Below are 56,120 nucleotides of genomic sequence, written 5' to 3'. Positions count from 1 at the left end.
TCCGCCCAGTCTGAGCTTGAGTTGAGCCAACGCGCATACGTCGTCAGCAACATTTGGACACTGTGGCCAAGCTGCTGAGCGATGAATGCGGGGTTCATGTTGGACATTAAGCATATTGTCGCATAAGTATGACGGCAGTTGTACGGCGGTCGATAAGGCATCGTCAGCGCTTTCAGTGCCGGACCCCACTGCTTGTGCAGATCGGAGGTCTGTTTGATGTACTCGCTGTTCTTCGACGGCGGAAACACGTAGGGCGTGGTCTTGACCTTGCCAATGCCTTTGGCGCGGCGCTCGGCGTACTGGCGGGCGAACTCCAACGCGTGTAGCGCTCGCTCGTTCAGCAGCACGAACCGATCCTTTCCGGTTTTGGTGCGTTCTTCTACAACACCCAACGCCACTGTGCGGCAAACATGAACCTGGCGTTTCACCTGGTCAACGGCATCCCATCGGAGCGCGGCGACTTCAGACAGGCGGAGCCCGGTGAAGAACGCGAATTCAAAGAACGCGGCGTAAATTCCACTGGGCCAATGTTGTGTCTGGTACAGGTGATCGATGATTCGGTTGGCTTCGTCCAGCGAGAATGGGTTGATTTCCTTTCGCCCTCGCTTCGGAAGATCGATCATCTTGGCCGGGTTCCTCTTAATCAGCTCTTCAGCTACGGCCGCTTCCAGAATCGTAGAGAGCTTGACCAGCGCGTTGCGCCGGACACCCGGAGACGTCCACTCCGTGGCCGCAATGATGCGGCGCAAGAGTGTGGTGGTGATCAGGTCGATGCGTACCAGGGCAAGCGGTGGAATCCAGTAGAGGTTCAGCGCACCCTTATAGTTGTTGCGAGTACCCTCGGCGATGACCCGGCCATCAAGCCATAGCTGTGCGTACTCGTGGAAGTTTGGAATGCCACCGAGCGGGGTAGTCGAACCGGGGAATAGCTCGGCGTACTTGGCGTCATCCAAGAGGCCGAGCTTGATCAGGTTGTCTACTTGATCGCGTAATTGGGATGCAGCTTTAATGCCTTTCTGCGTCGTGGGGAAGGGGAGGGTTTCGCTTCGGCGGGTACCGTTCCAAGTAAAACGAATCCTGAGGGATTTGCGGAAGAGTTCAATTCCATCGGGCAGATCCATTGTGCTTCTTCCCATTCGTAATATCTCTTTTTGCTGTACATGATGCGGTTGCCCAACTTGTTCCAGACGCCCACGGGGATCTGTTTACGAGCGCGACGGGTCGCAAGTGCTCTAAATGAAATGCCCAGGATGTGGGCCATCACTTCTTCGGATACCTTGTCCACTTCGGGTAGAGGCATCGTCTCCAATTCTTTGCTGGCCATCACTGTCTCTCCATTGCACGCCGTGCGATGCCTTCGGCCTGGCGCTGTTTGCTGCATCGTTCGTGGTTGCCATGTGCTCGTGACTTGTCGCACTTATCGCAGATGGTTTGTAAATCCAGAGGCGGCATTTGCCCGCGGCGGATTCGGACTGTTCGGCGAAGGGCTGTCATGCTGCCTCCTTCAGCGCTACCGCTTGGCGCCATGGGTCATTCGCTTGCGCCAGAGCTGCCATTGGCGGAGGACTGACGCTGTTGCCGCACATGTGAACCTGCTGGGTCTTCGTGAATGGCTTGCCGTCGGCACCGTGGGTGATGATGTAGTCGCTGGGGAAGCCCTGAGCCTTGTACAGTTCGGCTGGCTGCAGCATCCGCAGGCAGATGTCGACGATCACGTACGGCGTGCCCTTGATCGTCACGGTGACCAGGCCCAGCCGATCCTTTGTGGTGATAGTTGGTGCTGGCTCGTCGGCGGCGCTCACGTTCTCGGTGCCGTAGTAGCTGATAAGGAATGCCGCGACGCGCAGGGCGCCTTCCTCATGCTCAGGGGAAAGCGTGTACTGGACTATTGCGTGGTGCTCGGCGCCAGCGGTCATTGTCGGTACCGGCTCATCCATACCACGGCCAACGCAGTTTTTCCGAAGCGTCGCGAGATTCGCGGTCACCAGCTGCTGCTGGCTGCCGGTGTTTGTCACTGTGGTCATCGGTTCGCTGATGCTCTTGGCATCGGTTGTGTTGAAGCCGCCATTCATCTGCGCCATGAACACCGTTGAGATACCCATCGCATGGGCGGCGCCGGCCGGGCGCTGGTAGTTGCCGCCGCTGGTGATGGTCGGCAGCGGTTCATCGAGCGCCTTGCCCTCGTCAGCAAACCGGAACTTCACCAGGTGCGCCGCAGCGACTGAGTGTCCGCCGCTGGCAGGCACTGTGCCGAGCGGGTCAGCGGCAGATTTGCTGCCGTTGCCCCAGCGCTGTGTACCACCGGGCTTCCCTTCGCCATGCGCGGCGGTGACCATCACCGGGCTGATGAGTGTCAGCTCACCGCGATTCGCACAGGTCACTGTCGGCAGCGGGGCATGCGGGTCGTTGATTCGGTCGCTGCCCTGATGTGTGGCTGGCGCGATGATCGGGCTGGCCATGGCGAACGAGCCGCCGCGCGGCCAGGAGGTGACGGTGCGTAGCGGCTCATGCGCTGACTGCACGCTGTCCCCGGACCAATTTGCGATCGGCACGATGAATGGGTCAGCGGCATCGATGACGAATTTCTTCATGCCCTTGGCGATCCGCCGCAGGGTGGCCGATGCCAGCGGCTTTGTCCGGTCGAAGATGCTTTTGCTTGGGATCGTCCAATCGATGCACTCGGCGGCGGTGCGCCACTTTTTCTGGCCCTTTTCCGGCTTCTTGGCGTGGGTCGGCGCTGGCCAGACAATTGGCTCTCCGTCGCACCGGGCGATCATGAACAGGCGTTCGCGGCTGGTCGGTGCACCGTAGTCGCAGGCCTTCAGTACCTGCCATTCAACGACATAGCCCAGGTGCTGCAGCTCGGCAACGAACACGGCCCAGGTCTGTCCGCGGCGCTTCGGGTCCGGGACCAGAAACTGCTGGTGTACCGGAACTACTTCACCAGGTGCAGCAACGCCGCCGACCAGCTTTACGACACGGCCAGTGACCTTGCAGCGCTTGGCGATCAGCGGCCCCCACTGAAGGATCTGTTTTACGTTCTCCAGGCTGATAACCCGGGGCCTCTTCTTGCCGGCCCACTTCAGGCCGATCCACGACAGGTTTCGAATCTCGCGTTTGCGCGGCTGACCACCGGCGGCCTGGCTGTGGTGTGTGCAATCCGGCGACATGTGGAACCAGCCAACAGCCTTGCCGTCACACTCGGTATCCGGATCACCGTCGAACACATCGGTGGTGTAGTGCACGGCACCCGGGTGGTTGACGGCGTGCATGCTGATTGCCTGGGGACTGTGGTTCTTCGCGACATCCACCGCGCGGCCCAAGCCCATCTCCAGCCCGGTGCCAGCGCCGCCACCGCCACAGAAGAAGTCGACAACGATCTCATCGTCCTGAGCGTTGAAGCCGAGCCCATATTGGGTTTTGAAGTCGAGTGGATGCTTTTTAAAGGAGGTCATGAGTTGACCTCTTCATTAAGTGTCGCGTTGATCAGGTATTGAGGTTGCATGTGCTGTGTTCCTCGGTAGAGCCCGGCGCCGGGATTCTTGGTGAGAGGCCGGCGGCGGGGTGTTGCAGTGGTGTTTAGCCCAGGTTGAAACTGCCGATAGTCAGCTTCGCGCCGCCGCCGACTTCCTGTTGAACGACATCCTTGAATTCTTGTGCGAGGTCTTCGCGCAGCTGCTCTTCGCCAATCCAGCGCAGGCGCAACAGGGGCTTGTCACCGCCGGTGAGAACGGCAACACGGAGGCGGATGATCTGGACCTTCAGCCCTTCATATGGCTCGACGGTGAATAGGAATTCAGCGGGCAGGCCTTCCGAGGATTTGGCTTCGATCTGGTCCATCGCAGAACGGGATGCGCTAAGGTCGCCAACGACATGTTCGCTCTTGCGTGCTTGCTCGATGCTGATGGAGCGGATGGCGCTTGCGGCTTTGCGCAGATCGATTTGGCTGTCATCGGCTGCAAGGGCTTGAAGGTTCGACGCCCAATCCTCAATCCAGTCGCTTAGGTCTTTCTGCGCGAATTGGATGGTGGCAGCACGCTCCAGCGCTCGGAAGGCGGCAGTTTTTCTCAGGTTGAGAGTGGCGGTGAAGTCGCCGTGCCCTGGCTCTTTGGTGTTGCCCAGGTTGAAAATCACGGTGCACGACATGGCTTCGGCGTCGACAAAACCAGATGCGACGATATCGGCGCTTTGCTCCATCACGTAGTTGCCGAAGTCCAGCAATGAGTGGGTGGTGAGCGCTCCACGGAAGCGGCTGCGAGCAGCCTGAAACTTCTCGATGCTATGGATCTTCTGGTCAGAAGGCAGCACCAGCGTCGGGGTGAACGTGCTCAGCGGCTTGGCATAGGCCAGAACGGCGGTGTCTTGAATCAACTGAATTGCTTTGGCTTCCATTGAATCGATTTCCTTTTGGTGAGAGGTATGGAGCTGGGGGTTACGACTTCGCGTGAATCGGCGCGGCTTCACGATTGAACAGCTGGCCGGCGCGCGGAGCCTCGGCAAACAAGGTCAGGCGTCCGCCCTCGTTAACATGCATCGGCGTGTCGAGGGTGGTGTCTTCGCTGCGGCTGCCGCGTTTGGTTGGTACCTTGTAGGCGAGCTTGTGGTTGACCGTTACCTGGTGGCTGTCGGCGATTTGTTTCAGGGTGAAAGTCAGCGTGACTGAACCAACCTTGCCATTGTCGACAACGCCCGATGCCACCTCAGAAAGGGCATGGCCGATCTGATTTGCGAAGACGCCTGCGTTGAGTTCGCCGATGAATTCGGCGGTGTCTGTAGGTTTCATGTGCTGTGCCTTATTGAGTGCGAGTTGTTTGCCCCTGGACGGCAGGGGCACCGTTGAATCAGGCCGCTGCTGTTAACGCTTGAGCGTCGAGGTAGTCGGCGAGGTCGTGCAGGTAGACCACCGGCTTGGCCCGGGTGGAGCCGTGCAGGCGCTTGATCGTGAGCTTGATGCGGCCCTTCTTGATCTCGGTTAGCAGGTGGCGATCGGTGCGGATGTGCGAGAAGTAGTGCTCCCGAACGGCAGCCAGCGTCGGGCATGGTGTTGCGAACTGGCGCCGAAGTTGGTCAAGGGTGTTGCTCATGCCGCGTCCTCCCCAAACCCCTCCGATGGGGGCAGCAACTTGAGGCGGATCAATTCGGCGAGGCCTTCTTTGCTTTTGCCCATGGCGGCCGCGCAGACGTTGCCGCGTTGATCTGCGACGACGGCGCCGTAGGGATATTCCGGCGATCTGGTCGGGGTGACGTAGGCGATTTGCCCCTCACCAATGACCGCGTCGACGCAGCGGAACACCTCGGCCAGTTCGGCGCTGACCGGTGGCAACGACTCCAAAAGCTGTACTGCTTCGGCTGAAGCGCCAATTAGCGTGGCGCGACTGATGACGGTCGGGTGGTTGAGAAACATCGGGACCAGCTTCAGTGCGCCGATGGCTTGGGTAATGGCGTTCTGGCTCATGCTGCGGCGTCCTTGTGCGTAATGGTGATGTTCAGTTTTTTTGCGATCCACTCGACGCCTTCTTCTTTCACCATCACTACGGCGTAGTGCCGATAGCGGTTGGTGTTTCCGATCTGAACGCTGCGCGGATCCGAGAACAGGTAGCCCCGGTCTCGGTGATGGCTGGCCAGATCGCCGTCATTGGTCAGGATGCGTAGTTCTCGCAACCTGGTGCGGAAGGCGCGGGGCTTGAGGCCGAGCACGGCGGCCGTTTGATCCAAAGTGCGATTCACGGCGCTGTCCTCAGGCTGCGAGCAGTTTTCGCACGTTGTTCAGCAGTGCTTCCGACTCGGCCAGCATCTGCTGTATTTGCGTTGCGCTACCGGGTTGCTCTGATGGCGGCGTAGGCTCTGCCGACTCAATGCGACCGTTCGCGATGTCCTGGATGAAATCCCGCAGGTGCAGATGGTTGGCGCGATCTGAACGCTTGAGGGTCAGTTCGCCGGTGTGGCCACCGAAATCCACGCTGATGATTGCGCGGTCGTCGGTGAGCTCAACTTCAAAGCTTGCATGTATGGTTTGTTCTGGCCGTTGAAGAGGGCATACGGCTGCGCCGCCAACCTGAAGCATGTGATGCAGCAGCTCTTGTTTGGCGAGAGGGATGAAGTAGCTGTTCATGCTGCGTCGCCTCCGAACGGCCAGGTGCTGTCGTCGGTTGCGGCGCCGCCCAAAAGCTTGATGGCCTCGGTACGGCCTTTTAGGGTGCTGATTACCAGCAGTCCGGTACGACGCTGGATTTCTTCGACGGCTGCTCGACTACTGCATGCAGTAGGGTGCAGGTAGACCGGGCAGCGGGTGTTGCTGTGCTGTGTGGTTTGCATGGCTCGTACTCTTTGGTGAGAGGTGTACGAGACAGAAATTAGCCTGGCTGATATTAGCTGTCAACGCTGTGACTCATATTTTTTATTAGTACGCATAAAAAAGGCCGCAGTGCGCGGCCTTAAACAATGAGAAATTAGAGGAGGACTGAGTACCAAAAAACCTTGCCGATGATTCGAATATGTTCGTTGACGTATTCCCCACCATATCGCTCATCTGGGTGCTCGGCTTCGTTGTAACTCTTGAGCCGGAGGCCGCCTCCAGGTTGACGGTAGAGGAGCTTTACGCGCAACAGACCGTCGTGATCAAGGGCGTACATTTTTCCATCTTGCACGTTCACGCACGCGGTATCTACGCCCACAGTACTGCCATCTGGAAGCACCGGTTCCATGCTGTTACCTGTGATGGGGACGCAGCCAGCAGCACCAGGATCAATGTTTTTTCTCTGCAGCGTGCGTTTACCAAAGCGAAGTTTTCTACCATTCGTTTCAAGCATTACTGCAGATCCTTGCCCTGCGGACAGTTCCACTTCCTTGAAAAATGGGATCTCCACCTCGTCTTTGCCTAACGGTGTGTCGTCGTCCCATACATCAATAGGGCTTACGTGAGTCACACGGTTTTCTTCTGGGCTGGAATAGACCAGGTTGTTGTATCGAGAAAAAAGGCTCGTCGGGTCCAGAGAGTGTTTCGGTTCGAAGTGGTCGAGGTGCAGATGAGAGCTGATGAGGCGAGGGCTAACCTCAGAAGGGTCAAAGTGAAGCACCTGCGCAAACTTCAGAAGTGCCGAAACATTTAGAGCGATTTTTCCATTGAGATACTGACTTACAACGCTTTGACCTGCCCAGCCGCAAAGGTCGGCAACCTTTTCTTGATTGATTGACGGATCAATTTTTTTGGCTGCCTGGTACTTGAGCTTTAGCAGGCGTGCTTCTTCCATTCTCACATCGTCACCTACCGCTGATTTGGCAGTGCGTTGTTTCGCTGGTTGCTCGGTGTTAGCAATTTGATCGTTTTTCATACCCTCTAATGTATAAGTCGCACTGATTCCGCACAAACAGTCTGGGATCTTTTTGTCTTGCGCCAAATTATAGGCTGGACTAATATTCATGGGCAAACCCATTCGAGGAAACAGGGATGGAAGAGAACATTGGTACAGCCCTGCGTGCTTTTGCGAAGGGAAAAACTCAGCCAGAACTGGCTGTGATGCTTGGCGTTTCGCAAAGCGCTGTTTCGCAAATGCTCAACTCTGATCGAGATATCAGAGTGCGAGTTGACGAGAAAGGGGCGTGTTCGGCGATAGAGATTCGACGAATTGGATCGCGCCGAAAGCCCAAGGCTGCTTAACAAAGGTGCCGGGCTGGGGCCTCTCACCAAAGAATCCCCCAGCCCAGCTACGACGACACACAGCACATGCACATCGGTCGTGGTCGTAGGATAAGGTTTGCCCCGTCCTATGGCTACACCGTAAACAGGGGATTTACGGTTATGAGTCGAACAGATCTTTTGCCGGACGCGGGTCCGGTCCTTCCTTTGCGCCAGGCGATATACCGCGCTGGTCGAGACTACAAGGGCGGAATCACCGCCCTTGCCTTTGACATGGTGTTGGACAACGACACCCTCCAGAAGAAACTCAAACTCGATGAAGAACGCCGCTGGTTGAACCCTGATGAGCTGGAAGAGTTGATCAGGCTCACTGGCGATTCGCGCTTGCTCGATGCGCTGATGCGCCCGGCAGGGGCTGTCTGGTATCGCCCGGTGCCAGTTCCAGCAACGCGGGATGCCTTGAAGGCCGTCGGTAAGTTGCTCGGCGAAACCGGTGAATTCGTCGCCGCCATGCACGATGGTGCTGCCGACCACGTCTGGAAGCTTCAGGAAGTTCTCGATCTTGAAAAACAAGGGATGGACGTAATCCGTGAAGTCCTCGGCATCATGGCGGGTGCCCGTCAGGCGATGGAGGATCGTATCCATGGCTGACGAAATCGATCGCGCCAACGACCAGGCGCAATACCTGCTCGACATTGCGCTGCAGAGCCGCCGTCGTGCGCCATCAAACCGCGTCAGCGCAGAGTTTTGCGATGATTGCGACGATCCTATACCGTTGCTTCGACGGCAGACGATTGTGGGTTGCCAAACCTGCGTCGATTGTCAGGGGTTGCGGGAGGCTCGGCGATGACTGAACCGGCCAAAGGAATAGCCATCGCCACATGGGCAAAGCGTTACATCAATATCTTCGATCTCGCCCTGGTATCAATTGAGCCAGGTGAAAAAGCCCCAAAGGGCCTGGGATGGAACAAACCGGGCGGTTACATCACTGATGCCGCTGCGGCTGAAGCGTTCTGGCAACGAAATCCTAAACACAACCTTGGCGTCGTGCTCGGGCCGAGCCGTGTCTGCTCGTTGGACGTCGATGACGTTCAGTGGACACGGCATGTGCTGTATGAGTTGCTGGGTGTCGATCTGGATGCCATGGCAGTGGTGTACCCGACGATTGTCGGCAACCCTGCGCGCTTCCGGGTGTTGTTCAAGCTCCCGGAAGGCGTTGAGCTGACCCGGCATTCTCTCTCCTGGCCGAATGAAAAAGACCCTGACGGTTCGATTCACAGAGGCCTGATGGACAAGGCCAAGGCTGCGAAAGAGCAGGGCGATGCTGCCGGAGAAGCGGCGGCTCGGGCGGAGGCCGAAGAGTACCAGCGCTTCACGGTGTTTGAGTTGCGTGCAGGTCTGGTGCAGGACGTGTTCCCGCCTTCGATTCACCCTGGCACCGGTAAGCCTTACACCTGGCGGACGCCGCCGAACGCCGCGGATGGATTGCCGACACTGACTGATCGATTGCTGGAAATCTGGCAAAACTGGGACATATTCAAACGTGATGCCGAAGCGGCGTGCCCTTGGGCGGTCAAGCCCAGTACGCCGCCGGCGAAGGTCAGGCAACGTCCGGTATCGGCGGCAGGAAACCAGCCTTCGGTAATTGATGAGTTCAACCGATGCCATGACGTCGAAGAACTTTTGCGCACCCACGGTTACATCAAACGGGGCAGCAAGTGGCTTTACCCGCAGAGCAGCACCGGACTGCCGGGTGTGACGATCAGCGACGGCAAGGTGTATTCGCACCACGGCGCCGATCCGCTCGCGAACGGGCATCAGAATGATGCCTTCGAAGTGTTCTGTTTACTCGAGCACGGCGGCGACCAGTCAAAGGCAGTGAAAGACGCTGCGCGCATGCTGGGCATGCAGCATTCATCACGCCCTGATCCGCGTGATCTTCCCCCGACCCCATCCGGTGATTCGAGCAGGCCGAACCCTGCTGGCGCCGACGCGTCCAGCGAGGCCGCTCCGGCTCCTGATGGGGGCGCGGGGGAGGTGATGACGCTTGACCACTTGCTTCGGCGTTTCGCATTGGTCGAGGGGACCACGCATGTGTGGGACTGCGACCAGTCGCGGGTGATGAAAAAGTCAGCGTTCGAAGCTCGGGTGGGTAAGCCGCTCGCCAAGGCGTGGCTGGATGACACGGGCAAACGGTTGATTGCAGATGATCACGTCCGCGACATCGAGCAGGCACGACGCATGGCGGGCAAGAAGGGCGGTGCGCTGGGCATGCCACCGACTGACCGATACGTGTATATCGATGGCACCAAGGATGTCTGGGACCGGGAAAAGAAGCGGCGTATCGCGGAAGGCGCGGTGAAGATGGCGCTGGGTGACACGTATCCGCTGTGGTTGAACAGTAGCGAGCGGCGCACTGTGGATGTCGAACATATCGTGTTTGATCCGACTATGAGTAAGGATCCTGCGGTGTACATCAACACCTTTGATGGTCTGCCGCTCGAGCCTGTCAGGGATGACGATGCCTGCGCCAACCTGCGTTGGCTGATTTCGTTTCTGTGCAACCACGATGAAGCGGCGACCCAATGGCTGACCCGCTGGCTGGCGTATCCGCTGCAGCACCTGGGCGCCAAGATGGACACCGCTGTGTTGATGCACTCGATCATGGAAGGCTCAGGCAAAAGCCTGCTGTTCGCCGATGCACTGGGCATGTTGTACGGCCAGTACGCGGCCACCGTCGGTCAGACGCAGCTGGAGAGCAACTTCAATGCTTGGCAAAGCCGCAAATTGTGGTCGGTGTTTGAAGAGGTTGTGAGTCGCGATCAACGATACAACCAGGTGGGCAAGATCAAGCACCTAATCACCGGCAAGACGGTGCGAATGGAATCGAAGTTCATCAACGGTTGGGAGGAAGCCAACCATATGAATGCGGTGTTTCTGAGCAACGAAATTTTGCCGTGGCCGATCAGCGACAGTGACCGCCGGATGTTGGTGATGTGGCCCATGGAAACCTTGCCGGTCGAGCGGCAAAAGGCAATCGGGCTGGAGCTTGAACAGGGTGGTGTTGCGGCGCTGTACGGTTGGTTATTGTCGATCGATCTGGGCGACTTCAACCAGCGGACGCGACCGCCCTCGACTGATGCCCGTGAACGCTTGGTGGCCTTGAGTCGGGCCGGTTGGCAGACGTTCTTGCATCTGTGGCAGACGAGTGAGCTTGGCAATGGTTTATGGGGGCCATGTCTGTCGACGGATTTGTATGCACTGTTCTTGGAGTGGTGTCAGCGAAACAAAGAGCATACGATGAGCCAGACGAAATTCTCCCTGTTTATCAGTTCGGCTGTGGAGAAGACCAGGTCCATCCCGTGGACTGAAGGTAGTAATCGTCGTTTCGGGGCGTTCTTCGTTCCCGATCATCCTGACGCTTCCCTGCTCCCATCATTGAAGGCGGCCGAGCTGGGGAGCACCGTGTCGTTCTGGCGTGCCAAGGCAAAGCTTGCGGGTTGGAATGTGGACGGCTGGGATCACCTCAAGGGGATCGCAGCATGAGTTCACCAAGCATTGTGTTGGGTGTGTTGAGTGTGTGTCGGGTCAGTTTCGGCAACCCAACACAAGCTCGAGCCAGCAAATTCAAGGGTTACAGAGAGATGTGTTGGGTGTGTTGGGTTTACGCCCGCGCACACGCGTGCGCGTGCATTTTTCTCTCTCTCAGTTGTCCTTACGGCAATAGAAAACATCTCCATGCGAGGACAGAAAAACCCAACAAACCCAACACACTCGACACAAGTTATTTGAAGCTATTGATTTATAAGGACTTTATCTGTGTTGGGTTTGTGTCGGGTTGGGTGTTTTTTGTGTCGGGTTCGATTTTCAGGGGAGTGGGGCGATGATCGAGGAAGTTGAAGCGTTGATGCAGCATTGGGGCGCTCAGCACTGCCAGGTTGGCGACGGTGGTGGCTTGGGTAGTCCGATGGCGACCATCATGCAGTATGGCGGATGCGCTCCCCGTGGCACTCCTGGTTCGAGGGATCTGATGATGTCGGCGGGTGGTGGCTTGGACCATGCCAGTGCCGAGGTTGCCGCTGCTGTTGCCCAGCTCGAACGGCAATCAGAGAAGGGCGCCCAACTGGCCCTGTTGGCTCGCAATCGATACTTGGTCCAGCCTCCAATGACCGTGCGTGAGCAGCTGCGGTTGTTGCAGCTTGCTGAGGACGCCGACCGAACCTACAGGAACTGGGTCCACCGGCTGCACCAGCAGGTGCTGTTGATTCTGACCGTTCGCAGCGCCACAACGCGTGGACGTGATCGCCGAAGTGGTACGGTGGAAACCAGCTATACGCGTGCATCGATGAGCAAGCGCACGCGAGTTTGCTGAGTGCCGTTGGTCGGGGTGGTTTGCGCCAAACCTGCGTCAAAGTTGCGTCAATGTTGCGCGGAGTCAAACAACCGAAAATGCCCCCTTTTCGGTTTTTCCGGAGAGGGGTAAAAAGTCCCCACGATATGGAATTTGCGCCTTGGCGCTGACCTCGCACGTGCTGTGCCGCTTCACCCGGCCCTCCCTGAGCCGGTCACCTAACCCCGCTTCGGCGGGGTTTTCTTTTTCGGCTTACGGCGCAACCAATAAGGACAGAAGATGACAAATGAGCAGCAGGCGCTGGCAGAAATGCCGATCTGGTTGGTGATCGTCCTGGCCCTGGTTGGCGGAGTGTCGGGTGAAATGTGGCGGGCCGATAAAGACGGGGCGCGCGGTTGGGCGTTGTTGCGGCGCTTGGCCCTTCGATCTGGCGCCTGCATCGTCTGCGGTGTGTCTGCAATGATGTTGATGATCGGTGCAGGGATGTCGGTTTGGACGGCCGGCGCGATCGGATGTCTCACTGCGATGGCCGGCGCCGATGTGGCGATTGGGTTGTATGAACGGTGGGTGGCAAAGCGTCTTGGTGTCACCGAGTCGTCGGCAACTGGCGGCGAACCAGGGCAATGATGCGCCTGGAGATGCGCGACAACATCGACAAGATCGTGAAGAGCATGCGAGGTCTCAGCCGCAACAAGGTGCCAACTGCTGCAGCCAAGGCGTTGACCTTCACTGCTGAGCGAGTGCAGCTCGCGGAGAAAGCCGAGATTGCCCGTGTGTTTGATCGTCCAACGCGATGGACCTTGAACTCTATCTATAAGCGAAGTGCGACAGCCACCCGGTTGTTCGCCCGCGTGTGGGTCAAGGATGAAGCCAGCTCGGGTGTTGCGGCCTCGAAGTACTTGCCGGTGCATATGGATGGCGGCAATCGTCCGCACAAGCGGTTCGAGAAAGCACTGATCCACTATGGCCTGATGCCTGCCGACATGTACGCGGTACCAGGTCGACGGGCTCGAATGGATGGCAACGGCAACATCAGCCGGGGGCAGATCGTACAGATACTGTCAGCGCTGGGCGCTGCCGAGCGTGTATCAGGCTTCATGGCCAACCGCACGGCTCGCAGCAAACGGCGCAATCGCAATGCCCCTGAATACTTCGCGGGTCGCCCAGGCAATGGCACCGGCCCGTTGGGCATTTGGCAGCGTGTCGGCAACGGTGCGCGGCCCATCCTGATTTTCGTTAAACGTCCGACCTATCGTCGTCGCTTCGACTTCTACGGTGTGGCCAACCGCGTTGCTGCGGCCGAGTTCGAACCGCTGTTCCGCCGGGCATTGGCCCGCGAGATGGCTCGCGACTGAGGCCTTCGTCGATTTTTCAGCGTTTTCGCCCGATTTTGGTGCGATTCGGCAACAGATCGAGGCCTAACCCCCCTTTTTCAATGGGTCCTTCCGGCGACCTAAGAGATTGGGGTAATTCGAACCCCGATCTTTTTGCAGATTCAACCCGACATAGGGGGTTCCGCTTCCTGTCCAGTACTAGGAGATGACCATGCCAACACAGCGCGAGATAGCCGATCACCTGGACATGAGTGAGCGCAATGCCCGCGATGTATTGAAGGGGTTGGGCATCAGTGACTGGCAGGCCGCCAGCCTGGACGAGGTCCGGACAGCGTACATCCGCGACCTGCGCAACAAGGCGGCGGGGCGCGGGGGCAGCCAGTTGGAAGAACTCAACGCCGTGCGGATTGACGAAGGGCGGGTCAAGGCGGCGAACGGGCGTCTGCTGTATCACGAGAAATTGCGGTCGCTGATCCCCAGCATGGAAGCGGAGCGAGTGCTGTCCGACTGGTCGGCCTTTGCCAACCGGGAATACCTGGGCGGCGTAGAACGATTAATTCAGGAAATCGAGAACGTGCAGAAACTCACGGTTGATCGATCTGTGGTGGCCAAAGTTGCTGGACCTACAACCGAGCGAATTGCAGGCTACGCGCGAAAACTTGGCGCAGAGCTTGTTGGCAGCAGCGGGGAAATTCAACCCGCCGCGTGATGTGCCCACGGCGGAGTACTTGAGCACGGAGTTTTACTTGCCCGCCGAAAGCGGTGTGCTGCACGGCCTGTACGACTTCCACTACACGCCGTACTTTCTCGGTGTTGCCGCGGCGCTAGATGATCCGCGCGTCAGCGAAGTGGACCTGATGAAAGCCGCGCAGATCGGCTGGACCTGGTTCCTGATCGGGTACCTGTTCAAGTTTGTCCAGTTCCTCCCCCGGCCGATCATGATCCTGTTTGCCAAGGAAAAGGACGGGAAGAACTTCCACGATGAGAAGCTAAAGCACGGCGTGATGGCGAACAGCGAGGTCAATCGGTTGATGCCGGTCGACACCAGCCGGTCCTCCGGCAACCGCTGGGACCATAAAAGCTTCCCGGGCGGCTTCCTCAAATTAGTAGCCTCGAATTCCCCTGGCAACGTGAAGTCGACCTCATCCGTGGGACTGTCGGTGGTCGAAGAGCCGGACGATACCAGTGATGACGTGAAGGGGCAGGGCGATGCGATCGCCCTGCTGGAAGAGCGTGGGAAACGCTACCCAGGTTCGAAAATGCTGGTCGGTGGAACCCCTGCGATCAAAGGCGCGAGCAAGACCGAGGCGCGCCTGGCACAGACCGATTGCCGAGTGCTGCCGATTGTCTGTCATACCTGCGGCCAGGCTCATGTGCTGGACTTCGCCCATATCAAATACCTGGACATCAATGAAGGGGTCGAGCCGCACGAAATCTATGGCCGTGCGGATCCCGACACAGCCGGCTACGCCTGCCCACATTGCGGAGAGATCTGGGACGACTACCAGCGCAAGGAGAACATCCGCAACACGGTGTTCAACGCCGTCGAGGCGGGAGATCCATTCTGCGGCTGGGTGGCAACGAAACCCTTTGCTGGGCGTGCCGGCTTCATCGAATTGAACGAACTCTACGCGTGCCTGCCTGGTACCAGCCTGGCAAACATCGTGCGCGAGCAGCTCAACGCTGAGCACCAGGCTGCCATGGGCAACCTGTCGCTGCTGATCAAGTTCGTCAACCAGAAACAGGGTCGAGCCTACGAGTACAAATCGGATCTGCCCGAAGCCGACAAGCTGGCGGAGCGGGCCGAGGATTACCCGGAAATGTTTGTACCCATGGGTGGGCTGGTGATCACCGCAGGTGTCGACGTGCAGCACGATCGCCTGGCGATCGTTCTTCGCGCCTGGGGCCGTGGCGAGGAGTCATGGTTGCTCTACTGGGGTGAGATTTACGGCGAAGTGGTGCTGCCAGGGCAGGGTGTTTGGCTGGATCTGGAAAAGCTGTTGTTCTCGCCGATCACCCATGCCTGCGGCGCCAAGCTGAAAGTCCTGGCAGTCTCGCTGGACACCTCGGACGGCACCGTTACCCAAGATGCAGCCTATGCGTTTTGCCGTAAGCATCAGCAACGCGGCGTGATGGCAATCAAGGGGGCCAGCGAGCGAGGCAACAGCCGGGATGATGAGCGAAAAGAAATCTTCAGTGCGCCTCGTCAGGGGGTGGACACCGACAAAGAGCAAAAGGCTTCGAAGTACGGCCTGCGCCCTTACATCGTCGGTACGTCCCGAGCCAAGGATCTGTGGATTGAGGGGCGATTGCCGCTGACGGGAGACGGTCCAGGTCGGATGCACTTCTACAAGACAGTGCGTCCAGACTACTTCCGGCAGATCACCGCCGAAGTGAAAGCCCCCAGCCGGCGGCACCACTACCGCAAGGTCTGGCAAAAAAAGGCCGGCGAGCCGAACGAAGCCACGGACTGCGAAACCTACGCGCTGCATGCGGCCCGCTCGCTGAAAACGCACCTGCTCAATGAACACGACTGGGCGGCGCTGGATGCTCAGATCCGCCAAGGCGGTTTGTTTGATCCGCCACCCCCGGAATCGGACATCGAGCCGGATTCAGATCCCGCACCGGCACCGGAAGACCTGGTACCGAAACCATCCGCTGAACCCAACGAGCTCCCACCTTCTGGCGGGAGAGTTGTTTCTGGGCGCCGCACTGCTATGCGCGTGCTCTCTCAACGCAGGAATTAATCTATGGCCATCACCCTGGAACAGGCGCAAAGCCAGCTTCAAGCCTGGCTCGACGCAAGCATGAAGGTCAGCCAGAAGCAGAGCTACCGCATCGGCACCCGCCAGCTGAACTACGCCGACGCAGCAGAGATCACCAAGATGATCGATTACTGGCAGCTCCAGGTGGATCGACTGGCCAGCGGTCGCCCTCGCGGCATTGTCTTGCGCGGGATCACGCCGTTATGAGTCGTTCGCTCAAGGCTCCCGAGCCCACATTGCTGGATCGGGCAATCAGTTGGTTTAGCCCCGAGAGCGGCGCCAAGCGTATGCAGGCGCGTATGACGATGACGGCAATGGGGGGTTACGGCGGCGCCTCCAAACGCAAACGCTCGCTCAGTGCCTGGAATCCATCGGCAGGAAGTGCAGCTGCCGATCTGCTCCCCGATCTGCCGACTCTTCGGGAGCGCTGCCGCGACCTGGAGCGAAACAACCCCATCGGCGGCGGCGCGATCAACACGGTGGTGACCAAAACGGTCGGCACTGGGTTGGCCCTGAAATCGGTGGTCAATCGGCAGATCCTCGGCTGGGATGAGGACACTGCACGTGATTGGCAGCGCAACACTGAGTCGCTGTTCAAGTCCTGGGCCGAAACCACGGCCTGCGACATCACCCGCGAACAGAACTTTTACGGCTTGCAGGATCTGGCCTGGCGTTCGGTGTTGAGCAGCGGTGATGTCTTTCCGTTGTTGACCCACAAAGAACGCCCGGGTCAGCACTACTCGGCCTGCATCCAGCTGATCGAAGGCGATCGGGTGTGTAACCCGGACAACAAGGCCGATACCGAAACGCTGACCGCCGGCATCGAGCGTGATGCCGATGGAGAGCCGATCAAGGCTCACATTCTACGCAGCCACCCGGGTGCACTGGGTGTGAGAGAGCGGAAGTGGGATGAGCGACCCTTCTTCAATGAACGGGGTGGTCGGGCGCTGCTGCATTTGTATCGGCGCAAACGTGTAGGTCAGCCTCGCGGAGTACCGTACCTGGCACCGGTGATCGAGAAGCTCAAGCAGCTTGATCGCTACACCGATGCAGAGCTGGAAGCCGCCGTGGTGTCGGCGTTCTTCGCGGTGTTCATCAAGCCCGGGCCTGGCGGGGATCTCAGCCCGTTGGCCTCCGCTGCGACCGGCAACACGCCGATTGGCGGTGATCGTCCTGCAGATCGTGCGGCCGGTGGTTGGGACGGCACGCTCAGCGGCGGCATTGTCGCCGAGCTGGATCAAGGCGCATCGATAGATTCAGCCGCGCCCGGGCGTCCGAACCTGGCGTTCGATCCGTTTGTATTGGCGATGTTGCGCCAGATCGGCATGGCGTTGGAGCTGCCCTATGAAGTGCTGATCAAGCACTTCACGGCCAGTTACACCGCCGCGCGCGCCGCTGTGATGGAGGCCTGGCAGTTCATCCGTGGCTGTCGCGACTTCCTGGGTAACGATTTCTGTCAGCCGGTGTATGAGCACTGGCTGGAAGAGGCCGTTGCTCAGGGCGACATCGATGCTCCCGGCTTTTTCGACCATCCGTTGCTGCGGTATGCCTACTGCGGTTCGATTTGGGTCGGCGATGGTCCGGGCACCGTGGATCCGCTCAAGGACATCAACGCGGCCAAGGCACGTGTCGATCTTGGCGTAAGCACGCTGGCCAAGGAATCGATGCTCTACGACGGCAGCGACTGGGAAGAAAACCACGAACAACGCGCGCTGGAAGTGAAGCGTCGAATGGAAGACGGCCTATCTGCCACGCCGGCCTCTCAACCTGAAGACCAGTTGCCGCAAAACCCCGACTTACCCGAACGGACCTGACCATGACCGATAAACCAACCGACGCTCCCCCGGCGCATCGGGTGACGGCGTTCGACTTGGTGTCGCGCGAGCCCTGGGCGATCACCCCGGACATGCTGCACACCATCGCGGCGATCGCCCGTCGTGAAAACGATGGCCCCGAGGCTGTAGAGGCCAGGCAGGGGCGACCACTTCAGAACACCCGCAACGTGACTCAGCGTGGCAGTGTCGCGCTGGTCCCGGTCACCGGGCCGGTGTTTCGTTACGCGAACCTGTTCACCGCCTTGTCCGGTGCGACTTCGCTCGACGTGTTGGCGAAGGAGTTCACCGCGGCGTTGGATGACCCACGTACCGACAGCATCATTCTGGTGATGGACACGCCCGGCGGCCAGGCCAGCGGCATCGCCGAGTTCGCCCAGATGATCCGGGCATCCCCGAAACGGGTGGTCGCCTACGTGTCGGGCAATGCCGCCAGCGCGGGTTACTGGATGGCGGCGGCGGCCCACGAAATCGTCATGAGTCGCACCGGCGCAGTCGGCTCGATCGGCACCGTGCTCTCGGTGCGCACGAACAAGGATGACGGCAGCGTCGAGATCGTCAGCAGCCAGAGCCCAAACAAGCGTCCCGATTTTTCGACAGAGCAGGGCCGTGCGCTGGCCCAGAACCATGTCGATCGCTTGACCACCATCTTCGTCGAGGACGTCGCGAACTATCGCGGTGTTGACGTCGATACCGTCCTTTCCGACTTCGGTCAGGGCGACATGCGGATCGGCTCAGACGCTGTCGCCCTGGGCATGGCCGACCGTGAATCCACCCTTGAATCTTTGATTGCCGAACTCAACGGCAGCAACTCCGGAGATCGTTTTATGACTACAACCACCGCAACCCAGCCAAGTACGACCGCTGCCGATAAGCCAACCATCGATCGCGCTTACCTGGCGGCCAACCACGCCGAGTTGCTGGCGACGCTGGAGCATTCCGCTCACGCCGCCGGTGCGAAAGCTGAGTGTGAACGTATTCAGGCGGTCGAGGCTGCCGGCCTTCCCGGTCATGAAGAGTTGATCGCCTCCCTGAAGTTCGACGGCAAGACCTCTGGTGCTGAAGCAGCCAGCCAGGTGATCACCGCCGAAAAGTCCAAGCGCACTGCCGCGCTGGCGGATATCCGCAGCACGGCGACCAAGCCAGTCCCGGCCGCAGCCGCACCGGACACCCCGGCGGCCGCGGCCGATCAGGAAGATCCCGAGACGCCGCTCGAGGAGCGGGCCAAGGCAACCTGGGACGGCAACAAGGAATTGCGGGCTGAGTTCGGCGACTTCGGTGCGTACCACGCGTACCGCAAGGCCGAAGACAAGGGCCTGATCAAAGTCCTGAAGAAGTAACCCGGCCCACACCCACCACCCTTTAGGCTTTGGAGATCCTCATGCCTCTTACTCTCGACACTCCCCGCGCTTACGAGACGGGCGACATCAATGATCTGGCTGTCGCTGCCGGCGTGCAGATCTTCGAAGGCTCGGCCGTTGGCATCAATTCGGCGAATGGCCTGGCGCGTCCGCTGACGGCTGCTGACCTGTTCGTCGGCTTCGCTGACCGCGGCGTAGACAACCGCACCGGGGTTGCCGGCGCGGCGCGCGTTCGCTTGCGTGAAGCGGGCAAGGTGCAACTGCCGGTCGCCGCCCTGGCCATCACCGATATCGGTAAGGCCGTGTACGCCAGTGACAGCGGCACCTTTGTCCTCACTGCTGCGGGTAATAGCCGGATCGGCCATGTGCACCGCTTTGTCAGCGGTGGTGCGGGCATCGTCAAGTTCGCCGCGCAGGCCGTCCCGGTCGCGTAACACGCCGGTTTACCAAGTCTTTCATCAGGAGATACACCCATGGGTGCTGAAGTACTTTCCAGCCGTGCCGTCATTGGCACGTTTTACGAGCTGCTCGAACAAAACGCCGGGGCGACCTGGATCGATCTGATCTCCAACCTCTTTGACTCCGACCAGGCGAAGGAAACTTATCCGTGGATCGGCGCGGTACCGACGCTGCGTGAGTGGATCGGCGGTCGCCACGCCAAGGGCTTTGTGAGCGCTGACCTCGAAATTGAAAACCTGCACTACGAAGCGACGATCGAGGTCCTGGTCAAGGAGCTGCGCCGGGACAAGACCGGGCAGCTGCGCATTCGTCTCGGTGAGCTGGCCGATCGCACCAACTCACACTGGGCCCGTCTGCTGTCGGCACTGGTGCTGAACGGCGAAAGCCAGATCTGCTACGACGGCCAGTACTTCTTCGATACCGACCACGAAGAGGGCAACAGCGGCCCGCAGTCGAACAAGATCACCACGGACATCAGCGAGTTGGCGGCCACGCTGCACGGCACCCCCTCGCGCCCGAGCCCTGAAGAGTTTCAGCAGGCCGTGGCCAAGTCGGTCACCCAGCTGACCAGCCTCAAGGACGATCAGGGCGAGCCCATCAACGAACTGGCCCGCGAGTTCCTGGTGATGGTGCCTTTCGGTTTGCTGAGCGTGGCCCAGTCGGCGCTGACCGTACCGCGTGGTACCAACATCAGCGAGATCGTCATGCCGGACAACGTCAACGTGCGGGTGATTGGTAATGTCCGCCTGAATGCCTGGACCGACAAGTTCGTGACCTTCCGCACCGATGGGCGCCTGAAGTCGTTCATTCGTCAGCAGGAAACCGACGTGGTGATGAAGGCCAAGGCCGAAGGCTCGGAGTACGAGTTCGATAACGACGCGCACCAATACGGCGTCGACACCTGGCGCAACGTCGGTTTCGGGCGCTGGCAGTACGCCGTCCTGAACCAACTGGTGTAAGCCTTCGGGCTTGCACCTCATTCGAGGACATCACGATGCCGAAATACACAGTCGATCAGAACATCACCTTGTTCGGTGGCGAACTGATCCTGACGGCTGCTCAGGCCGGTGCGCGAGCGCACTGCCTGCAGGAGCTCAAGAAAGGCCGTTACGAGATCATCAGCCCGGTCCAGTTCAAGAAGGGGGAGGTGATTGTCATCCCCGGTGAGCCGGACAAGGCGCTGGCTCAGAAGGTCACCAAGGTCGAAAAGGATGCTGGGGGCGGCAATGGCGAATAAATCCTACCGAGTGCTCAGCGGTTCATTCCGCAAGCCCAACGACGAGTTGGTCGAAGTCGGTGGGACGATCGAGTTGCCGGTCGACGTAGCGGAGCGTTTCCGTAACCAGCTGAGCGAAGTTTCCCCCGCCGAGTCGACCAAAAAAGCCGGTCTGGCCAAGGCTGAAGGCGATGTTTGAGGAGGACCTTTCAGCCTTCCTCGAGGATTTCAATGTGGGTGGCCTGGTCGACGGCCAGCCCTTCCTGGCGGTGCGGGACATGCCGGATGAGATCCGCGCCATGGCCGGTATCAACAGTCAGTCGACCTACTACGAAATCCTGATCATCACCGCCGAGGCTGAGCGCCTGGGCATCGTCAACGGCAAGTTAATCAGTGTGGGTGGCGTGTCTTACAGAGTGCGCGACCGGCTGATGATCGATGACGGGGCATTCAGTCTCGCTTCACTCACCAAGGTCTAACCCTATGCCTTCCATTCAAGAGCGCATCGTCGATCGGGCGAAGGTGCTGATTCTTGGCGCCGGTACGTTGGCCGGCGACCGGGTGTTTCGCAGTCGTACGGAAGCGATCACCCGGGACATGTCGCCGGCCATTGTGATTCGTCCGAACCTGGAAACCACCGAACGCGAAAGCCAGTCGGTGGACCGCAACCAGTTTGAGCTGTCGGTGGAAATCCTCGCTCGCGAGGACACCACCACGGGCGATGCCTGGGACCAGGTCGCGGATCTGGTCAAGGTTGCTGTGCATGCGGTCCTGATGGAGGAGGACGCCTTTCCCGAAGCTGACCGCATTCAACGTTTCTACATCGACTGGATCGAGGACGACGGCGACAACACCGCGGGCAACTGCATGGTGCGCTACCGCTTCACCTATCTGTGCAACACCGGCGACTTGTTGTCGGGACCCACTATTTATTGAGGAATACCTCTCATGCAAATTGCATTCGGTAGCGGGCTGTTTTATGCCACCCCGCTGATGGACGCCTATGGCAATGCGTTGGCAGCACCAACCCCCATCCTGCTGGGCATCATGCAAGAAGCGTCGATTGACCTGTCCTTCGACTCGAAAGAGTTGTTCGGCGGCGAACAGTTCGCGGTCGATGCGGCGCGTGGTCAGGGCAAGCTCTCCGGCAAGGCCAAGGCGGCGCAGATCAGCCTTTCGCAATGGAATGCCCTGGTGTTTGGTCAGCAGTTGCAGCCCGGTCAAGTGTTGGTGCATCACGCAACCACACCGACGCCTATCCCCGTAGGGGGCAAAATCATTGTCGATCCACCAGCGGGTGGTTTGTTGGCCGGTGACCTGGGTGTTCGCGGCGGTGGGGCGGTGGCTTTTCAACGCGTCCTGACTGCGCCAGTCACAGGCCAGTACACCTACGACGCCACGACCGGTGAGTACGGCTTTGCGGTGGCGGACGCCAATACCCCGGTGTTTATCGACTATCGCTACTCGGTGGCCACCGGCAAAAGTCTGTCCGTGCGTAACCTGCCGATGGGCGATATGCCGGTGTTTCAGGGCGAGCTGTACCTGAAGTACAAGGGCAAATCGATTTATGTCCGGGTACCGAACTTCGTCAGCAACAAGCTGGGGATTGCGACCAAGCAGGATGACTACACCATCCCCGACTTCGAATTCACCGGTTACGCCGATGAGTTCGGGGAGGTCGTTTACTGGAGTGCCAGCGAATGACGCCCGTCAACGTACCTGGTGTTGAGTTCCCGTTTCCGGGCAAAACACTGGTGATCCCGCCCATGGCGCTGGGGGATCTGGAACAGTTGCTCGATCGCATCAATAACGTCATGTCCGGTCGAATGGACAAGGACAGCATCGCCACCGTCATTGACGCCACGCATGCTGCCTTACGCCGCAACTACCCGGACATGGATCGTTCTGAAGTGGCGAGCCTTCTGGATCTGAAGAATATGCGTGCCGCCTTGGACGCGGTCATGAGCGCCTCAGGGATGGAGGCGCAACCCGTGAATGAGTCGGGGGAAGCGCCGGCCCCCTCGACTGGGGCCAGCTCTACGCACACCTGATCGCCTGCACAGGCCAGAGTCCGGTCACGCTTCGGCGTGATTGGGACATGGTCATGGTGGCCCACATGACGGACTACTGGAATCACCATCCGCCCGTTCATGTGCTGGTGGCAGGGTACCTGGGATACAAGCCGACTCAGTCGGTCACCGGTGCCCCAGACTTGGCTACCAACATGGCGGCACTCGCCGCGGATATGCGTAGCGAACTGCCAGAGCACTTGCGCGGTGCTTTGGATGCGTTTTGTCCATTAAGTTAGAAACTGGACCCTGATAGCAGCTATCGGTAGCCTTCTCCGACTTTTAACAGGGAGGCTACCCATGCGTAATGGAGTTTTGTTTTTGTTGTTGCTAGCAGTTGGCTCGGCCCAGGCCGAGACCACGGAAGTGTATTTGCTTAAGGAGAAAGCGCGCGAGCTGGTGCGTGCACGCTTGAAGGATCCTGATGCTGCGAAGTTTCAGAAACTTGAACCGCATAAACTGGATAACGGCGCCACGATTATCTGCGGTGAAGTGAATTCTAAAAATGGTTATGGCGGTTACACAGGGTTTGAAAAATTCTTCAGCACCGGGAGTAGTGTTCGTTTTAAAGCCGATTCGCCATCAACCTTTGAAGGTGTTTATCAGGCAGTTTGCAGTAAGTGATTTAAAGCTGGTCCAACAAACTCCGCCATGGCGGAGTTTTTTATTGTCTGCATTTTGGGTGCCGGTATGGATAGGAACATCGCGTACCAGTTTACTGCTGGTACTCAGGGTTTTGATCGTGCGGTAGAAAGCATCGAGCGCAACATGCGTGATGCGCGAAGTACCTTCAATCGCGAGTTGAGGGCAATCAACACCGATATGGTGGGCAGCCAGACCCAGATCAGTCGGTTGGGTTCGGCGGCCAATGATGCCTTTGGCTTTGTCGGAGCCAAAATCAAAGATGACATGCTGGCCTTGGGCGCTTCAATGGCTGCGGTATTTTCGGCGGTTGCGATCAAGGATTTTGTCAGTGACAGCAAGGCGGCGCTGCTCGAACAGCAGTCGGCCTATCGCGGCCTGGAGGCTGTGGCCAACCATGCTGGCGTCGGTATCGGTCGGGCAATGGACGAAGCGCAAAAGCTGTCGGCAGACGGATTGATCAGCGTAAGTGATGCGGCAAAGTCGCTGCAGAACCTGCTGAGTCGTGGTTACAACATTGATCAGGCGGTGGCAGTGATCAGCCGTCTGAAAGATGCGGCGGCATTCAATCGGCAGGCGAACCTCAGCATGTCTGAGGCCGTAGTCGGTGCTACCGAAGGTCTCAAGAATGAAAACTCTGCCTTGGTCGACAATGCTGGTGTCACGAAAAACGTTGCAAAAATGTGGGAGGAATACGCGAAAACCATTGGTACCACCCGCGACAAATTAACGGATGCTCAAAAACGATTTGGCGAAATAAACGGAATCCTCCAAGAGACCGAAGCCCAGGTGGGTAATGCCGACAAGGCATCCAAAGGGTTGACGGGCAGTCAGGCCGAACTGGACACAAAGAGTAACGAACTCAAAGTCACCCTCGGTACCATTCTTGAGCCGGCGTTTATCAGCCTGAACAAAACCTTGGCCGAGACAGCGAGTTGGTTCACCGGTGTGTTGAAGGGGTTGACGGGCACGGGCGTGACGGTTGATGAGGTGGCCGGGAACGTCAAGCGTCTTGAGGCCATGTTGGACAACCTGGGTAACAAAGGTGCGCGCGGTGGCGGCGGTAAAGCGCAGTTGGAGGGCTCCTTGCAGGAAGAGCGGTTGCTCTTGGAAGCCATGCAGTTGACCTCCAATAAGATCGATCAGGTCGATGCCGGCATGAAGACGCGTTTGGCTCGAATCGAAGAGCAGCGACGTAAAGTCGCCGAGATGGCAGCCACGGGCGATACCCGTCTTTCTACCCAGCAGCAGGCGCAGCAACGCCCGACGGCCTACGGCCTGGAGGTAATGCGTCTCACAAAACTTGAAACAGCTTATTCGGCTGCCATTGAGCACCGTAAAGAGCTGGAGAAGGGGAGCACACCACCACCTCCGGCCAAGCCGGACACGCCGACAGCTGGGGGCGCTTCTAAGTCGCGGGTCAGTCAGTGGGCGGAAGTCCTGGATGCGCAGAAGGTTGCGCACACCCAGCAGCAGGCTGAGCAGGGGACGTTCCAGCAGTTTTCCCTGCAGAAGGAAGTCGATTATTGGCAGGCAGTTCTGCAGCGCACCGATCTCAGTGCTGCCGAGCGGTTGAGCGTGCAGCGCAATTATTTGGGCGCCCTGACCAATTTGCGTAAGCAGGACGAAGGTTCAGCGTTTGCAGACCTGCAGGCGCAGGCTCAGATGTACCGCAACAACATGGACGCCCGATTGCAGATCGCCCAGCAAGTGCTGGATCGCAGTCGCCAGTTATACGGGCAGGACAGTGAGGAGTATCGCCAGGCGGCCTCTGAAGTGGTTGCGATTGAGCGCGAGAAGCAGCAGCAAATTACCAATATGAAACAGCAACAGCTGGCAGCTGATCAACAGGCGCGGCTTGCGGACATCTCACACGCTGAGCAGATGGCCCAATTGGACCTGCAGGCCAACCTGATCACTCAGGGGCAGTTGTTACAGGCGCAGGCCGAATTCGAGCAGCAGCGTTATGCGATTGAGGCCCAGGCTCTGGTACAGCGCAAGGCTTTGCTGGAGCAGGACCCGGACCGCAACCCCGTTGCCCTGCAGCAGGTTCAGCAACAGATCCTGGCGCTGGAGCAAACGCATCGCAACAGCATGGCGGTCATCGGCCGGCAGCAAACCATGGAGTCCCAGAGCAACTGGTCCGGCATGCTCAGCAGCATCCAGTCGAGTTGGTCCGGCGGCCTCAGCGGCATCCTGTCCGGGACGATGAGTACTCAAGGGTTACTGCAGGGCATCTTCGGCAATATCGGCACCGCGTTCATCGAGAACATGGTGACCAAGCCGTTGATGGCCTGGATGTTCGGGGAAACCGCCAAAACCGGCGCGACGGTGGCCGGCGTTGGTGTGCGTACCGCCGCCGAGGCGGGTGGTGCGGCCATGTCCGTGGCGATCTGGGGTGCAGCCACGATGAAGAACATTATCGCCAGTGCATGGCAAGCGATGGCGGGTGCCTTTGCGGCCATGTCTGCGATTCCCATCATCGGTCCCGTGCTGGGAGTCGCTGCCGCTGCGGCGGCCGGCGCCTTCGTGTTTGGTATGGTGAAAAACGTGGCGTCGGCCGAAGGCGGCTACGACATTCCGGCGGGTACCAACCCGATGACCCAACTTCACGAACAGGAAATGGTGCTGCCCAAGCAGTACGCCAACGTCATCCGCCAGGCGGCGAATGGCGACGGGCAACTGGGTGGCGGTGGCACCTACCACTACAACGATTACAGCGGCCGGATGACGCCGGCAGACATCCGGCGCAATGCCCGGGCGTTTGCTGAAGAGATGCAAAAAATGCGGCGCAACGGTGCCATCAAGGCATAGGGGGGAATCATGCCATTAGGTCCGTTCTGGCCACCACGCTGGATCGCCAGTTATCCAGACGTGGGTGAGGTGAGCGACGGGGTGTTGCCGCGCATGCCGGGGCAAACACTGCTGTCGAAAAAGGCACCGGAGTGGAGCACGGGGGTACAAAAGGCGGCCAGCGGCCGACGTCGCACCACCGCGTATTACTCAGCACCGTTGTGGTCATTCCAGATCAGTTACAACGCGGTGCGCAAGCGGCCGGGGCTGGATGAATGGTCGCGGTTGGTGGACTTCTTCAACAGCCGCAAAGGGCAGTTCGGCGAGTTCCTGTACTTCGATCGCTTTGATCACCTGGTGACACTTCAACGGTTCGGTACCGGCGACGGCACCACCGTCAGGTTTCAGCTTTCCCGCGCTATCGGCGGTTGGGTCGAGCCGGTGTATGGCGTCGTCAACATTGATGCACTGACGGTGGATGGCGTTCTGACGTTGGCCTACAGCGTCGATGAACTGGGTCTGGTCACGTTTGCCGTGCCACCACCCAACGGGGCGTCACTGGTGTGGAGCGGCGCGTTCTATTTCCGCTGTGCCTTCGATGCCGACTCGCTGGATGGCGCACAGCCGTTCCGGACGATTTGGGAAATGAAGAACATCGCCTTTACGAGTATCAAACCATGATCGATGCCAGCCCAGAGTTGAAACAGTTCCTGGCCACGGCGCGCAGCTTCGTGATGGCAGACCTGTACACGATTGCCTTGGCCAGCGGCCAAGTGCTGCGCTACACCGATGCCGGCCTGCAGATTTACTACGCCGGGCAGAACTACTTGGCCAGCGGCCCGCTGATCAAACGCACCGGGGTGCGGGCGGTGCGCGGCATCGAGGTGGATACCTTGAACGTCACCTTCACTGCCGGGCTGAACGACACGGTGCTTGGGGAGTCGGTGCTGCCCTTCATTGCCGGCGGCGGCTTCGATGGCGCGACGTTAAATCTGGCCCGGGCCTTCATGGCGGACTGGGGGAAGCCGGTGATTGGAACGGTAACGCGCTTCATCGGCCGGGTGGCCGAGGTCGATCCCGTCGATCGTGAGCAGGCAACCGTCACGGTCAAGTCGCCGATGGAGTTGCTGGATACCAAAGTCCCTCGGGGCGTGTATCAGCCGTCGTGTTTGCGCACGGTGTACAGCGTCGATTGCGGGGTGAATCGGGCGTTGTTCCAGACAGCCGGCACTGTCCAGGCCGGCAACAATACCGCCCTGCGGATCAACTCCAACGTGATGGCGGAGCAGGGCTGGTTCGACCAAGGGGTGATTCGCTTCGTCAACGGGGCGAACGCCGGTGTGGCCCGCACGGTGCGTCGGCAAACCGGTGACGGCGCGGTCACGATGATCCTCGGCGTGCCCGCGGTGCCTGTCCCGGGCGACCAGTTCCTGATTTATCCGGGCTGCCCGCGCACGCTGGATGCCTGCACCAACAAGTTCGGCAACCGCGCGCGTTATCGCGGCATGCCCTTCGTCCCGGTCGCGGAGACGTCCATATGAATGCGCTTGAAGCTCAACAGCGCGCTGCGGTGGTGGCCGAGGCCGCACGCTGGCTGCGCACACCGTACCAGCACCGTCAGCACTTGCTGGGTGTTGGTGTCGACTGTGCCTGGCTGTTGATCGAGGTCTACAACGCGGTCGGACTGATGCCCTTGATTGACCCCGGACCCTATGCCCAGGACTGGCACCTGCATCGCAGCGAGGAACGCTACCTGGACTGGCTCGACCGGTACGGCCACCCAGTGGAGACACCTCAACACGGCGACATGGCGGTGTGGCGTTTCGGCCGCACCTACAGCCACGGCGCGGTGGTAATCGATGAACACCGGGTCATCCATGCCTACCGCGATATTGGCGTGGAATACGCAGACATGCGCGAGGAACGGCTGGCCAGCCAGCTGGTGCGTTACTACACACTCAATCTATATGGAGTCAGCGATGGGGGGCAGCAGCACCACGATCTCTAACAGCGCCACGCGTATCAATGCGCTGCAAGTTCAGAGCAGCGCGAGCGGGAAACCGATTGCCTGGCTCGCCGGCCGCAACCGCATCAGTCCCAACCTGATTTATTACACCGACTTTGAAGCCGTGGCGAAGACCACGAAGAAAAAGTCGGGTGGCAAGGGCGGCGGTGGGGCGACCCAAAAAGACACCACCTACACCTACTACGCGGCGCTGATCCTCGCGATCGGTCGCGGGACGTTGGGTGCTGTTCACCGCATTTTTCGTGACAAGGAAGTGTTTGCCGAAGCGGTCATCAACGGGGTGACTCAGTCGGCCTTGGCGCAGGCGGGTTTCAGCTTTGCCCGGGGTGATCGGGACCAACCGGTGTGGGGCTTTCTCGAAACCAAGCATCCCGCCGAGGCTATCGCCTACGCGGACACCGCTTATGTGTATGCCGGTCGGTACCTGCTCAACGATAGCGCCGGGGTCCAGAACCACACGTTCGAGGTAGACGGTCCCTATCAAGTGCCGGGGTTGCCGGACGCCAATCCCGGGGAGTTCTTGTCAGGGTTACTGCTCGATCCTTTGGACGGCATTGGATTCAACCCGGCGTGGATTGCCGACCTAAGCAATTATCGCAATTACTGTTTGGCTGAAAACCTGTTGTTGAGCCCGGTGCTCGACGAGCAGTCACCGGCCAGTGAAGCGATCGCCCGCTGGTTACAACTGACCAACAGCGAGTTGGTCTGGTCGGCGGGTCAGCTCAAGGTCATTCCGTATGGCGATCAGGTTGTCACCGGCAATGGCGTGACCTGGTACCCGGATGTCACGCCAGTGGCGGATCTGACCGATGATGATTTTCTGGCAGAGGAGGGCGAGCCACCGGTTTCACTGAAGATCAAGAGTCAGGCGGACAGCTACAACGAAGTCTCGCTGGAGATTCTCGATCGCGCTCACGAGTACAACACCGATGTGGTGCGCGGCACCGATCAGGCGGCCATCGAGCAGTTCGGCTCGCGACCGATGGAGACGATCAAGGCCTATGAGATTTGCGAGGTGGCGATTGGTGCGCATGCCGCGCAGTTGCTGGTTCAGCGCAAGCTCTATGTGCGCAATGAATACCAGTTCTCCCTGGGCTGGCAGCATGTGCTGCTTGAGCCGATGGACCTGGTCACCATTACCGAGCCGGGGTTGAACCTGCAGCAGCGCTTAGTCCGTTTGATCTCGGTCGAGGAAGACGAAGAGGGCAAATTGGCCGTGGTGGCCGAAGATGCGTTGCTGGGTGTTGGCAGTGCGCCGAATTACCCGGTACAGAGCAAAAGTGGTTTTCAGAGCAATCAGAATGTCGCACCCGGTCCGGCCTTGGCGCCGATCATGTTCAATCCCCCGGAAAGCCTGTTGCTAGCTGGTCAGTTGCAAGTGTGGGGCGCCGTGGCGGGTGCGAGCCCGAACTGGGGCGGCTGCGAGATCTGGATTAGCGCCGACGGTGACAGCTATCGGATGGCTGAAACCATCTATGGTCGGGCCCGCATGGGCCAACTCACGGCCACGCTGGCCATCGGCAACGATCCGGACACGGTCAATACCCTGTCCGTGCAACTGGTGGCACCGGACGAACTGGCGGCCGCGACTACCGCCGAGGCGGACAGCGGCGCCACCCTGTGCTGGGTGGACGGGGAGCTGCTCAGCTACCGCGATGCCACGCTAACCGGCGTGGGTGCCTATCAGTTGGGCTACCTGCGACGTGGACGACTCAGCTCGCCGGTGGCCAGCCATCCGCCCGGGGCACCGTTTGTGCGTCTGGATGATGCCGTCTGGAAATACAGTTACGCCCAGGATCAGATCGGCAGAACCGTGTGGGTCAAGTTTCGCTCGTTCAACGTGTACGGCCGGGCGCTGGAGGATCTGGCGGACGTCACGGCGTACAGCGTCACCTTGTCGCCCGCGCGGGTGGTACCTGCGTCGGCGCAGAACCTGGCGCTGGTCGGCTCATTCGAAGCGCCGTACTTCACTGTCAGCTGGACGGCCGGGGCGCGCGCGGAGGATCGGCTGGTGCGGATCCGCAACGCCGGCAGCAATGCGTTGCTGCGTCAGGTATCGACTACCAGCACGGCCTTCACCTACCAGCGGGCTGACGCCTTGGTCGACGGCGCGCTGCTGCGCAGTTACCGCGTGGAGATCATCGAGCGCAACGCTGCCGGCAGCGCGCCGTTGGCTTCAGTGTTGGTCACCAATACGGCACCGGAGGCGGTGACCGGCACCGCGGCGGCGGTCAGCGGCACTACGGCTGGTGTGAGCTGCGATGCCAGCAGTGCAGCAGACGCCGCCGGTTACATGTTCGTGTATTCCACCGTCGCTGGTTTCGACCCGACCTTTGCCGGAGCGGTTGGCTATCAGGGGGCGTCCCGTTCTGGGGAAATCACCGGTTTGATTGCCGGCACTACCTACTACCTCTGTGCCGCTGCTTACGACACCTGGAGCAGCACGCGCAGTCAGCTCAACTTCGCTCCGGCGATCACCTTTAACACCTGATAGAGAGCCATTATGCAACCCATTCAATTCTTCGCCGCCCGGGCTGAGGACGGCGCCCTGGTGCCCGGCGCAACGGTAGATGTGTTTGTGAGTGGCACGCAGGCACGTGCTGCGCTGTTTTTGGACTCATTAGGCAATACACCTCTTGGCAATCCGTTTCTTGCTGACAAAAATGCCCGCGTATTTTTTTACACAAGCACGAATCGAATCGATGTGCAGATCCATCGCGGTGGGTATTCGGCTCCCTTGATCCGAGACATCGTTATAACGGACCCCGACGATGTGCTTGCATTGACCAACGGTGTCTATCGCACCATTGCACAGGGGCTCGCTGCGACTGTTAACGGCAAGATCTTTCAGGTTGTAGCCCCTGAAGATGAAGCCGCCTATGCGATTTACCAGAATGTTAACGGGGCAGCTGTTGATACCGGAAAGAGAATTCCCACACGGTATCTGTTAGATCGGGTGGAAAGTTCGGCTCGGCAATCTGCGGATGCGGCAGAGGCATTTTCGGAAGCATCGAGAACATTTGCTGAGGGCGCTTTAGCCTATGCAGGGCGAAACTTCGGGCCTCTAGCGGCTGATCCCGCTGCCAATCCGCTGGGGCAGCCTCTGTCGACAGGGGATAGATATTTCAATACCACCATGGGCATCGAACGTGTCTTCACCGGCATTGTTTGGCTTACGCCAAATGCCGATGGGCAAATGATTATGAGCGAGCTTGGTGATGCCACTGACCCGGGGAAGGGGGGTGGAATGGTGGCGTTCATACGGGGAGTCTTCGGCCGGGGCGCTTATACGGTGGCCGGCATGTTGAGTGCTCAGACCTTGAATGTCTGGGAGTACCTCCATGTCATCCCACTGGCAGACAAGATTGACCCCGCCGAACCGGCCACCTGGTATTGGGACACGGCAATCAACGCGGCGCTGCAAAAGGGCAAGAAAGTCCTGATTCCGTATCCCCTCAAGGTCAAGCGCAAGATCACGACCAAAGTGACCGGCGCGCAGCTCGTTGGTGACGGCATCGACTCTGCCGGTCTTATTCTTGACCCGCTGGGTGGGCCAGGCGCCGGGTTCATCGGTGACTGTGTGGTTGAGTTGGGCGACTCAACTGCGGCTGCAGAAGTGTCGACTCATCTGGGTCTTTCTGCGCTCACGATCGATGTGGGTGGCCGTGATATTCCAGGTGTCGCCATGTTTGGCGCCCGGGATGGGAGCTATGCAAAGCGCGTCTATATCAGAAACTTCTCCGGTACCGCCTTTAAAACCAACAAGGCCGGCGGTGGTACAGGCGTGGCGACCGGCAAGATGTGCCAAGGCGTCAAAATCGAGCAGGTGATTGCGCTGCCTCAACATGGCATCAAAACCGATGTGTTCTTGCTCGATGGCATCTTTGAAAGCGAGGTCAATCTTTGCAAAGCCTTTGGTTTTACGCTGGCTGAGAACAGCGCTGTGGGCTTCGCAGTCGGCAGAAACACCGAATCCCGCGGGGTCAAGCTCAACACCTGCGCGGGTGCGAACATGGTCAAGTTTGGCAATGCCGCCAATTTCAACGCTGTCATCCAGTATGGTGAGTGGTCGCGCGATAATTGGGATTACAACACCACCTTTGAGAATGTCGAAGGGCCGGGAGTTATTTTCCATGGCGGCACGGCCAGCGGCCAGCTGTTGCCGCTCAACTGCCGATCGGTGGACCCGAGACCCTATTTTTCCGCAGTGGCTGCCGTGCTTAATCCGTTGTACCTCTTCCGCAAGGCGAATGCCTGCTTTGCTGAGGGCGTTAACTATTACTCAACGGTCAAGGCTATTTTCGAATTTACAGGCGAGGGTGGATTGAATAACTACGGGGTGCTCACCGGTGGCGTTAACCCCGAAGCGCTTGTGAGCTCCGGGGTGGTAGTGTTTGGCGCTGGAACGCTTTCCAGTAACTTTGTGGCGGGCTACTCAAGCGAAGTGTCCACGCGTAAAGAATTCGTGGTTACTGTCGATCAGCAGTTTTATCGCGTGCTACCGAATGGAGCGAGCGAGCAAACGGATCAGTTTTACACGACCTTCAACCTGGGGGATTCCGGAAAATACCGCTGGCGCAACAAATCGTTGGAGACTGTCGCATCGATTGATGATTCGGGACTTTCCTCAGGGAAGACTGCGCTGTCGGTCAAGCTGATCAAGAACGGTGCTACCTCTTTTGATCGTATCGAGTTGGGTCCTATGGACTCCGCAGGTGTTGGCTATCGAACACTCCGTATCCCTAACTAAGGAATTGAGCATGTCTATCAAGAAGACCATCGAATTCAAAGGCATCACCGTCATCGATGCCCACATCACAGCGGTCATGCCCGCTATTGCCATGGGTAACAGGATGATGACCTTTGGTGTTCAGTACCGCAGTAGTCCTGAGGCGGAGGTGTTTCAAAGCGAAATCAAGGAAGCGCCTTATGACATCGATGGCGGCAATCCGCTGGAGCAGGCCTATGCGCACCTGAAGACGCTTCCAGGATTCGTCGGTGCTGTGGATTGCTAGTCAGCAGCAATACCTGTGACCCGCTCCGGCGGGTTTTTTTTCGTCTGGAGAATAGTGATGGTTGAAACTGAAAAAGACCGCGACATCCTCGCCCGCACACTGTGGGGCGAGGCCCGCGGCGAATCGCTGGCGGGCCAGATCGCCGTGGCGTGGACCATCCGCAACCGTGTGAACGACGGCAAGGCCAAGTCGTGGTGGGGCGAGGGCTATGCCGGTGTGTGCCAGAAGCCGTACCAGTTCAGCTGCTGGAACAGGAACGATCCGAATTACGCCTACCTGAGTGGCGCCAAGTCGATTCCGTTTCGCGAGTTTGCTCAAGCGCAGATCGCTGCCGACCAGGTGATGGCGGGCAAGGTTTCAGATCCAACGGGCGGAGCGACCCATTATTTCGCGACCACCATGCCAATACCACCTAAGTGGATTAAGGACGCCAAGCAGACGCTGAAGCTCGGGCGCCACATTTTCTTCAAGGATGTGCCGTGAACCCTGCGGCACTGAAGTTTGCGTTTTACCAGGTCGCGCTGAAGGCACTGGCCTGAACCTTTCTCAACACCCGAGGCAACAAAATATGCAACTGATTAGTAATTGGAAAGCTGCTTTGAAGATGTCCAGCGTTCAGGCTGGCGGTGCTATTGCAGCATTGGGTATCGCTGAGCAGTTACTGCCTCAGTTGCAGGCGGTACTGCCGCCTGCAGCTTATGGCGTCCTTGGACTTCTTGTGATGGTGGCTCGGGTGATCCTGCAGCCTAAGTTGAGTAACTAAATATCGAAAAAAAGAGCGGCCGGTGTGAATGCGTCAACATTCAGACCAGCCGCCGTCCCTGCAGATCGTCCCTGCAAGTCCAGCCAAGGCTCTTGCTCCGTGCACAAAGCGCGGCGAGCCTAGCACCTGTTCATATATACAGTAAAGGTCTTGCTATTTATGTCCTCTCCCATCATCCCTTGGATGGGCGGCAAACGCCGCCTGGCCGATCGCCTCATTCCGCTCTTCCCGCCACACGAGTGCTACGTTGAAGTCTTTGCCGGCGGTGCCGCGCTGTACTTCATGCGCCCTCAGGCGGCGCCCGTCGAAGTCCTCAACGACATCAATGGTGATTTGGTCACGCTGTACCGCGTCGTGCAGAACCACCTTGAAGAGTTCGTGCGCCAGTTCAAATGGGCGCTCAGCTCGCGCCAGGTGTTCGAGTGGCAGAAGATGACCCGCCCCGAAACCCTCACCGACATCCAGCGTGCCGCCCGATTCTTTTACCTGCAGCACCATGCCTTCGCCGGCAAAGTCACCGGGCAGACGTTTGGTACCGCGACCACCGGTCCGGCCATTAACCTGCTGCGGATCGAGGAAAACCTCTCGGCCGCTTGGCAACGCCTGTCGGGTACCTATGTCGAACACCTGCCTTGGCTGGAATGCGCCGAGCGCTACGATCGAGCCCACACCTTCCACTACATGGACCCGCCTTATTGGCAGACCGCCGGCTATGGCGTGGACTTTCCTTTCGAGAATTACGACCGAATGGCGGACTTCATGCGGCGCTGCAAAGGTAAGGTGATGGTCAGCATCAACGATCACCCGGATATTCGGCGGGTGTTTGAGGGTTTTTATTTTGAAACACTGGAAATCCGTTATAGCAACACCAACCAGCGGCATGGAAAAACCGATGTCACCGGAGAACTGGTGATTATGAATTGGCAGCCAGCGGAGTTTGGAGGGCTTTTTTAGATTGAAGGAATGAGGCAGAAATAAGGCACATCAGATGCCAATTTATGCCATTCAATAGCAGACACATGTTTGCCACGCAAACAGTTGAGCCCCGGGCCTTATAAAGGCCACGGGGCTTTTTTTGCATCGCTGCCATGCTCGATCGCAGTAAGGGGCGTTGCTAGTAAGCTATCGGGGGATTACCAGTACAGGCCGCAACCTTCTACCGGTTGCTGGTATCGAGTCAGGTTTACGGCTCCAGGATTGTCGAAAATGTCTCGAGAATTTCGACAGGCAAAAACTGTGGGTAGTCCAATATAGCCTCCATAACTCCTAGCTTAAGTACTGCGTCTCCTTTGCCTCGAGCTATCTCTCCTAACTCAGGAAAGGTATTTTTAAGTTTTTCTTCATAGTCATGTCCTTGGAGTAAAAGGAATGAACTCGGGTAGTTTAGCTCGAAGTTGTTATGTAGTTTTGTGGGTACAAGGTCGTCTAAGGGTATGCCGGTTTGTATGAGAAAATTGTCAATCATTGTTTGGCATTCGTGCTGAGAAAGATACGGAATATCTGTGTAACGGATCTTGTCGCCGCTCACCCCAAAATCGGAAAATGTTTTTTTAATATGTCGGATTAAGCAAAAGCAAACGTAGAGAGGGTCTAGGAGGTAATGCTCAACTGCATATCTGGCACCGCTTCCCAATACTGTGATCGATTCGGTTGATTTGTTTGTATTGTCAAAATCGATGATGCCCCAAACCAAATCATTTCCATTGGATCGGAGTCGGTCAACAATTGATATTACGTCTGTGCAATTTGAAGTTCCGCTATGTGGCTCTATAAATACAGGCTGAAAGGTAAAGTCGCGCAGTCTGGAAGATGCACTAAAAAGTTTGTCGAAATATATTACGTCATATTTGCTTTCAACAAAAATTTGTCGCCTGCTTTCAAAGGTAACACGAAGAAAATCAACGCCTTCTGTCAGCGTACGAACAGCGTGGGAGTTGCTTACCATGAACGGTGTTCTTGTCATTTTATCTATTTCAAAAACACTGTTCTCAGGCGCCATAGCCACTGTTGATGGTGAGTGTGTTGTGATAATCACCTTGACGCCAGCATCTTTAACTATCACCTCTGTCAGTATGTCAATCAACAGCTTGGAAAACTGAGGATGCAAAGGGGCGTCGGGCTCATCGAGCAATAGCAAGTCGGGAAGGTGGCCTCCTTCATTTGTATTGTAGATGGCTAGTGCCAGTGACATTAGAACCTTTTCGCCCGATGATAGATCATTTGCCGAGATTTCAACTCCACTTATTTTATCTTTTAGAAGAAGTCGAAATGAAAGCTCAAAATCAGCGAGCTCTGGTGTTGATACTTCATATGGGAGATTCGCAAGTGTGAGTATGCTATTTACCAGCTCCCAAGGCGGCGGTCCGTACTTTGTAATAAAATCCGCAGGGCTGAGGCTTTGGGTAGCTCCCGGTGTGGAGGCATGAAGCCGTGCTACGTCATTTTTTACTTGCCTGATGCAATAAGTTTTAAAGATCATTGCGAACTGTGTGTAGAATATTGAATTGTTTGCAATGTCTGCGAAGTTAATATGAGTTAATATGTCTGATGCTGTTAGCTCGTACGGGAACTTTCCAGTCTGTTGTACAAGTTTTTTGATGGTGTTAACAAGTTTTTTGTTGGTGTCGTTGGTGTTGCTACGTTGTGTTAAGGCCTCTAAAAGTTGTCCTATGTCCTTGCCTTGATAAAGGCCTTGCTCTCCAATGCTGTTTATCTGACTCTGAAACTCTTGGATCATGTTCGCTGTCTGAGATGGATCGAAAGTTTCCTCTATCCTTGGGTTTAATCCATTGAGGCCAAAATGCAGTATATTCAAAGCCTGCTTGTCGTTAATATAGACTTGTGCAGTAGATTTATTTGAAATGGCTTCAAGTAAGTGGCTTTTTCCGCTACCGTTTTTTCCGGTGAGTACACAGAAGTCGGGGGCATCAAAAGTCACGCCGCTTGGTATTGATTTGTGCTTGGAACTTACGATGATTTTCATGGAGCTCTCTTTATTAGGTCGAGCATTAGATAAGTTTTCTTGATGGCTATTTGATTAGCTTGTTAGTTGCTGCCTTTATTGCTTGGTCAGCTTCAGCAGGCTTCACTCCCGAAACACCAATTAGCCATGGCTCTAACCTTGTCTCCTCAAGTCCGAAAAGTACTCTAACTGTCGCAGCGGCTTCGAAGGATTTTTGGATCGCGCTCACGTCGAGAATTTGTTGCGTTGGAGCAGCAAGAGGGATTTTATCGTTGCTCATTCCGTAAACAAGAAATCTGAGGCTGCCTGTGACTTTTTTGTCCTCAGCTGCGAAGCCAAGTGGAAGTAGTCCGCTTAAGTCAACTTCATTGGCAGAGGTGGTTAAGTCGGCGGTAATCCTAAGTCCAACCCCGATTCGTCCTATCGCTGGTTTGTCGGAATCGTTGAAGGAAACTTTTTGGTTGGTGTAGTTAGTATAGTCAAAAGTTACTCTATATTTGCCTCGAGAAACTTTTCCTCCGGAACCTAGGTAGGTTAGCGATCCAGAAGAGTTAAATTGTTCAATAGTGACGAACGTGTCGTAGCCAGTTAGTCTGGCCCTGATGTCCGAGGACTTCAGGGATAAAACGTCAGCGTCTACTCTTTTTTTAGTTTTTTCATTGTATATCTCAATTGTTTTAACTGGCATTGGCATCGAGAGGGGTATTAATTGAACGTCACTGTTAACTAGTGAGTTTGATGTGTCTACAGTGGCGCACCCGGATATGTTACATAGAACTAGCAAGGCTGCTGCGGTCGCAATAGTTTTGGCTTTCATCAAAAACTCCTTGTTCCGACGGAGGATTACTGAGCAATTTTTATGCATGCAGGTTCTTGCAAACAAAAGAGAACACCTAGCCTGACACATAGGTTAATCCTAAAGTACTGCTTTTATGGCATAGCATAGAAGCGAGTTGCCAGCAACGTCGATCGTGGAAAGGATATGGTCGCTAGCGATTTGTTTTGACTTTTACTTCGCGTCATCTCGTCCGCTTCCCACAGATGAATCAACGCTGTTACCTATTTCTTTGTTGCGGAATGGTTATTTTTTTTGGACGGGGATGTTAGATTTTGACTGGTTTTTTGTGTTCGTCGGTATGCCCGAATTTCATTTTTGGCAACGAAAATAAGCCAGAGTCCAGGGGGGCATTTAACTATTTCAAATGAAAAGTAACCGCGACATGTAAAAAAAGCCCTAAATCCCTTCATTATCGGGATCGTAGGGCTTTTTTTGCGCTAGCACTCCAACACAATCGGGGTGTGCTTAAGTTTGATCAGTTGAGATCGGAACCTTCCATATAGTGCTTTATGAAGGCCATCCCAGCATCGGTGACCCAGTACGTAAAGGTCATAGGGAACTGCTTGGAGAAACCATCAGAGGAGGTTATGTCGAAGGACATGCCTTTAACCTGTTTGTCCTCAAAGAAGCCGTCTTGAACCGCATTAGCCACGAGTACATCCCCGCCTGGCCCCAATACAAAAATGCGCTCCCCATTTTTCGCCAGGATCGAAAAAAGGCGCCGCTCGCACTCGCCGTACCGGTTGTTCAGAATGCCCAAATTCTGCTTGTACTTACGAACAGAAAGGCGGTCGATGTCCTTTTTCTGGTCAAAGCGGGTATGACAATTTGGGCATAGTGCAATCAGGTTTTCGAACGAGTTATCCTGCGTCTCAGCCCATGGAACGATATGGGCGATCTCTGTAGTGGTTGATCTGCACGTCGGGATTGCGCATCGATGCCCCGCCTCCACTAGAACTGCTCGTTGTACCGACGCTGGAATATGTTCTCTCGACATGGTTTGTGTCTCTAATTGGCGTAGGCAGAGATTCCGTCCTTGGACTGCTGGAGTAGAAGCGCCCATTTTAGGGCACATTTAGGGCCGGTCTAGACCTTTTCAGGCCGCGATTCAAATGGTTGGGTGAGTATTTCTACGGTCGACAGCGGCCTGCGTAGCAGGTTGGTGGGGTTCGAATCCCGATCCACAACCTGGCTTCTAAATACAACCCTGCGGTTGCTTTTCCTAAAGCTGTCTTTCGCGAAGTCAAGAGGGTGCTTATTTGACGCACCCTCTTGTATTAATTGTATTTTTCAGCGTTTGGCTACAGCTACAGCTACAGCTTCAATACGAGAAATTAAACGCGCCTTGCTCTCATTAGGATAGCGTGATATGTCCGACTCAATAATCCTCAAGGCTCCTTGGACATTCCCTTCAAGAGCCATAAGGAAAGCCTTGTATTTATTAACTGTCCGAGCAGAAAGATCTTTTTCCTTGCTGATTTGATTTAGGCGGTAGAGCGCATCTCTAAGAAGGTCGGCGTCTAAATACTTAAGTGAAATATCGCAATAAGTTAATATTGGATAGTGATTGCCTGGGTAAGCTGCTATGCAATCATTTATTTTGTCGAGCGCTGCTTGGCGATCATTGGCTACTTTTGCCTGAAATAGTGCGTCTGCGATGTCGGCCATTTCCCGCGACTGTTCAGAGTCAATGAATCTTAACTCTATGATCAGCCTTTCTAGTTGCCCTCTATTTGCAACAGGGTTTTCTGAATTTATTAAGCAGTTAAAGTATGCCTGCAAATGAAATTGATTGTTTCGGTTTTCTTCGTAATTTCGCTTAGCAAACCCAAGAGCTTTATCATACTCTTCCAATTGAACGTATACTTGGACAATTTCTCGCTTAGCGCGCGCCGCTACGTATGCCGCATCTACTATTTTATTGAATTGAGTCAGCGCTTCATTGAAACGACCTTGCAGTCGATAGTAATACCCAAGCAAAAAGTTATGCTCATCTCCTTTGATTCCTTGAACCTCACTTAGCATTCGCTGGTTTTTCTTTTTGGCAAGAGCAAGGCACAGATAATATCTTATATCTTGCAGGACGCCTTTCTCTAGGTTCTCTTGCTTTTGCAGCACGATGTCTGCAAGTTCGATGATTCGCTCCAAATTACCCTTGGTGTAATATAGGTCTTTCATACATCTTAGATAATGAGATGGGATTAAAAAACGCTCATCAATATCTATGCCTGTTTTTAAAGCTTCTTTTATTGTAAAAATGAACTCCGATGAATCACGTTCAAATACGTCATCGCTTTTGGCAATCATTTGGACTTGTTCCTTGATGCCGCGCGAATAACTATCTTTCAGCTTGAAGCGGTTCCTTTTTATGAAGTCACGTATGATATCATTCAGTCGAATTATTTCGCCATCCACACCGAGCATCTCGATAATGTTTTCAGAAGCCAGTTCTTCTAGCAACGGATAGAAGCGCTCTTCCTCTACTATCGAAAATACAAAGTCTGAGGAGATTACTTCAAATTGAGACAGTAGTCGAATAAAGTCCAATACATCTTCATTGCCTTCATACTTGTTTAGAAGAGCAGCAGCCTTGTCGTAACTGTAAGAGGTAATTAGGGGTAGCTTGTCGACTACCGATGTCAGGTTGTCTTCGCGAAGAATATCCACGGCAAACATGACTTGATCGGGGAATCCGTGTAATAGATCGCTGATATCATCGAAATCTTTTTTATCTAGTCGCAATTTGTATAGATCAGACAACTGGCTAAGGAATCGCTTTCTTTCATTCGGGCTCAACTCATTAAGCTCGATAAAATAATATTTATTATTTCTTGGGCGTGAGCCTATATGAACTCTATATTTTGACGCCAGGCAGAAGACCGGGAAGTCACTGCCGTTATACGTGTCAATAACCTCTCTAAACCACTCTGATAACTCTCTTTTATAGTTGACTATGCATCCTTCATCTACAAGATAGATTATCTCGTTAGAGTCGTATGCTGCTTTCATTATTTTGTGTATTGTTTCCGATTTGACTTTAAGGCTTGCATCTGTCAGAGATAGAATATCTCCGTCCAGATCGACCAATCCTAAATCATTCAGCTTGTATATAAAATCTTCGATCGATACGTTTCTATCTAAAACGATGGCAGACGAATTGTGAGGAGATCGAGATATATTGGTTTTGTTCAAGGCTCTTTGTAGGAAAGTTCGCCTACCTACGCCTGGTAATCCTGATGCTACAATCACGGTAGGTTTAATTCTGTCGAAATCATGAATTCTAATTTCGAATTCTTCTTGCTTGTCGTTGCGACCAACAAAAATTTCTTGCCTTTTTTTTAGCTCTGGATGGCGAGACCAACTCAACTCCCTCAATTTATTATGGATTCGCCTCGCAGCGACAAAAGGTCGTTTAATGGGCTTCACATTATAGTTGTCTCGCAGCCAGTCGGGGATTCGCTTGTCCTCATAAGTTAGTCCGTCTTCTATTATAATCGGAAAGACTTTTTCGAGGAGCGATGCTTCAAGTCTAACTTCCGCCTCAACTATCTCACGAATAACCCATTCAGATGATAGTGCGTTCGAGGAGAGAAATATAACAAATATGTCCGCCCTATCTAAGCCGCTAAGTATTTCGTCTAGTGGGCGCTCACCCTCTTCGAAGGTCCAGGCGTCGTAGTGTATGTTATCCTTGCCTAGCCAATCAGCAACCCGTTCGACGTAGTGTTTCTTGTCTTTACTTGAGTGCGATAAAAAAGCTCTCATAATACACTCCATGTTTATTAGCTACAAATTGCCAAACACTACATCGGTAAGACTAGTGCTGAATTTTGGTTATCTTCGCTCGAAGGAACCCTAGAGATCAACCTCTGGTAAAGCTGCAAAAACGCATGGGTAGTTCGAACCAGCAAAATTCGCTCGCAGAGGAAGAAAAGCTTGAAGCCCTCTGGGCTCGTACTGAATAAAGCAGAAGGATCATCCCTGAATTCCGAAGCGCATCCTAGTGGTCCGTCTTGAGCAAAAAAACTATGGATGATCAGCTTCTTTAGGCTTGAAATTTTGCTCGGGTCGAAGGTCCGAGGCTGGCGGAAAGCCGTCACTCCGGCGTCATCATCACCGCAAGTGTCATCTTGATGAATTCTTCGTTTTTGTCGATGGCCTCCAGGGCACTGCGCACGTTGTCGGCGACATCGGCCGACCCGCGCTGCTCGACCCAGTTCGATAACTCCAGAATGGCAGCTTCCAAGGCGAGCTGGTTTTCGTTGATCTTGAACAGCAGGGATGGGAGCAGGTCAGCGTGTGGCATCAAAAATCCTCCGTGAAGCATTCAGCGTAGCAGTCGAATGTTGGCAGGGGGATTTGCTGCCGTCCTTTCCCAAGCAATGGGTGACTTCCCCAGGACGACACACCAAGAACCGGTAGTGCCCGTGACAGGCCTGCCTCATAGCTTGCTTAAAATTTGCTACAAAGAGCGGGAATAAAACGAGATGGTATAGATGGGCTGGAGTTGCGGTGGTTGGCTACATCCAATCCATCATTGGACCTCATCGTAGAGGTTCGCCGTATTGGAGGTTACGGGGTGATCCTGATACCAATTCTGATACCAAACGGCGTTATTTATGGTGTTTTGATGCGATCCGATGCGGCTCAAGCCCTTGATTTTCCTGCGCTTGACGCTACATCACGACGCCCGAAAGATCGCATCGTGATGTTAGCTGTAGAAATCAAAGGTTTTTCCTGCGAAGCATTCAGAGTAGCCAGGGTTGCGGCAGTACCGGTTTCCACTGTCCGGACCCCGGGACATTCGTCCCGATCGGCAGTGGAAGATCCATCTGGCATTAAGTGGACAGCAGCCTGTGGCGCGCTTGGCCCGAGTCAATGTGCGCTGAAAGGGGATTTCCCGCTCTCAACCTGGGTCGCGCGTAAAGTTTGGCGGCAATTGTACTGGTCTGGCTCTTTAAACGATAGGGCGTTGAGACCACTGCAACGCTTTGGCGGATTTTGCGGACACATTTTCGCAGTTGCAGGTTAACCATTGGTTACAAACTGCGGCTAAAATGCCATCCGTCAGCCGGAAACCGACCATCGGCAAGGCTCGATGGCACTAAGGGGCCGCTGTTTCGTAACCAGTCGCTGCACAAGACCCGGGAGGGTGCAGCTTGTTTATTTCCGACCTGTGACGATTTCCGTGAAACTCATCATTGCCGTTATCTACGTTGCCTCCATTGCGTATGTCCACCTGCGCGGTCAGGTGCGCCACAAGCTGGGCCGCCAGTTGAGTGATCACTCGACGTTTCTGGCGCCGATCAATTGCTTTCTTTATCTGTTTTCGAAAATCCCCAACAAGCCTTATCTCGACCCGGCCGACTTTCCCGACCTGAGCCCGCTGCAGGCGCATTGGCAAGAAATTCGTGCCGAAGGCCAGAACTTGCTTCACACCGGCGAGATCAAGCGCTCGAATCAATACGATGACGTCGGTTTCAACTCGTTTTTCAAGACCGGCTGGAAGCGCTTCTATCTCAAGTGGTACGGCGACAGCCACCCGTCGGCCATGAAGCTCTGCCCACGCACCACGGAACTGGTACAGGGCATTGGCTCGATCAAGGCGGCGATGTTCGCCGAGCTGCCCCCGGGCTCCAGACTGGTGCGCCATCGCGATCCGTACGCCGGCTCGTACCGTTATCACCTGGGCCTGGAAACCCCCAACACTGCCGGCTGCTACATCAATGTCGATGGTCAGAACTACCATTGGCGCGATGGCGAAGCGGTGATGTTCGATGAGACCTACATTCATTACGCAGAGAACACCACGCCGCACAATCGCATCATCTTATTCTGCGACGTCGAGCGGCCGATGAGGTATCGCTGGGCCGCGGCATTCAATCGCTGGTTCAGCCGCACAGTCATGTCGGCGGCAGGTGCGCCGAACGAGGCGGGCGACAGGACCGGCGGGCTCAACCGGCTGTTCAGCAGGATCTACAAGGTTCGCCTGCACGGCAAACAACTGAAAAAGCGTAATCGCACGCTTTACTACCTTGGAAAGTGGTCGATCTTTGCCGGGCTGCTGGTGGTCTTTATTCTGATTTGAGGGGGGGTGTTCGGGCTGCTGACGTCATCGTCGGAACATCCAGCCTGTTACATTTTGCCGGGGAGGTTTTTGTTAACAAAACCGAACCCCGGGCGTAGCGTGGTATCGAAGTCCTTATCCACGCGACGTAGAGAGGCACCCCATGAACCGATACGTGTTTGGCGCCATTGCGCTGGCCTTGAGTGCCATATTGGGCCCTCTGGCCGATGCCTCTGCTGCGTTGCAATTGGCCCAGAACCTGCCGGGCCGCACCAACAACAACCCTTACAACAGTCCGATCCACCGGGCCAACCCCAACAGCATGCAAGGCACTCAACCCGGCGCCCCGGTCATACGCGGACCCAATACCGTGCCGGTCCAGCGCTCGCCGACGCTGGACAACGGTGGCATCGGTAATCGCTATCCCGACCGGACCGCTCCCGCCAGCCCACCGACATTCATTCCCAATCCTGCCCCGCGAGACACCGGCAGCAACAACCGTTGAGTAGCGGGCATCACCTCTGCCCGCTACTTTCCACCAAACCTCATGTTCATTGGAAAAGGAATCCTGCATGTTGCGCAAAAACCTCTTGGCAACCCTCTGTGCCAGCGTATTGATCAGCGCCACTGTTCCTGTGCTTGCCGCGCCCGCCTGGACGCTGAAAAGCGAAGAAGGCACCCTCGAGGTCACCCCCGTCGTGACGGGGCTGGAGCACCCATGGGCCCTGGCATTCCTGCCAGATCGTAAAGGCATGCTGGTAACCGAACGACCCGGCAACCTGCGATGGGTGACCGCCGATGGCAAGCTGTCAGCACCGCTCAATGGCGTGCCAACGGTCTGGGCCAAGGGGCAGGGCGGCTTGCTGGACGTGGCGTTGTCACCGGATTTCAAGCAGGACCGGACGGTCTATCTGTCCTATGCCGAAGGGGGTGGTGAGGATAACAAGGCCGGTACTGCGGTGGGGCGCGGCCGGCTCTCCGACGATATGACAGCGCTCAAGGACTTCCACGTGATCCTGCGTCAGGAACCCAAGCTCTCGGTGGGCAACCATTTCGGCTCGCGGCTGGTGTTCGATCGCGACGGCTACCTGTTCGTAACCCTGGGGGAAAACAACGACCGCCCGACCGCCCAGGACCTCGACAAACTGCAGGGCAAAGTGGTGCGAATCTACCCGGACGGCACGGTGCCCAAGGACAACCCCTTTGTCGGCCAGGCCAACGTGCGCCCGGAGATCTGGTCCTACGGGCAGCGCAATCCGCAAGGCGCGGCGCTCAACCCGTGGAACGGCACACTGTGGGAAAACGAACACGGCCCCCGGGGCGGCGATGAAATCAACATCATCGAGCGTGGCAAGAACTACGGCTGGCCGCTGGCGACCCATGGCATCAACTACTCCGGTCTACCGATTCCCGAAGCGAAGGGTGATACCGTCGAGGGCACCGTTGCCCCGAACCATGTCTGGGAAAAATCCCCGGGCCTGAGTGGCATGGCGTTCTACGATGCCGACCGCTTCAAGGCCTGGCAACGCAACGTGTTTATCGGCGCGTTGGTCAGCCAGGAACTGATCCGCCTGGAGTTCGATGGCGACAAGGTCGTGCACGAGGAACGGTTGCTCGGGGAGTTGAAAAAACGCATTCGCGATGTGCGGCAGGGGCCGGATGGCTATTTGTATGTGTTGACCGATGAGGAGAACGGTGGCGTTTACAAAGTCGGGTTGAAGTTGCTGGCTGACTAAAGGCATCTACCAAAACTTGCCATTGACTTGCCACCACCGCCCGGCTAATTTCGAGCCATGACTTTCACTGTATTGCGCTGCCAGCCAAGCATTATTACCGCCATTCCTCATTTGGCGGGCTAGCTCACGACTGCAGCACCCAACCCGCCCTTGAGGCGGGTTTTTACTTTCTGTCTCCCGGGCCCCGATCAATGTCAGGAGACGACCATGAGTTTTACAACCGACCAGCAAGCCCTGCTTGAACGCTACGTCAAAAAAATCCTTGCCGCGCCGGTGTATGAACTGGCCGTGTGCACGCCGTTGCAAGCGGCGCCGGCCTTGTCTGAAGCCTTGGGCAATCAGGTCCTGCTCAAGCGCGAAGACTTGCAACCGACCTTTTCCTTCAAGATCCGCGGCGCCTACAACAAGCTGGTGCAATTGAGCGATGCGCAGAAGGCTTGTGGCGTGGTTACGGCTTCTGCCGGCAATCATGCGCAGGGCGTGGCGCTGGCGGCACGGGAGTTGGGGATCAACGCGACTATCGTCATGCCCTGCACGACGCCGCAATTGAAGGTCATCGGGGTGCGCAGTCGCGGCGCCGATGCGGTGTTGCACGGCGAAAGTTTTCCGTTTGCACTGGCCTATGCGCTGGATCTGGCCCGGGAAACCGGTCGCACCTTTGTTTCGCCCTTCGACGATCCGCAGGTGATCGCGGGGCAAGGCACGGTGGCCATGGAAATCCTGCGCCAGCATCAAGGACCGCTGGATGCGATCTTCGTGCCGGTGGGTGGCGGGGGGCTGATCGCAGGCATCGCCGCTTACGTCAAATACTTGCGACCGCAGGTGCGCATCATCGGCGTCGAGTCAGAGCATTCCGCGTGCCTGCAAGCCGCGTTGCTCGCCGGTGAGCGAGTGATCCTGCCCAGCGTCGGCACCTTCGCCGACGGGGTGGCGGTGGCGCAGATCGGCGCTTACGGGTTTGAGGTCTGCCGGTTCTGCGTCGATGAGGTGGTGACGGTCAGCAACGATGAGCTTTGCGCCGCGATCAAGAATATCTATGACGATACCCGCTCGATCACCGAACCTTCCGGCGCACTGGCGGTGGCCGGGATCAAGAAGTACGTGGCACAGAGCGGCGCTCGTGGTCAGACCCTGGTCGCCATCGACTCGGGTGCCAACATCAATTTCGACAGCCTGGGGCATGTGGCCGAGCGAGCTGCGTTGAGTGGCGCTGCGGCATGAGTCTCGGGCAGGCCGACAGCGGGCGCCGCAAGCGGGCGCCACGGGGGAGCCGCCGGATGGCCGGGTTATTCCTGAGTGGCTTTCTCGACCTTGTTCGACGCCGACCAGATTCGGTAGCGCACTTCGATGCCCTTGGGTACGTACAGCACGAGCGGCAGCTTGCTGTTGTAACGCAGCAGGAAGCCGTCACCGACCACCGGTACAAAATCCTGTTTGCGCGTGCCGTCCGGGCAGGCCATCAGCGTGCTCATCGGGCCAATGACGTTTTCCAGGCGATAGAACGGGTAGCCCCAGCCTTCGAGGTTCTTCTCTTCGAGGATGCCACCCAGACGCGGGTTATTGCAGTCGACGGTCATCATCTTGCCGGCCAGGATCTCGACCTGGAAGTCGTTTTCCCGGGGCTGTGGCGCGAGGTGGATCACCTGGCGGGTAAACCCGCTTTCGGCCTTCGGATAGGGCGCGGTGTCTTCGAGTTTGGCGGCGTGTGCCAAGCCCGTCAGTCCGAGAGCGAAAAGCCCGAGTGTTGCGTGTACAGTCAAAGAACTCATGGTTGCCTCCTTGCTTGAAGTGAAGGGCGGCATTCTCACTGCCGTGTGCAGTGAAAGCAAACCTGCAGCGCCCAGCATGCAAATTGCACGGTCACTAGGGGGGCTTTTTGCAAACTGCATGACAGGTTTTACGGGTGATTTGCCTAAATCCTTGAATTGCCGATGAGCTGCGCAGCGAAATCCAAGGCATGTTTTATGCTGTAGCTGTCCTTGAAGCTTGCCGGGATTTCATATGAGCGAGCATTGACCGTTATTGGCAGTCTCACAAAGGAGAAGGTCGTCATGTTTCTTTCTGCCTTGGAACTTCGCAACATCATCGAAAGCAGTTTTCTACCCAAGCGCTGCCAGTGCACCTTGTCACCGGATCTGTCGATGACCGTCAAGGTCTATGCCGACGGGCAAACCGATCAGCTCGATCTATTGGTCACTGGCATCGATGCTTCCGGGCTCAATGGTTGTCGGGAAATAAACGAGTTGATTGCCCAATTGCGTTCCAGTCAGCATCACGTAGAGGTCGAGCCACACTCGACGCTGGGCAAAGCGCTTTAACCTGCGGTTTCGAGTTCCACCGACTCGCGCCGGGTCTGGAAGAGCGCCAGGCCCAGCGCCAGTTCAACGGCAACCGCCAGCAAATCAGACTTTTCGGTCAGCTCTGGTTCTCGCAGGCGTCGGACAGTTTACGGTAGGTGATTTCTGCGGTTTTTCCCGTTTCATCGATGTACTTCATCTCGGCATCTACCACTTTGCACTCCAGGGTGTCCGGCTCGGTCAGTGAAATCACTTTGCTGACATGCAATGGCATGCCGTAGTGATAGGGCACGGCTTGAGAGTCAGTGGTGTCATTGGCCTGAGCCAGACCGGCAAACGCGGTGCAGGCGAGGGCGGCGGTAACCAGCAGGGTGCGAGTGTTCATCAGCGATCTCCGGTGCGGACGGAAAGTCAGTTCGATATGTGGCTTGTCGAACCTGCCGCACTGGGCGTCAGAACAGTCTGAGGGCGTGCGGTCCAGTGAAGTGTTGGACCGCACGGTTAAACGAGGGTTAACCTGGCTTAAACGCCGCCTGTCGCGGATGCGCGATCCTGTGTATCAGTTAAGACCATCGCGAGCCAGCTCGCTGCCACAATGCCGGAGCGTCGACACAAATGTTGTGAGCGACCCGCAACCCTGTGGGAGCGAGCTTGCTCCGGGCGGCGATCCGACGATGACGTCCTCGAACTCAACGCAAATCCAGTTGCTTGCGATAAGGCAAATCCGGCCCGGTTTTGCTGCACGTCAGCGCCGCCGCCTGGACCGCGAACTTCAGCATGCGGTCGATCTGCTCGCGGCCAAGTTGCTTCACACCCTCCACCGAATCCAGCTGCTGTTCGGTCAGCCAGGTAATCAGCGCCGCCTGAAAGGTATCGCCTGCGCCTACGGTGTCGGCGATTTTTACCGCACAGGCGGGAGCCGACCACGAGCCATGAGTCCGGCTGAACACGCTGGCGCCTTCGCCACCCCGGGTCAGGAACACCAGCTGACAACGGTGCTGCAACCAGCCTTCGATCACCCGCGCCGGATCCTGGTCGGGATACAGCAGATGCAGGTCCTCGTCGCTGACCTTGATCAGGTCAGCCAGCTCCACCAGCGTCGCGATCCGGTTACGCCACAGGTCAATGTCCGGCTGCGGATTCAGGCGCACGTTCGGATCGAGGCTGATCAGGCGCTTGCCGCTTTCCCGGCGCACCAGCGCCAATAGGGTGTCGGCAATCGGCTGCACCACCAGGGAAAACGAGCCAACATGCAGGCCGCGTACCTCTGGCCCGAGTGCCGGCAGGTGCTGCGGTTGCAATTGTCGATCCGCGCAGCCCTCGCCACGGAAGCTGTACTGCGGCGAGCCATTGGCCCCCACGGCGACCATCGCCAGGGTGGTCGGCGCGGCAAAATCCCGCAGATAGTCCTGGCACACGCCCTCATCTTGCAACACTTGCAGCAAGCGCCGGCCCAGGTAATCGGTGGACAACCCGGCCAACAGCGCCGCGTCCACGCCCAATCGGCGCAAGCCCACCGCCACATTGAACGGCGAACCACCGGCAATGGCTTTGAAATTCACTTTGGACGCCAGACCGCTGGCGTCGTTTTCACTGAAAAAATCGAACAGCGCTTCGCCACACACCAAATACATAGTTGTTCACTCTTCAAAGGGTTGCGACATGCTGTCGATAGTGTTCATACGCCTGCTGACAGGCGTGTACATTGTCGACGACCGGCAGGGTTTCACTGGCCGGATCAAGTTTCACGCAGCGCTCGCACAAGTCCGCCAGGCTGTGTTCGTGCCCGCTCGCCCGGGAAACACACCAGGCCGCCTGGATCGCCGCGCCGAGAGCCGCGGCCTCGCTTTGTTCGGTGCAGATCACCGGGGTGTTCATGGTGTCGGCGACGATCTGCCGCCACACCGCGCTTTTCGAACCGCCGCCGATCAGCCGAATGCTGCGGCTTTGTAAGCCATTGCGGCGTAGCAGGTCCAGTCCGTAACGCAAACCGAACGTCGTGCCTTCGATCACCGCGCGGCACAGATTGGCCCGGGTCAGGTTGGTCATGGTCAGGCCCGACAGGCTGCCGCTGGCATGGGGCAGGGCAGGCACCCGCTCCCCGTTGAAAAACGGCAGCATGCAAACGCCTTCGGCACCGATCGGCGCCTGGGCAACGAGCTCATTGAACTGGTCGATATCGAGGTCCAGCAGGTCACGAATCAGGCCGGTGGCATTGGTCAGGTTCATGGTGCAGATCAAAGGCAGCCAGCCACCGCTTGAAGAACAGAACGTGGCGACTGCGGCATCCGCAGCGACGTTCGGTTGATCGGCGTAGGCGTACACCGTACCCGACGAACCGAGGCTCATGGTGATCACCCCGGGCTGGATGTTGCCGGTGCCAATGGCGCCCATCATGTTATCGCCGCCGCCACTGGACACCAGTGCCCGCGGGTTGATGCCCAGGTGTTCGGCAATGCCCGGCAGAATCGTACCGACCGCCTGATGGGCATCGATCAGCTCCGGCAGGGCGGCTTGCAGGCGTCCGCTTGGGTCAATGTCACGCAACAATTGCAAGTCCCACTGGCGCGTACGCACATTGAAATACCCGGTGCCCGAGGCATCGCCGTACTCGCTGCAACTGCGGCCGGTGAGCCAATGGTTGAGGTGGTCATGGGGCAGCAGGATACGGGCGATGCGGGAAAACACCTCGGGATGCTGCTCTTTGGTCCATAGCAGTTTGGACAGTGTGTAGCCCGGCGCGATGACCACGCCGAGGCGTTCCAGCGAAGCCTTTTCGCCGCCCAGGTGGGCCAGCAGGCGATCATTTTCCGGGGTGGTTTCGGTGTCGCACCAGAGCTTGGCCGCACGCAATACCTTGTCCTGATCGTCGAGCAGCACCAGGCCATGTTGCTGGCCGGAGACGCCAATGCCGAGGATCGACTGGCCATCGACCCTGGCCGCGAGCAACGCGCGGCGGGTGGCGGTGGTGAAGGCTTCCAGCCACTGGTGGGTGTCCTGTTCGCGACGGCCGTTGGCGCCGCTGATCATCGTGTGAGCGGCCGCTCCCTGACCGAGCACTTCGCCACTGGCCGCGTCGAGGATGATGGCTTTGGTGCCCTGGGTGCCGCAGTCGATGCCGAGGAAGAGTTGTCGGGTTGTCATGCAGGATCCTTCGATATCAGTAAACCCTCTTCGCGAGCAGGCTCGCTCCCACAGGGGGCTGAGGTGATCATCCGTTTTGCGATTGAAACACAGTCAATGTGGGAGCGAGCTTGCTCGCGATGACGGCAGTTGCTACACCACCGACCTTACGCCAGCACCCGCTCCAACGTCCGCGACACCCCAACCTCGCGCAAACTGTTGCAACACCACTCGAACGCCGCGACAAACTCCGCTGAGCGGGGTATCGCCGTACCAAAAACCTCCTCGACCGCCAACAAACGTTGGGTAATCAACACATCATCGGCCACCAGCGTCTGGCAGAACGCTGCGCGCGGGTCCGGTATCGAATAGGTCTGGCCATGTTCATCCACACCCTTGAGGTACAACGCCCACGCCGCCACCACCAATGCCGCGCGCTTGGTCTCGTGGCCATCGGCGATCAAGCGGTTGATGGTCGGCACGGTGAATTTCGGAAACTTCGACGAGCCGTCCGAACACACCCGTTCGAGCTGATCGGCAATCGCCTGATTGGAGAAGCGCGCCACCAGGGTGTCCTTGTACTCGGTCAGGTCGATGCCCGGCACCGCCGGCAACTGCGGCGTCACATCCAGGTCCATGTAGGCGCGCATGTAGCGCACGAACAGCGGGTCGTTCATGGTCTCGTGGACAAAGCGGTAACCCTTCAGGAATCCCAGGTACGTCAGCGCCAGATGACTGCCGTTGAGCAGCTTGATCTTCATTTCTTCGTAGGGCGTGACGTCGTCGGTGAACTGCACGCCAACCTTTTCCCAGGCCGGGCGACCGTTGACGAACTTGTCTTCCAGCACCCATTGCACAAAGGGTTCGCAGACCACCGGCCAGGCATCGTCCAGCCCATGCTGGTCGGCCAGTTGCAGGCGATGCCGAGTGCTGGTCATCGGCGTGATGCGGTCGACCATGGCGTTGGGGAAACTGACGTTCGCGTCGATCCAGTCGCGCAGTTCGCCGTCGTGCAAGGCGGCGAAGGTTAACAGGGCCTTACGGGTGACGGCACCGTTGTGCGGCAGGTTATCGCAGGACATCAGGGTGAAGGCCGGCGTGCCGGCGGCGCGGCGCCTGACCAGTGCGGCACAGAGGAAACCGAACACGGTTTTCGGCGCATCGGGGTGTGCCAGGTCATGCTGGATCTGCGGCAAGTGCGCCATGAACTCGCCGGTGCTGTCGTCGATGCAGTAACCGCCTTCGGTGATGGTCAGCGAGACGATGCGGATCTCGGGGCTGGCCAGTTTGTCGATCAACGCCTGGGCATCGTCCTCTGCCAGCAACATGTCGCGAAGGGCGCCAATCACTCGCACTTCGGTGTCGTCGTTATCGCCAAGCTCGAACAAGGTAAACAGGTAGTCCTGCTCCTTGAGATCGTCACGGGCGCGGCGGTCCTCGGCACGCAGGCCGACACCGCAGATTGCCCAGTCCAGCGCCTCTCCGGTGTTCATCAGTGCATCGGTGTAAAACGCCTGATGGGCGCGATGGAAACCGCCGACGCCGATGTGCGCGATGCCTTGGCGGGTATCGCCCAGCGCGTAGGCGGGCAGGACCACTTCAGGCGCGAGGCGGTTGAGGTTCTGTTTGTTCAGTTTCATCGCAGGCTCTCTGAAATCAGGCAGCAACGCGCAGCGGGCGGGTCAGTGCCACGCCGTCGGCATCGAATAAATGGCAGTGTTGCGCATCCAGGTGCAGGCTCAGGGTTTCGCCATAACGGCTGACCAGATCGCCGCGAACGCGCAGGGTCAGGGCTTCGCCGGACGAGCTCAGGACGTGGCAGAAGGTGTCGCTGCCCAGGCGTTCGCTGACATCGGCGGTGACCTGCAAGGTGCAGTCGCCGGGTTTGGCCAGTTCCAGATGCTCGGGGCGAATGCCCAGTGTCACTGCGCTCCCGACGCTCAGATGTCTGCTGCTCAAGGGCAGGTTGATGCGGGTTCCGGCGTCCAGTTGCACTTCACAGCCCTGGCTTTCAACGCGGGTGACTTTGCCCTTGAGGAAGCCCATTTTCGGCGTGCCGAGGAAACCGGCGACGAACAGGTTGGCCGGTTGGTGATAGAGATCCAGCGGCGAGCCGACTTGCTCGATCTTGCCGCCATTGAGTACGACCACCTTGTCGGCCATGGTCATCGCTTCGACCTGATCGTGAGTCACGTAGATCATCGTGGCTTGCAGTTCTTTGTGCAGGCGCAACAGTTCCAGGCGCATCTGCACGCGCAGGGCGGCATCAAGGTTGGACAACGGCTCGTCGAACAGGAAGATTTTCGGGTTGCGCACGATGGCGCGGCCAATCGCCACGCGTTGGCGCTGGCCGCCGGACAGTTGCTTGGGCTTGCGCTCCAGCATCGGCCCCAGTTCGAGGATGCGCGCCGCTTCGCCGACCTTTTTCTCCACCTCGGCCTTCGCCACGCCGGCCAGGTCGAAGGCGAACGACATGTTCTTGCGCACGCTCATGTGCGGGTACAGGGCGTAGGTCTGGAACACCATCGCCAGGTCGCGCTTGGCCGGGCTCACTTCGGTGATGTCGCGGCCATCGAGTTCGATGGTGCCGCCGCTGACTTCTTCCAGCCCTGCGATCAGCCGCAGCAACGTGGATTTGCCGCAGCCCGACGGGCCGACGAAGACCACGAATTCCTTGTCGTTCACTTCAAGGTCAATGCCCTTGATGATGGAAAAGCCTTCGAAGCCTTTTTGCAGATTCTTGATTTTCAGGTTGGCCATGATGATGGGCCTCCGTTTGTTGTTATTCGATTGAACCGGGTGGGCTTTTTTGTGGGAGCGAGCTTGCTCCGGGCGGCGTTCCGACGATGAACTTTCAGGCGACGCATTCTTCCAGTCAGCCAACGTTATCGTTCACGTCCATCGCGAGCAGGCTCGCTCCCACAGGGATCGTGTTGGGTCAGCGATCTTCATTTCACGGCGCCGAACGACAGGCCGCGTACCAGTTGTTTCTGGCTGATCCAGCCGAAGATCAGGATCGGTGCGCAGGCCAGGGTCGAGACGGCTGACAACTTGGCCCAGAACAACCCTTCGGGGCTTGAATACGAGGCGATCAACGCAGTGAGTGGCGCGGCTTTCGACGAGGTCAGATTCAGCGACCAAAACGCTTCGTTCCAGCACAGGATCAGCGATAGCAGCACTGTGGAGGCCAGGCCACCCTTGGCGATGGGCAGCAACACCCGGAGCATTTCCTGCGTCAGCGTTGCGCCGTCCAGGCGCGCGGCTTCGAGGATGTCCTTGGGGATGTCCTTGAAGTAGGTGTAAATCATCCAGACCACGATCGGCAGGTTGATCAGCGTGTAGATCACGATCAGTGCGATGCGCGTATCGAGCAGGCCGAAACTCTTGGCCAGCAGATAGATCGGCATCAGCACGCCCACCGGCGGCAGCATCTTGGTCGAGAGCATCCACAGCAACGTGCCCCTGGTGCGTTGGGTTTCGTAGAACGCCATGGAGTAGGCCGCCGGCACCGCGATCAGCAGGCACAGGGCCGTGGCGCTGAACGAGATCACCACCGAGTTCCAGGCAAAGCTGAAGTAGTCGCTGCGTTCGTTGATGTGCAGGTAGTTTTCCAGCGTCGGCATGAAAATGAACTGCGGCGGCGTGGCGAAGGCATCGATTTCGGTTTTGAAACTGGTCAGCACCATCCAGAAGATCGGGAAGAAGATCAGGATCGCGATGGCCCAGGCCAACGTACCGAGCAGCAGGCTTTGCAGGCGACGGGATTGTTGAAGAGTCATGGCGGGCCTCAGGCTTTGTCGGTCAGGTTTTTGCCGATCATTCGCACCAGAATGATCGCGGCGATGTTGGCGATGACCACGGCGATCAAGCCGCCCGCCGAGGCCATGCCAACGTCGAACTGCACCAGCGCCTGGTTGTAGATCAGGTACGCGAGGTTGGTCGAGGCGTAGCCGGGGCCGCCGTTGGTGGTGGTGAAGATTTCGGCGAACACCGAGAGCAGGAAGATGGTTTCGATCATCACCACCACCGCAATCGGCCGCGCCAGGTGTGGCAATGTCAGGTGCCAGAAAATCGCGACGGGCCCGGCACCGTCCAGGCGCGCGGCTTCTTTCTGTTCCTGGTCGAGGGACTGCATGGCGGTCATCAGGATCAGGATCGCGAAGGGCAGCCATTGCCACGAGACAATGATGATGATCGACAGCAGCGGGTAGTGCGCCAGCCAGTCCACCGGTTGTGCACCAAACAGCTTCCAGACGTAGGCGAGAATCCCCGACACCGGGTGGAAAATCAGGTTCTTCCAGATCAGCGCGCCCACCGTGGGCATGATGAAAAACGGCGAGATCAGCAGCACCCGCACGATGCCGCGACCGAAAAACTCACAGGCCTCCAGCAGCGCACTGATCAGCACGCCGAACACCACGCTGATCAGCAGCACGCTGCCCACCAGCAACAGCGTGTTGCTGGCGCCGGGCAGGAAGCCCGAGTCGGTGAGGAAGTAGGTGAAGTTCTCCAGCCCGACGAACGCGTTTTCGCCGGGATTGAGCAAGTTGTAGCGGATAGTCGAGAAGTAGAGGGTCATGCCCAACGGCACGATCATCCACAGCAGCAACAGAGCGACCGAAGGGCTGACCAGAAACCAGCCGGGATTGGTCACGCGGCTTTTGCGCTGCGGTTGGGCAATGTCCATGTGAGCTTTGGCAGTTGATGTATTCATGGTGATCAGAACCGATTGATTACAGGCAAATGAAGATCAACTGTGGGAGCGAGCTTGCTCCGGGCGGCGTTCCGACGATAGCAATCTGTCAGCCGACATCACCTTTGAATGTCATGGCCTC

Annotated in this window: 60 protein-coding genes (1 of these 60 running past the window's edge); 37 read left to right on the top strand and 23 right to left on the bottom strand. The window is 57.4% G+C overall.

The annotated features are described in order from the left end of the window. The 10 genes from ACM6IK_RS01095 to ACM6IK_RS01050 all read right to left on the bottom strand — a co-directional run. On the bottom strand, positions 1-1,121 hold the 5' portion of the coding sequence (locus ACM6IK_RS01095) for a tyrosine-type recombinase/integrase (protein ID WP_414872775.1). Its footprint begins 58 nt before the window's first position; only the first 1,121 of its 1,179 coding nucleotides appear in the window; the start codon lies at positions 1,119-1,121; the stop codon falls past the left edge of the window. A gap of 369 nt (positions 1,122-1,490) precedes the next feature. Further along, on the bottom strand, positions 1,491-3,455 hold the full coding sequence (locus tag ACM6IK_RS01090) for a DNA cytosine methyltransferase (RefSeq protein WP_414872774.1): 1,965 nt from the start codon (positions 3,453-3,455) through the stop codon (positions 1,491-1,493). A gap of 124 nt (positions 3,456-3,579) precedes the next feature. Beyond that, the gene (locus ACM6IK_RS01085) at positions 3,580-4,392 is read right to left on the bottom strand and encodes a DUF2303 family protein (RefSeq protein WP_414872773.1); all 813 of its coding nucleotides are present in this window, start codon (positions 4,390-4,392) and stop codon (positions 3,580-3,582) included. A 40-nt stretch (positions 4,393-4,432) separates the two neighbouring features. Continuing rightward, positions 4,433-4,783, bottom strand: coding sequence for a hypothetical protein (locus tag ACM6IK_RS01080; protein ID WP_414872887.1), 351 nt, complete (start codon positions 4,781-4,783; stop codon positions 4,433-4,435). A gap of 58 nt (positions 4,784-4,841) precedes the next feature. Next, positions 4,842-5,084 carry a pyocin activator PrtN family protein gene (locus tag ACM6IK_RS01075; protein ID WP_414872772.1) on the bottom strand — a complete coding sequence of 81 codons (243 nt, stop codon included), beginning with the start codon at positions 5,082-5,084 and terminating at the stop codon, positions 4,842-4,844. Then, entirely contained in the window at positions 5,081-5,455 is a 375-nt protein-coding gene (locus tag ACM6IK_RS01070) for a hypothetical protein (protein WP_414872771.1), read from the bottom strand. The genes ACM6IK_RS01075 and ACM6IK_RS01070 overlap by 4 nt, the downstream gene beginning before the upstream one ends. Continuing rightward, a complete protein-coding gene (locus ACM6IK_RS01065) occupies positions 5,452-5,727 on the bottom strand; it encodes a hypothetical protein (RefSeq protein WP_414872770.1) in 276 nt (91 codons plus the stop codon). Before ACM6IK_RS01065 ends, ACM6IK_RS01070 begins: the two co-directional genes overlap by 4 nt. 10 nt (positions 5,728-5,737) lie before the next feature. After that, on the bottom strand, positions 5,738-6,112 hold the full coding sequence (locus ACM6IK_RS01060) for a hypothetical protein (RefSeq protein ID WP_414872769.1): 375 nt from the start codon (positions 6,110-6,112) through the stop codon (positions 5,738-5,740). After that, positions 6,109-6,315: a hypothetical protein gene (locus ACM6IK_RS01055; RefSeq protein WP_414872768.1), complete on the bottom strand. Its 207-nt coding sequence runs from the start codon at positions 6,313-6,315 to the stop codon at positions 6,109-6,111. The genes ACM6IK_RS01060 and ACM6IK_RS01055 overlap by 4 nt, the downstream gene beginning before the upstream one ends. A gap of 134 nt (positions 6,316-6,449) precedes the next feature. Then, positions 6,450-7,250: a LexA family transcriptional regulator gene (locus ACM6IK_RS01050; protein WP_414872886.1), complete on the bottom strand. Its 801-nt coding sequence runs from the start codon at positions 7,248-7,250 to the stop codon at positions 6,450-6,452. Between the two features lie 197 nt (positions 7,251-7,447). On the opposite strand from ACM6IK_RS01050, the gene ACM6IK_RS01045 reads away from it, so the two are divergent. The 32 genes from ACM6IK_RS01045 to ACM6IK_RS00890 all read left to right on the top strand — a co-directional run bounded on the left by ACM6IK_RS01045 (position 7,448) and on the right by ACM6IK_RS00890 (position 35,216). Continuing rightward, positions 7,448-7,657, top strand: a complete 210-nt coding sequence (locus ACM6IK_RS01045; RefSeq protein ID WP_414872767.1) for a Cro/CI family transcriptional regulator — start codon at positions 7,448-7,450, stop codon at positions 7,655-7,657. 141 nt (positions 7,658-7,798) lie between these two features. Next, the gene (locus ACM6IK_RS01040) at positions 7,799-8,287 is read left to right on the top strand and encodes a phage regulatory CII family protein (RefSeq protein ID WP_414872766.1); all 489 of its coding nucleotides are present in this window, start codon (positions 7,799-7,801) and stop codon (positions 8,285-8,287) included. Next, a complete protein-coding gene (locus ACM6IK_RS01035) occupies positions 8,280-8,486 on the top strand; it encodes a TraR/DksA family transcriptional regulator (RefSeq protein ID WP_414872765.1) in 207 nt (68 codons plus the stop codon). The genes ACM6IK_RS01040 and ACM6IK_RS01035 overlap by 8 nt, the downstream gene beginning before the upstream one ends. After that, positions 8,483-11,182 (top strand): DUF5906 domain-containing protein, encoded by a 2,700-nt coding sequence (locus ACM6IK_RS01030; RefSeq protein WP_414872764.1) that lies wholly within the window; start codon positions 8,483-8,485, stop codon positions 11,180-11,182. Before ACM6IK_RS01035 ends, ACM6IK_RS01030 begins: the two co-directional genes overlap by 4 nt. A 337-nt stretch (positions 11,183-11,519) precedes the next feature. After that, complete coding sequence (locus ACM6IK_RS01025; protein WP_414872763.1) at positions 11,520-12,008, top strand: hypothetical protein; 489 nt, start codon at positions 11,520-11,522, stop codon at positions 12,006-12,008. Between the two features lie 258 nt (positions 12,009-12,266). Then, positions 12,267-12,614, top strand: a complete 348-nt coding sequence (locus ACM6IK_RS01020) for a phage holin family protein (protein WP_414872762.1) — start codon at positions 12,267-12,269, stop codon at positions 12,612-12,614. Beyond that, positions 12,611-13,342 (top strand): hypothetical protein, encoded by a 732-nt coding sequence (locus ACM6IK_RS01015; protein WP_414872761.1) that lies wholly within the window; start codon positions 12,611-12,613, stop codon positions 13,340-13,342. The genes ACM6IK_RS01020 and ACM6IK_RS01015 overlap by 4 nt, the downstream gene beginning before the upstream one ends. A gap of 190 nt (positions 13,343-13,532) precedes the next feature. After that, positions 13,533-14,030, top strand: coding sequence for a hypothetical protein (locus ACM6IK_RS01010; RefSeq protein WP_414872760.1), 498 nt, complete (start codon positions 13,533-13,535; stop codon positions 14,028-14,030). A gap of 55 nt (positions 14,031-14,085) precedes the next feature. Continuing rightward, a complete protein-coding gene (locus ACM6IK_RS01005) occupies positions 14,086-16,068 on the top strand; it encodes a phage terminase large subunit family protein (RefSeq protein WP_414872759.1) in 1,983 nt (660 codons plus the stop codon). A 3-nt stretch (positions 16,069-16,071) separates the two neighbouring features. Continuing rightward, entirely contained in the window at positions 16,072-16,293 is a 222-nt protein-coding gene (locus ACM6IK_RS01000; RefSeq protein WP_103393066.1) for a DUF6148 family protein, read from the top strand. Then, positions 16,290-17,900 carry a phage portal protein gene (locus ACM6IK_RS00995; RefSeq protein ID WP_414872758.1) on the top strand — a complete coding sequence of 537 codons (1,611 nt, stop codon included), beginning with the start codon at positions 16,290-16,292 and terminating at the stop codon, positions 17,898-17,900. The genes ACM6IK_RS01000 and ACM6IK_RS00995 overlap by 4 nt, the downstream gene beginning before the upstream one ends. A 2-nt stretch (positions 17,901-17,902) precedes the next feature. Beyond that, positions 17,903-19,258, top strand: coding sequence for a S49 family peptidase (locus ACM6IK_RS00990; protein WP_414872757.1), 1,356 nt, complete (start codon positions 17,903-17,905; stop codon positions 19,256-19,258). A gap of 41 nt (positions 19,259-19,299) precedes the next feature. Beyond that, entirely contained in the window at positions 19,300-19,713 is a 414-nt protein-coding gene (locus ACM6IK_RS00985) for a hypothetical protein (RefSeq protein WP_414872756.1), read from the top strand. A 39-nt stretch (positions 19,714-19,752) separates the two neighbouring features. Next, positions 19,753-20,697, top strand: a complete 945-nt coding sequence (locus ACM6IK_RS00980) for a Mu-like prophage major head subunit gpT family protein (protein ID WP_103393070.1) — start codon at positions 19,753-19,755, stop codon at positions 20,695-20,697. 35 nt (positions 20,698-20,732) lie between these two features. Then, complete coding sequence (locus ACM6IK_RS00975) at positions 20,733-20,975, top strand: hypothetical protein (protein ID WP_218495644.1); 243 nt, start codon at positions 20,733-20,735, stop codon at positions 20,973-20,975. Continuing rightward, on the top strand, positions 20,965-21,153 hold the full coding sequence (locus ACM6IK_RS00970; RefSeq protein WP_414872755.1) for a hypothetical protein: 189 nt from the start codon (positions 20,965-20,967) through the stop codon (positions 21,151-21,153). Before ACM6IK_RS00975 ends, ACM6IK_RS00970 begins: the two co-directional genes overlap by 11 nt. Further along, positions 21,146-21,433, top strand: a complete 288-nt coding sequence (locus ACM6IK_RS00965; protein ID WP_103393073.1) for a hypothetical protein — start codon at positions 21,146-21,148, stop codon at positions 21,431-21,433. Before ACM6IK_RS00970 ends, ACM6IK_RS00965 begins: the two co-directional genes overlap by 8 nt. A gap of 4 nt (positions 21,434-21,437) precedes the next feature. Then, positions 21,438-21,890 carry a hypothetical protein gene (locus ACM6IK_RS00960; protein ID WP_218495647.1) on the top strand — a complete coding sequence of 151 codons (453 nt, stop codon included), beginning with the start codon at positions 21,438-21,440 and terminating at the stop codon, positions 21,888-21,890. Between the two features lie 12 nt (positions 21,891-21,902). Continuing rightward, positions 21,903-22,658, top strand: a complete 756-nt coding sequence (locus ACM6IK_RS00955) for a hypothetical protein (protein ID WP_218495648.1) — start codon at positions 21,903-21,905, stop codon at positions 22,656-22,658. After that, positions 22,655-23,005, top strand: coding sequence for a hypothetical protein (locus ACM6IK_RS00950; protein WP_414872754.1), 351 nt, complete (start codon positions 22,655-22,657; stop codon positions 23,003-23,005). Before ACM6IK_RS00955 ends, ACM6IK_RS00950 begins: the two co-directional genes overlap by 4 nt. Before the next feature lie 65 nt (positions 23,006-23,070). Continuing rightward, entirely contained in the window at positions 23,071-23,262 is a 192-nt protein-coding gene (locus ACM6IK_RS00945) for a hypothetical protein (protein ID WP_320400995.1), read from the top strand. Positions 23,263-23,323: 61 nt separating this feature from the next. Continuing rightward, positions 23,324-23,647 (top strand): hypothetical protein, encoded by a 324-nt coding sequence (locus tag ACM6IK_RS00940; protein WP_414872753.1) that lies wholly within the window; start codon positions 23,324-23,326, stop codon positions 23,645-23,647. Between the two features lie 27 nt (positions 23,648-23,674). Beyond that, positions 23,675-26,479, top strand: coding sequence for a hypothetical protein (locus ACM6IK_RS00935; RefSeq protein WP_414872752.1), 2,805 nt, complete (start codon positions 23,675-23,677; stop codon positions 26,477-26,479). Between the two features lie 9 nt (positions 26,480-26,488). Beyond that, complete coding sequence (locus tag ACM6IK_RS00930; RefSeq protein WP_414872751.1) at positions 26,489-27,139, top strand: DUF2460 domain-containing protein; 651 nt, start codon at positions 26,489-26,491, stop codon at positions 27,137-27,139. Next, positions 27,097-27,999 carry a DUF2163 domain-containing protein gene (locus tag ACM6IK_RS00925; protein WP_414872750.1) on the top strand — a complete coding sequence of 301 codons (903 nt, stop codon included), beginning with the start codon at positions 27,097-27,099 and terminating at the stop codon, positions 27,997-27,999. The genes ACM6IK_RS00930 and ACM6IK_RS00925 overlap by 43 nt, the downstream gene beginning before the upstream one ends. Then, entirely contained in the window at positions 27,996-28,466 is a 471-nt protein-coding gene (locus ACM6IK_RS00920) for an NlpC/P60 family protein (protein ID WP_414872749.1), read from the top strand. The genes ACM6IK_RS00925 and ACM6IK_RS00920 overlap by 4 nt, the downstream gene beginning before the upstream one ends. Next, complete coding sequence (locus ACM6IK_RS00915; protein WP_414872748.1) at positions 28,438-30,975, top strand: phage tail protein; 2,538 nt, start codon at positions 28,438-28,440, stop codon at positions 30,973-30,975. Before ACM6IK_RS00920 ends, ACM6IK_RS00915 begins: the two co-directional genes overlap by 29 nt. A gap of 12 nt (positions 30,976-30,987) precedes the next feature. Beyond that, a complete protein-coding gene (locus tag ACM6IK_RS00910) occupies positions 30,988-33,234 on the top strand; it encodes a hypothetical protein (protein WP_414872747.1) in 2,247 nt (748 codons plus the stop codon). A gap of 10 nt (positions 33,235-33,244) precedes the next feature. Next, positions 33,245-33,499 (top strand): hypothetical protein, encoded by a 255-nt coding sequence (locus ACM6IK_RS00905; protein WP_414872746.1) that lies wholly within the window; start codon positions 33,245-33,247, stop codon positions 33,497-33,499. Between the two features lie 57 nt (positions 33,500-33,556). Next, complete coding sequence (locus ACM6IK_RS00900; protein ID WP_414872745.1) at positions 33,557-33,982, top strand: cell wall hydrolase; 426 nt, start codon at positions 33,557-33,559, stop codon at positions 33,980-33,982. Between the two features lie 85 nt (positions 33,983-34,067). Continuing rightward, positions 34,068-34,262: a hypothetical protein gene (locus ACM6IK_RS00895; protein WP_414872744.1), complete on the top strand. Its 195-nt coding sequence runs from the start codon at positions 34,068-34,070 to the stop codon at positions 34,260-34,262. A 159-nt stretch (positions 34,263-34,421) separates the two neighbouring features. After that, on the top strand, positions 34,422-35,216 hold the full coding sequence (locus tag ACM6IK_RS00890; protein WP_414872743.1) for a DNA adenine methylase: 795 nt from the start codon (positions 34,422-34,424) through the stop codon (positions 35,214-35,216). Positions 35,217-35,445: 229 nt separating this feature from the next. Here ACM6IK_RS00890 and ACM6IK_RS00885 read toward each other — a convergent pair whose 3' ends face one another. From ACM6IK_RS00885 to ACM6IK_RS00865, 5 genes are all read right to left on the bottom strand, one after another. Beyond that, positions 35,446-37,245, bottom strand: a complete 1,800-nt coding sequence (locus tag ACM6IK_RS00885; protein ID WP_414872742.1) for an AAA family ATPase — start codon at positions 37,243-37,245, stop codon at positions 35,446-35,448. Between the two features lie 46 nt (positions 37,246-37,291). Continuing rightward, positions 37,292-38,041, bottom strand: coding sequence for a hypothetical protein (locus tag ACM6IK_RS00880; protein ID WP_414872741.1), 750 nt, complete (start codon positions 38,039-38,041; stop codon positions 37,292-37,294). A 496-nt stretch (positions 38,042-38,537) separates the two neighbouring features. Further along, positions 38,538-39,059, bottom strand: coding sequence for an HNH endonuclease (locus ACM6IK_RS00875; RefSeq protein ID WP_414872740.1), 522 nt, complete (start codon positions 39,057-39,059; stop codon positions 38,538-38,540). A gap of 293 nt (positions 39,060-39,352) precedes the next feature. After that, positions 39,353-41,827 carry a TIR domain-containing protein gene (locus tag ACM6IK_RS00870; protein WP_414872739.1) on the bottom strand — a complete coding sequence of 825 codons (2,475 nt, stop codon included), beginning with the start codon at positions 41,825-41,827 and terminating at the stop codon, positions 39,353-39,355. A 331-nt stretch (positions 41,828-42,158) separates the two neighbouring features. Then, the gene (locus ACM6IK_RS00865; protein WP_414872738.1) at positions 42,159-42,368 is read right to left on the bottom strand and encodes a hypothetical protein; all 210 of its coding nucleotides are present in this window, start codon (positions 42,366-42,368) and stop codon (positions 42,159-42,161) included. Between the two features lie 882 nt (positions 42,369-43,250). Between ACM6IK_RS00865 and lpxO the strand changes: the two genes are divergently transcribed. From lpxO to ilvA, 4 genes are all read left to right on the top strand, one after another. Continuing rightward, positions 43,251-44,150, top strand: a complete 900-nt coding sequence (gene lpxO, locus ACM6IK_RS00860; protein ID WP_414872737.1) for a lipid A hydroxylase LpxO — start codon at positions 43,251-43,253, stop codon at positions 44,148-44,150. A gap of 142 nt (positions 44,151-44,292) precedes the next feature. After that, a complete protein-coding gene (locus ACM6IK_RS00855) occupies positions 44,293-44,634 on the top strand; it encodes a hypothetical protein (RefSeq protein WP_414872736.1) in 342 nt (113 codons plus the stop codon). A gap of 67 nt (positions 44,635-44,701) precedes the next feature. Next, on the top strand, positions 44,702-45,865 hold the full coding sequence (locus ACM6IK_RS00850) for a PQQ-dependent sugar dehydrogenase (protein ID WP_414872735.1): 1,164 nt from the start codon (positions 44,702-44,704) through the stop codon (positions 45,863-45,865). Between the two features lie 207 nt (positions 45,866-46,072). Then, positions 46,073-47,086 carry a threonine ammonia-lyase, biosynthetic gene (gene ilvA, locus ACM6IK_RS00845; RefSeq protein WP_414872734.1) on the top strand — a complete coding sequence of 338 codons (1,014 nt, stop codon included), beginning with the start codon at positions 46,073-46,075 and terminating at the stop codon, positions 47,084-47,086. A 65-nt stretch (positions 47,087-47,151) separates the two neighbouring features. Here ilvA and eco read toward each other — a convergent pair whose 3' ends face one another. Beyond that, positions 47,152-47,634: a serine protease inhibitor ecotin gene (gene eco / locus ACM6IK_RS00840; RefSeq protein WP_414872733.1), complete on the bottom strand. Its 483-nt coding sequence runs from the start codon at positions 47,632-47,634 to the stop codon at positions 47,152-47,154. A 282-nt stretch (positions 47,635-47,916) separates the two neighbouring features. Between eco and ACM6IK_RS00835 the strand changes: the two genes are divergently transcribed. Beyond that, on the top strand, positions 47,917-48,183 hold the full coding sequence (locus ACM6IK_RS00835) for a DUF1652 domain-containing protein (RefSeq protein ID WP_218427912.1): 267 nt from the start codon (positions 47,917-47,919) through the stop codon (positions 48,181-48,183). Positions 48,184-48,280: 97 nt separating this feature from the next. On the opposite strand, the gene ACM6IK_RS00830 is transcribed toward ACM6IK_RS00835, so the two are convergent. From ACM6IK_RS00830 to ACM6IK_RS00800, 7 genes are all read right to left on the bottom strand, one after another. Further along, positions 48,281-48,547 (bottom strand): DUF2790 domain-containing protein, encoded by a 267-nt coding sequence (locus ACM6IK_RS00830; protein WP_414872732.1) that lies wholly within the window; start codon positions 48,545-48,547, stop codon positions 48,281-48,283. Between the two features lie 304 nt (positions 48,548-48,851). After that, positions 48,852-49,796, bottom strand: a complete 945-nt coding sequence (locus ACM6IK_RS00825; protein ID WP_414872731.1) for a carbohydrate kinase family protein — start codon at positions 49,794-49,796, stop codon at positions 48,852-48,854. 13 nt (positions 49,797-49,809) lie between these two features. Next, positions 49,810-51,306 carry a xylulokinase gene (gene xylB, locus ACM6IK_RS00820; RefSeq protein ID WP_414872730.1) on the bottom strand — a complete coding sequence of 499 codons (1,497 nt, stop codon included), beginning with the start codon at positions 51,304-51,306 and terminating at the stop codon, positions 49,810-49,812. Between the two features lie 146 nt (positions 51,307-51,452). Further along, on the bottom strand, positions 51,453-52,925 hold the full coding sequence (locus tag ACM6IK_RS00815) for a mannitol dehydrogenase family protein (protein ID WP_414872729.1): 1,473 nt from the start codon (positions 52,923-52,925) through the stop codon (positions 51,453-51,455). Positions 52,926-52,941: 16 nt separating this feature from the next. Further along, complete coding sequence (locus tag ACM6IK_RS00810; RefSeq protein ID WP_414872728.1) at positions 52,942-54,045, bottom strand: ABC transporter ATP-binding protein; 1,104 nt, start codon at positions 54,043-54,045, stop codon at positions 52,942-52,944. A gap of 188 nt (positions 54,046-54,233) precedes the next feature. Further along, positions 54,234-55,064: a carbohydrate ABC transporter permease gene (locus tag ACM6IK_RS00805; RefSeq protein WP_310058589.1), complete on the bottom strand. Its 831-nt coding sequence runs from the start codon at positions 55,062-55,064 to the stop codon at positions 54,234-54,236. An 8-nt stretch (positions 55,065-55,072) separates the two neighbouring features. After that, positions 55,073-55,999 (bottom strand): carbohydrate ABC transporter permease, encoded by a 927-nt coding sequence (locus ACM6IK_RS00800; protein WP_414872727.1) that lies wholly within the window; start codon positions 55,997-55,999, stop codon positions 55,073-55,075. Positions 56,000-56,120: the final 121 nt, after the last annotated feature.

The organism is Pseudomonas sp. IT-196MI5 (assembly GCF_949767415.1).
Lineage (GTDB): Bacteria > Pseudomonadota > Gammaproteobacteria > Pseudomonadales > Pseudomonadaceae > Aquipseudomonas.
Note: the sequence above shows the minus strand (reverse complement) of the source record. Positions and strands in the feature narration are given on the sequence as shown.

Bases quoted from the DNA above. Each gene is read 5' to 3' on its own strand.
- ACM6IK_RS01000 (WP_103393066.1), top strand. From the start codon at position 16,072: ATGGCCATCACCCTGGAACAGGCGCAAAGCCAGCTTCAAGCCTGGCTC.
- ACM6IK_RS00910 (WP_414872747.1), top strand. From the start codon at position 30,988: ATGCAACCCATTCAATTCTTCGCCGCCCGGGCTGAGGACGGCGCCCTG.
- ACM6IK_RS00870 (WP_414872739.1), bottom strand. From the start codon at position 41,827: ATGAGAGCTTTTTTATCGCACTCAAGTAAAGACAAGAAACACTACGTC.
- ACM6IK_RS00835 (WP_218427912.1), top strand. From the start codon at position 47,917: ATGTTTCTTTCTGCCTTGGAACTTCGCAACATCATCGAAAGCAGTTTT.
- ACM6IK_RS00970 (WP_414872755.1), top strand. From the start codon at position 20,965: ATGGCGAATAAATCCTACCGAGTGCTCAGCGGTTCATTCCGCAAGCCC.
- ACM6IK_RS01035 (WP_414872765.1), top strand. From the start codon at position 8,280: ATGGCTGACGAAATCGATCGCGCCAACGACCAGGCGCAATACCTGCTC.
- ACM6IK_RS00940 (WP_414872753.1), top strand. From the start codon at position 23,324: ATGCGTAATGGAGTTTTGTTTTTGTTGTTGCTAGCAGTTGGCTCGGCC.
- ACM6IK_RS00885 (WP_414872742.1), bottom strand. From the start codon at position 37,245: ATGAAAATCATCGTAAGTTCCAAGCACAAATCAATACCAAGCGGCGTG.
- ACM6IK_RS00930 (WP_414872751.1), top strand. From the start codon at position 26,489: ATGCCATTAGGTCCGTTCTGGCCACCACGCTGGATCGCCAGTTATCCA.
- ilvA (WP_414872734.1), top strand. From the start codon at position 46,073: ATGAGTTTTACAACCGACCAGCAAGCCCTGCTTGAACGCTACGTCAAA.
- ACM6IK_RS01010 (WP_414872760.1), top strand. From the start codon at position 13,533: ATGCCAACACAGCGCGAGATAGCCGATCACCTGGACATGAGTGAGCGC.
- ACM6IK_RS00895 (WP_414872744.1), top strand. From the start codon at position 34,068: ATGCAACTGATTAGTAATTGGAAAGCTGCTTTGAAGATGTCCAGCGTT.
- ACM6IK_RS01090 (WP_414872774.1), bottom strand. From the start codon at position 3,455: ATGACCTCCTTTAAAAAGCATCCACTCGACTTCAAAACCCAATATGGG.
- ACM6IK_RS01050 (WP_414872886.1), bottom strand. From the start codon at position 7,250: ATGGAAGAAGCACGCCTGCTAAAGCTCAAGTACCAGGCAGCCAAAAAA.
- ACM6IK_RS00810 (WP_414872728.1), bottom strand. From the start codon at position 54,045: ATGGCCAACCTGAAAATCAAGAATCTGCAAAAAGGCTTCGAAGGCTTT.
- ACM6IK_RS00975 (WP_218495644.1), top strand. From the start codon at position 20,733: ATGCCGAAATACACAGTCGATCAGAACATCACCTTGTTCGGTGGCGAA.
- ACM6IK_RS00985 (WP_414872756.1), top strand. From the start codon at position 19,300: ATGCCTCTTACTCTCGACACTCCCCGCGCTTACGAGACGGGCGACATC.
- ACM6IK_RS01045 (WP_414872767.1), top strand. From the start codon at position 7,448: ATGGAAGAGAACATTGGTACAGCCCTGCGTGCTTTTGCGAAGGGAAAA.
- ACM6IK_RS00890 (WP_414872743.1), top strand. From the start codon at position 34,422: ATGTCCTCTCCCATCATCCCTTGGATGGGCGGCAAACGCCGCCTGGCC.
- ACM6IK_RS01055 (WP_414872768.1), bottom strand. From the start codon at position 6,315: ATGCAAACCACACAGCACAGCAACACCCGCTGCCCGGTCTACCTGCAC.
- ACM6IK_RS00880 (WP_414872741.1), bottom strand. From the start codon at position 38,041: ATGAAAGCCAAAACTATTGCGACCGCAGCAGCCTTGCTAGTTCTATGT.
- ACM6IK_RS01085 (WP_414872773.1), bottom strand. From the start codon at position 4,392: ATGGAAGCCAAAGCAATTCAGTTGATTCAAGACACCGCCGTTCTGGCC.
- ACM6IK_RS00995 (WP_414872758.1), top strand. From the start codon at position 16,290: ATGAGTCGTTCGCTCAAGGCTCCCGAGCCCACATTGCTGGATCGGGCA.
- ACM6IK_RS00915 (WP_414872748.1), top strand. From the start codon at position 28,438: ATGGGGGGCAGCAGCACCACGATCTCTAACAGCGCCACGCGTATCAAT.
- ACM6IK_RS01020 (WP_414872762.1), top strand. From the start codon at position 12,267: ATGACAAATGAGCAGCAGGCGCTGGCAGAAATGCCGATCTGGTTGGTG.
- ACM6IK_RS01040 (WP_414872766.1), top strand. From the start codon at position 7,799: ATGAGTCGAACAGATCTTTTGCCGGACGCGGGTCCGGTCCTTCCTTTG.
- ACM6IK_RS00955 (WP_218495648.1), top strand. From the start codon at position 21,903: ATGCAAATTGCATTCGGTAGCGGGCTGTTTTATGCCACCCCGCTGATG.
- ACM6IK_RS00965 (WP_103393073.1), top strand. From the start codon at position 21,146: ATGTTTGAGGAGGACCTTTCAGCCTTCCTCGAGGATTTCAATGTGGGT.
- ACM6IK_RS00950 (WP_414872754.1), top strand. From the start codon at position 22,655: ATGACGCCCGTCAACGTACCTGGTGTTGAGTTCCCGTTTCCGGGCAAA.
- ACM6IK_RS00905 (WP_414872746.1), top strand. From the start codon at position 33,245: ATGTCTATCAAGAAGACCATCGAATTCAAAGGCATCACCGTCATCGAT.
- ACM6IK_RS00865 (WP_414872738.1), bottom strand. From the start codon at position 42,368: ATGCCACACGCTGACCTGCTCCCATCCCTGCTGTTCAAGATCAACGAA.
- ACM6IK_RS00935 (WP_414872752.1), top strand. From the start codon at position 23,675: ATGGCGGAGTTTTTTATTGTCTGCATTTTGGGTGCCGGTATGGATAGG.
- ACM6IK_RS01030 (WP_414872764.1), top strand. From the start codon at position 8,483: ATGACTGAACCGGCCAAAGGAATAGCCATCGCCACATGGGCAAAGCGT.
- ACM6IK_RS01060 (WP_414872769.1), bottom strand. From the start codon at position 6,112: ATGAACAGCTACTTCATCCCTCTCGCCAAACAAGAGCTGCTGCATCAC.
- ACM6IK_RS00920 (WP_414872749.1), top strand. From the start codon at position 27,996: ATGAATGCGCTTGAAGCTCAACAGCGCGCTGCGGTGGTGGCCGAGGCC.
- ACM6IK_RS01075 (WP_414872772.1), bottom strand. From the start codon at position 5,084: ATGAGCAACACCCTTGACCAACTTCGGCGCCAGTTCGCAACACCATGC.
- ACM6IK_RS00980 (WP_103393070.1), top strand. From the start codon at position 19,753: ATGGGTGCTGAAGTACTTTCCAGCCGTGCCGTCATTGGCACGTTTTAC.
- ACM6IK_RS00815 (WP_414872729.1), bottom strand. From the start codon at position 52,925: ATGAAACTGAACAAACAGAACCTCAACCGCCTCGCGCCTGAAGTGGTC.
- ACM6IK_RS00945 (WP_320400995.1), top strand. From the start codon at position 23,071: ATGACGGACTACTGGAATCACCATCCGCCCGTTCATGTGCTGGTGGCA.
- ACM6IK_RS00990 (WP_414872757.1), top strand. From the start codon at position 17,903: ATGACCGATAAACCAACCGACGCTCCCCCGGCGCATCGGGTGACGGCG.
- eco (WP_414872733.1), bottom strand. From the start codon at position 47,634: ATGAGTTCTTTGACTGTACACGCAACACTCGGGCTTTTCGCTCTCGGA.
- ACM6IK_RS00875 (WP_414872740.1), bottom strand. From the start codon at position 39,059: ATGTCGAGAGAACATATTCCAGCGTCGGTACAACGAGCAGTTCTAGTG.
- ACM6IK_RS00805 (WP_310058589.1), bottom strand. From the start codon at position 55,064: ATGACTCTTCAACAATCCCGTCGCCTGCAAAGCCTGCTGCTCGGTACG.
- ACM6IK_RS01080 (WP_414872887.1), bottom strand. From the start codon at position 4,783: ATGAAACCTACAGACACCGCCGAATTCATCGGCGAACTCAACGCAGGC.
- ACM6IK_RS00855 (WP_414872736.1), top strand. From the start codon at position 44,293: ATGAACCGATACGTGTTTGGCGCCATTGCGCTGGCCTTGAGTGCCATA.
- ACM6IK_RS01025 (WP_414872763.1), top strand. From the start codon at position 11,520: ATGATCGAGGAAGTTGAAGCGTTGATGCAGCATTGGGGCGCTCAGCAC.
- ACM6IK_RS00850 (WP_414872735.1), top strand. From the start codon at position 44,702: ATGTTGCGCAAAAACCTCTTGGCAACCCTCTGTGCCAGCGTATTGATC.
- xylB (WP_414872730.1), bottom strand. From the start codon at position 51,306: ATGACAACCCGACAACTCTTCCTCGGCATCGACTGCGGCACCCAGGGC.
- ACM6IK_RS00900 (WP_414872745.1), top strand. From the start codon at position 33,557: ATGGTTGAAACTGAAAAAGACCGCGACATCCTCGCCCGCACACTGTGG.
- ACM6IK_RS00825 (WP_414872731.1), bottom strand. From the start codon at position 49,796: ATGTATTTGGTGTGTGGCGAAGCGCTGTTCGATTTTTTCAGTGAAAAC.
- ACM6IK_RS00830 (WP_414872732.1), bottom strand. From the start codon at position 48,547: ATGAACACTCGCACCCTGCTGGTTACCGCCGCCCTCGCCTGCACCGCG.
- ACM6IK_RS00960 (WP_218495647.1), top strand. From the start codon at position 21,438: ATGCCTTCCATTCAAGAGCGCATCGTCGATCGGGCGAAGGTGCTGATT.
- ACM6IK_RS00800 (WP_414872727.1), bottom strand. From the start codon at position 55,999: ATGAATACATCAACTGCCAAAGCTCACATGGACATTGCCCAACCGCAG.
- ACM6IK_RS01070 (WP_414872771.1), bottom strand. From the start codon at position 5,455: ATGAGCCAGAACGCCATTACCCAAGCCATCGGCGCACTGAAGCTGGTC.
- ACM6IK_RS01015 (WP_414872761.1), top strand. From the start codon at position 12,611: ATGATGCGCCTGGAGATGCGCGACAACATCGACAAGATCGTGAAGAGC.